This is a genomic window from Blautia sp. 1033sp1_1033st1_G9_1033SCRN_220408, from assembly GCF_040929965.1.
Lineage (GTDB): Bacteria > Bacillota > Clostridia > Lachnospirales > Lachnospiraceae > Blautia_A > Blautia_A ammoniilytica.
In genome coordinates this window covers 173,015-230,685 of record NZ_JBFKZO010000001.1, presented here as the reverse complement: position 1 = coordinate 230,685, position 57,671 = coordinate 173,015, and the positions used below count along the sequence as shown (strand labels likewise).

At 43.4% G+C, this 57,671-nt stretch carries 45 protein-coding genes and 2 riboswitches (2 of these 47 running past the window's edge); of the genes, 5 read left to right on the top strand and 40 right to left on the bottom strand.

What is annotated here, in order from left to right; all coding sequences use genetic code 11:
• Positions 1-1,325, bottom strand: partial view of a sugar ABC transporter ATP-binding protein gene (locus AB5916_RS01065; protein ID WP_158420147.1) — the 5' portion only. 202 nt of this gene lie to the left of the window's left edge; only the first 1,325 of its 1,527 coding nucleotides appear in the window; its start codon is at positions 1,323-1,325; its stop codon lies beyond the left edge, outside the window.
• A 244-nt stretch (positions 1,326-1,569) separates the two neighbouring features.
• Between AB5916_RS01065 and AB5916_RS01060 the strand changes: the two genes are divergently transcribed.
• Together AB5916_RS01060 and AB5916_RS01055 are read left to right on the top strand one after the other, a co-directional pair.
• A complete protein-coding gene (locus AB5916_RS01060; protein WP_158420145.1) occupies positions 1,570-2,628 on the top strand; it encodes a DUF6786 family protein in 1,059 nt (352 codons plus the stop codon).
• Between the two features lie 78 nt (positions 2,629-2,706).
• Positions 2,707-4,563, top strand: a complete 1,857-nt coding sequence (locus AB5916_RS01055; RefSeq protein WP_368188919.1) for a PQQ-binding-like beta-propeller repeat protein — start codon at positions 2,707-2,709, stop codon at positions 4,561-4,563.
• 106 nt (positions 4,564-4,669) lie between these two features.
• Here AB5916_RS01055 and AB5916_RS01050 read toward each other — a convergent pair whose 3' ends face one another.
• From AB5916_RS01050 to AB5916_RS00915, 28 genes are all read right to left on the bottom strand, one after another.
• Complete coding sequence (locus AB5916_RS01050) at positions 4,670-5,581, bottom strand: cation diffusion facilitator family transporter (RefSeq protein WP_158420143.1); 912 nt, start codon at positions 5,579-5,581, stop codon at positions 4,670-4,672.
• A gap of 118 nt (positions 5,582-5,699) precedes the next feature.
• Positions 5,700-5,797, bottom strand: a riboswitch (NiCo riboswitch).
• Between the two features lie 109 nt (positions 5,798-5,906).
• Positions 5,907-7,313: an MATE family efflux transporter gene (locus AB5916_RS01045; RefSeq protein ID WP_244092986.1), complete on the bottom strand. Its 1,407-nt coding sequence runs from the start codon at positions 7,311-7,313 to the stop codon at positions 5,907-5,909.
• A gap of 163 nt (positions 7,314-7,476) precedes the next feature.
• Complete coding sequence (locus tag AB5916_RS01040; protein ID WP_368188918.1) at positions 7,477-9,168, bottom strand: sugar ABC transporter substrate-binding protein; 1,692 nt, start codon at positions 9,166-9,168, stop codon at positions 7,477-7,479.
• Positions 9,158-10,831 carry a histidine kinase gene (locus AB5916_RS01035; protein WP_244092990.1) on the bottom strand — a complete coding sequence of 558 codons (1,674 nt, stop codon included), beginning with the start codon at positions 10,829-10,831 and terminating at the stop codon, positions 9,158-9,160. Before AB5916_RS01035 ends, AB5916_RS01040 begins: the two co-directional genes overlap by 11 nt.
• Before the next feature lie 4 nt (positions 10,832-10,835).
• Entirely contained in the window at positions 10,836-12,386 is a 1,551-nt protein-coding gene (locus AB5916_RS01030) for a response regulator (RefSeq protein WP_173728195.1), read from the bottom strand.
• A gap of 206 nt (positions 12,387-12,592) precedes the next feature.
• Complete coding sequence (locus AB5916_RS01025) at positions 12,593-13,453, bottom strand: carbohydrate ABC transporter permease (protein ID WP_368188917.1); 861 nt, start codon at positions 13,451-13,453, stop codon at positions 12,593-12,595.
• A complete protein-coding gene (locus AB5916_RS01020) occupies positions 13,453-14,307 on the bottom strand; it encodes a carbohydrate ABC transporter permease (protein ID WP_368188916.1) in 855 nt (284 codons plus the stop codon). Before AB5916_RS01020 ends, AB5916_RS01025 begins: the two co-directional genes overlap by 1 nt.
• Before the next feature lie 175 nt (positions 14,308-14,482).
• Positions 14,483-15,757, bottom strand: a complete 1,275-nt coding sequence (locus AB5916_RS01015; protein WP_294530639.1) for an ABC transporter substrate-binding protein — start codon at positions 15,755-15,757, stop codon at positions 14,483-14,485.
• A gap of 245 nt (positions 15,758-16,002) precedes the next feature.
• Positions 16,003-17,211, bottom strand: coding sequence for an enhanced intracellular survival protein Eis (locus tag AB5916_RS01010; RefSeq protein ID WP_173728191.1), 1,209 nt, complete (start codon positions 17,209-17,211; stop codon positions 16,003-16,005).
• Between the two features lie 77 nt (positions 17,212-17,288).
• On the bottom strand, positions 17,289-18,152 hold the full coding sequence (fba, locus tag AB5916_RS01005) for a class II fructose-1,6-bisphosphate aldolase (protein WP_158420132.1): 864 nt from the start codon (positions 18,150-18,152) through the stop codon (positions 17,289-17,291).
• Between the two features lie 129 nt (positions 18,153-18,281).
• Complete coding sequence (locus AB5916_RS01000; protein WP_368188915.1) at positions 18,282-20,408, bottom strand: glycoside hydrolase family 13 protein; 2,127 nt, start codon at positions 20,406-20,408, stop codon at positions 18,282-18,284.
• 238 nt (positions 20,409-20,646) lie between these two features.
• Positions 20,647-22,503, bottom strand: a complete 1,857-nt coding sequence (gene ftsH, locus AB5916_RS00995; RefSeq protein WP_158420128.1) for an ATP-dependent zinc metalloprotease FtsH — start codon at positions 22,501-22,503, stop codon at positions 20,647-20,649.
• 33 nt (positions 22,504-22,536) lie between these two features.
• A complete protein-coding gene (gene hpt, locus AB5916_RS00990) occupies positions 22,537-23,064 on the bottom strand; it encodes a hypoxanthine phosphoribosyltransferase (protein ID WP_173728185.1) in 528 nt (175 codons plus the stop codon).
• The gene (tilS, locus tag AB5916_RS00985) at positions 23,057-24,472 is read right to left on the bottom strand and encodes a tRNA lysidine(34) synthetase TilS (RefSeq protein WP_368188914.1); all 1,416 of its coding nucleotides are present in this window, start codon (positions 24,470-24,472) and stop codon (positions 23,057-23,059) included. The genes hpt and tilS overlap by 8 nt, the downstream gene beginning before the upstream one ends.
• 3 nt (positions 24,473-24,475) lie before the next feature.
• Entirely contained in the window at positions 24,476-25,969 is a 1,494-nt protein-coding gene (locus AB5916_RS00980; protein ID WP_158420122.1) for a SpoIIE family protein phosphatase, read from the bottom strand.
• Positions 25,970-26,214: 245 nt separating this feature from the next.
• The gene (locus AB5916_RS00975; RefSeq protein WP_244092985.1) at positions 26,215-26,529 is read right to left on the bottom strand and encodes a septum formation initiator family protein; all 315 of its coding nucleotides are present in this window, start codon (positions 26,527-26,529) and stop codon (positions 26,215-26,217) included.
• Positions 26,483-26,995: a spore cortex biosynthesis protein YabQ gene (gene yabQ / locus AB5916_RS00970; protein ID WP_368188913.1), complete on the bottom strand. Its 513-nt coding sequence runs from the start codon at positions 26,993-26,995 to the stop codon at positions 26,483-26,485. The genes AB5916_RS00975 and yabQ overlap by 47 nt, the downstream gene beginning before the upstream one ends.
• A 3-nt stretch (positions 26,996-26,998) precedes the next feature.
• Positions 26,999-27,280, bottom strand: coding sequence for a sporulation protein YabP (gene yabP / locus AB5916_RS00965; RefSeq protein ID WP_368188912.1), 282 nt, complete (start codon positions 27,278-27,280; stop codon positions 26,999-27,001).
• Positions 27,281-27,379: 99 nt separating this feature from the next.
• Positions 27,380-27,619 carry an RNA-binding S4 domain-containing protein gene (locus tag AB5916_RS00960; protein WP_158420118.1) on the bottom strand — a complete coding sequence of 80 codons (240 nt, stop codon included), beginning with the start codon at positions 27,617-27,619 and terminating at the stop codon, positions 27,380-27,382.
• Positions 27,620-27,624: 5 nt separating this feature from the next.
• Complete coding sequence (locus tag AB5916_RS00955; RefSeq protein WP_158420116.1) at positions 27,625-27,900, bottom strand: HU family DNA-binding protein; 276 nt, start codon at positions 27,898-27,900, stop codon at positions 27,625-27,627.
• 138 nt (positions 27,901-28,038) lie between these two features.
• Positions 28,039-29,007: a hypothetical protein gene (locus tag AB5916_RS00950; protein ID WP_368188911.1), complete on the bottom strand. Its 969-nt coding sequence runs from the start codon at positions 29,005-29,007 to the stop codon at positions 28,039-28,041.
• 89 nt (positions 29,008-29,096) lie between these two features.
• Positions 29,097-30,443 (bottom strand): CCA tRNA nucleotidyltransferase, encoded by a 1,347-nt coding sequence (locus AB5916_RS00945; protein WP_368189022.1) that lies wholly within the window; start codon positions 30,441-30,443, stop codon positions 29,097-29,099.
• An 86-nt stretch (positions 30,444-30,529) separates the two neighbouring features.
• A complete protein-coding gene (gene thiD / locus AB5916_RS00940; RefSeq protein ID WP_173728176.1) occupies positions 30,530-31,309 on the bottom strand; it encodes a bifunctional hydroxymethylpyrimidine kinase/phosphomethylpyrimidine kinase in 780 nt (259 codons plus the stop codon).
• The gene (locus AB5916_RS00935) at positions 31,306-31,926 is read right to left on the bottom strand and encodes an HAD family hydrolase (protein WP_368188910.1); all 621 of its coding nucleotides are present in this window, start codon (positions 31,924-31,926) and stop codon (positions 31,306-31,308) included. The genes thiD and AB5916_RS00935 overlap by 4 nt, the downstream gene beginning before the upstream one ends.
• Positions 31,927-31,946: 20 nt before the next feature.
• Complete coding sequence (thiE, locus tag AB5916_RS00930; RefSeq protein ID WP_158420110.1) at positions 31,947-32,588, bottom strand: thiamine phosphate synthase; 642 nt, start codon at positions 32,586-32,588, stop codon at positions 31,947-31,949.
• 25 nt (positions 32,589-32,613) lie between these two features.
• Positions 32,614-33,165, bottom strand: coding sequence for a DUF4430 domain-containing protein (locus AB5916_RS00925; RefSeq protein ID WP_368188909.1), 552 nt, complete (start codon positions 33,163-33,165; stop codon positions 32,614-32,616).
• Between the two features lie 231 nt (positions 33,166-33,396).
• Positions 33,397-34,836: a proline--tRNA ligase gene (gene proS / locus AB5916_RS00920; protein WP_158420106.1), complete on the bottom strand. Its 1,440-nt coding sequence runs from the start codon at positions 34,834-34,836 to the stop codon at positions 33,397-33,399.
• Positions 34,837-35,290: 454 nt separating this feature from the next.
• Positions 35,291-40,462, bottom strand: coding sequence for an Ig-like domain-containing protein (locus tag AB5916_RS00915; RefSeq protein WP_368188908.1), 5,172 nt, complete (start codon positions 40,460-40,462; stop codon positions 35,291-35,293).
• Between the two features lie 83 nt (positions 40,463-40,545).
• Positions 40,546-40,679, bottom strand: a riboswitch (adenosylcobalamin (AdoCbl) riboswitch).
• Positions 40,680-40,860: 181 nt separating this feature from the next.
• Here AB5916_RS00915 and AB5916_RS00910 point away from each other — a divergent pair.
• Positions 40,861-41,628 (top strand): hypothetical protein, encoded by a 768-nt coding sequence (locus AB5916_RS00910; protein WP_368188907.1) that lies wholly within the window; start codon positions 40,861-40,863, stop codon positions 41,626-41,628.
• A gap of 42 nt (positions 41,629-41,670) precedes the next feature.
• Here the strand turns inward: AB5916_RS00910 and AB5916_RS00905 are convergent, their stop codons facing one another.
• The 9 genes from AB5916_RS00905 to AB5916_RS00865 form a co-directional block, all read right to left on the bottom strand.
• Positions 41,671-44,244: a PEP/pyruvate-binding domain-containing protein gene (locus AB5916_RS00905; RefSeq protein WP_368188906.1), complete on the bottom strand. Its 2,574-nt coding sequence runs from the start codon at positions 44,242-44,244 to the stop codon at positions 41,671-41,673.
• Between the two features lie 138 nt (positions 44,245-44,382).
• Entirely contained in the window at positions 44,383-44,868 is a 486-nt protein-coding gene (locus AB5916_RS00900; protein WP_368188905.1) for a GNAT family N-acetyltransferase, read from the bottom strand.
• A 185-nt stretch (positions 44,869-45,053) separates the two neighbouring features.
• A complete protein-coding gene (locus tag AB5916_RS00895) occupies positions 45,054-45,800 on the bottom strand; it encodes a YoaP domain-containing protein (RefSeq protein WP_173729115.1) in 747 nt (248 codons plus the stop codon).
• 565 nt (positions 45,801-46,365) lie between these two features.
• Complete coding sequence (locus AB5916_RS00890; protein ID WP_244093060.1) at positions 46,366-46,860, bottom strand: dCMP deaminase family protein; 495 nt, start codon at positions 46,858-46,860, stop codon at positions 46,366-46,368.
• A 55-nt stretch (positions 46,861-46,915) separates the two neighbouring features.
• The gene (locus tag AB5916_RS00885; protein ID WP_158420098.1) at positions 46,916-47,965 is read right to left on the bottom strand and encodes an L-threonylcarbamoyladenylate synthase; all 1,050 of its coding nucleotides are present in this window, start codon (positions 47,963-47,965) and stop codon (positions 46,916-46,918) included.
• Positions 47,966-47,997: 32 nt separating this feature from the next.
• Positions 47,998-50,295 carry a DUF2298 domain-containing protein gene (locus AB5916_RS00880; protein ID WP_368188904.1) on the bottom strand — a complete coding sequence of 766 codons (2,298 nt, stop codon included), beginning with the start codon at positions 50,293-50,295 and terminating at the stop codon, positions 47,998-48,000.
• Positions 50,292-52,304 (bottom strand): hypothetical protein, encoded by a 2,013-nt coding sequence (locus tag AB5916_RS00875; RefSeq protein WP_368188903.1) that lies wholly within the window; start codon positions 52,302-52,304, stop codon positions 50,292-50,294. Before AB5916_RS00875 ends, AB5916_RS00880 begins: the two co-directional genes overlap by 4 nt.
• A gap of 36 nt (positions 52,305-52,340) precedes the next feature.
• Positions 52,341-53,075 carry an N-acetylmuramoyl-L-alanine amidase gene (locus AB5916_RS00870; protein ID WP_368188902.1) on the bottom strand — a complete coding sequence of 245 codons (735 nt, stop codon included), beginning with the start codon at positions 53,073-53,075 and terminating at the stop codon, positions 52,341-52,343.
• Between the two features lie 82 nt (positions 53,076-53,157).
• Positions 53,158-54,816: a glycosyl hydrolase family 18 protein gene (locus tag AB5916_RS00865; protein WP_158420095.1), complete on the bottom strand. Its 1,659-nt coding sequence runs from the start codon at positions 54,814-54,816 to the stop codon at positions 53,158-53,160.
• A 970-nt stretch (positions 54,817-55,786) separates the two neighbouring features.
• On the opposite strand from AB5916_RS00865, the gene AB5916_RS00860 reads away from it, so the two are divergent.
• Positions 55,787-56,530 carry an adaptor protein MecA gene (locus AB5916_RS00860; RefSeq protein ID WP_158420094.1) on the top strand — a complete coding sequence of 248 codons (744 nt, stop codon included), beginning with the start codon at positions 55,787-55,789 and terminating at the stop codon, positions 56,528-56,530.
• A 149-nt stretch (positions 56,531-56,679) separates the two neighbouring features.
• Here the strand turns inward: AB5916_RS00860 and AB5916_RS00855 are convergent, their stop codons facing one another.
• Positions 56,680-56,880, bottom strand: a complete 201-nt coding sequence (locus tag AB5916_RS00855; RefSeq protein WP_158420093.1) for a DUF1858 domain-containing protein — start codon at positions 56,878-56,880, stop codon at positions 56,680-56,682.
• A 241-nt stretch (positions 56,881-57,121) separates the two neighbouring features.
• On the opposite strand from AB5916_RS00855, the gene AB5916_RS00850 reads away from it, so the two are divergent.
• Positions 57,122-57,292: a DUF362 domain-containing protein gene (locus AB5916_RS00850; protein WP_158420092.1), complete on the top strand. Its 171-nt coding sequence runs from the start codon at positions 57,122-57,124 to the stop codon at positions 57,290-57,292.
• Between the two features lie 78 nt (positions 57,293-57,370).
• Here the strand turns inward: AB5916_RS00850 and AB5916_RS00845 are convergent, their stop codons facing one another.
• Positions 57,371-57,671, bottom strand: partial view of a MerR family transcriptional regulator gene (locus AB5916_RS00845; RefSeq protein WP_330603157.1) — the 3' portion only. It continues 254 nt past the right edge of the window; only the last 301 of its 555 coding nucleotides appear in the window; its start codon lies off the right edge, out of view — the gene reads right to left on this strand; it ends in the stop codon at positions 57,371-57,373.

Here is a 57,671-nt window from a genome sequence, read left to right as displayed (position 1 = left end):
CCTACGTCAATCCCTCTTGTAGGTTCGTCCAGGATCAGTACATCTGGCTCAGTCATCAGCGCCTTTGCAAGGATTACTTTCTGTTGGTTTCCACCTGACAGATTTCTCACAAGTTGAAAAATGGATGGGGTTTTTACCCTAGTTCTCTGCCTAAAATCTTCAGCAGCTTCTTTCTCTGTTTTTTTCAATACAGTAAAGCACCTGGATATTTTTTTCAGGGAAGACAATGTCATATTTGTCCGTACATCCAAAAGCATCACAAGGCCGTCTCTTTTCCTGTCTTCTGTCATATAATAAAGCCCTGAATGAATTGCCTGCTTGATGGAGCCTTTCGGCACTTTCCGGTTCTTTACACAGACCTGGCCTTCCTGATATGGATAACAGCCGTATATGGTCTTTGCAAGCTCCGTCCGGCCTGCTCCTACCAGCCCTACGATCCCTACGATTTCCCCGGCATGTACAGAAAGAGAAATGTTATGCACATATTCGTTGGAAATCCGCTCCACCTTCAGAACTTCTTCCCCCTTTTGTACTTCCACATGTGGAAACTGTTCATCCAGCTTTCTTCCTACCATCATACTTACCAGTGACTCATTGGTGATCTCACTTACCGACTTCTCCCCAATAAATTCCCCATCCCTCATCACTGTTACCATGTCACAAATCTGGAAGATTTCTTTCAGACGGTGGCTAATATAAATAATAGCCTTGCCTCTTTTCTTCAGATCCTCAAGTACCCGGAATAAACTATCCACTTCTTCATCTGGAAGCACATCTGTAGGTTCGTCCATAACAATCACTTGTGCATCATATAAAAGCACTTTTGCGATTTCAACCATCTGTTGCTGGGCAATGGACAATGTTTCAATTCTTTTTTCCGGATTCAAATCCATATTCAATATACGAAGCAGTTCCCGGCTTTTCTGTATCATGTATTTTTTATCTGCAATTCCCAGGCCTTTAGTCTTTTCGCTTCCCATAAAAATATTTTCATAAATAGTCATCTTAGGAATCAAGGTAAGTTCCTGATGGATAATTGCGATTCCATCATTCATGGCCTGTCTGGTATTCTGGTATTCCACCTGTTTTCCTTTGTAGACAATGGTTCCGCTATCCCTTTTATAAACGCCTGTCAAAACCTTCATCAATGTACTTTTACCGGCTCCATTTTCACCCAGCAAAGCCATAATCTGACCTTTCCGTACATTCAATGAAGCATTATGAAGTGCTATAACCCCTGGAAACCTTTTTTCAATTCCCTGCATTTTCAAAATAGGTTCATCCACATTACTTCCTCCATTATTTTTCGTTTTTGCTTGCCTCATTTCTTGAGTCTGATTATATATTGGTTTTTCCAATGTGTCAACATACTTTTCCAATATTTTTGCATAAAATTGCATCTTTTTATTTGTTAATATCGGAGAATTATATTGTTTTTTGCATTTTTATTTGCATTTTCCAATTTTTTATATATAATTCAATATATAGATTGGTTTTTCCAATTATATTAATTATAATAAACAATAGTATCTACAGCTTATGCCAGTTATAGAGAGGTGAAAGATTACAATGAGTGAAATCGAAATCAAACAACTGAAAAATTTTTTGAAGAAAAGTGGTAAAACATTTCGTGAATTTTCCCTGGATTCCAGACACAAAATGCTGATCCAAGAGGATGGCTGTCGCATCTTTGGTCCATATATTTCGGATTCTTCAGTTCCTCTTACATGGATCAACAGCAAATATCCTAAAAGTCCTTCTTTTGATGACTTTTTCAATGCAGGAAACTGGGATATGGGCGGTGACAGAATCTGGATTGCCCCGGAATTTCCTTTTTTCACCAAATCCAGGGAACACTTTAAGGAATCTTATACTGTACAACCCGGTATTGACCCTGCAGACTATCATATTTCCAGTGAGGCACCAGGGCTGATAGAACTTAGTTCTCTGCTCCAGGCAGATTTATATGAATCCAGTTGGAAACATAAGCGTTTTCATATCCGCCGCCAGATCCGTCCGCTCTCAAATCCTCTTTCGGCATCCTGCGTTTTTTCCGATCTGGTCACAAAGGTTTCCTATTGTGGTTTTCAGGAGCATATCTATCTGGAAGATTTTACACCAGACGCTCCCATGCCTCTGGAAATCTGGAATCTTTTCCAGGTACGTCCAGGCGGAACCTTTCTTATCCCTTATCGCGGAAAAACTCTGGACTATGTGGACTACTATGCCCCTTCTTCAGGAAATGTACTGTCCTTTGAAAATGGGCTTGCCAAAGTAAAGGTTCATTCCCATGAAGAACATAAAATAGGCTTTAAGGCTTATCAGACTCATGGAAGGGTGGGATATCTGTTAAAGCTTTCCGAAAATCAATGGACACTGCTGATACGAAACTATTACAACAATCCTTCTGATCCGTATATCAAGGAGCCTTCTGATACCCCCGGACAAACCGGCTGTTCTCTTTTTATCTATATGAACGATACCAGAGACGATGGTTTCGCAGAACTTGAAACAACCAGCACTACTTTCGGATACCCAGACAGCGGTAACGGATATATGGATCTGGATTTCTGGTTTTTCACCGGGACTTCAGAAAATATACAGCAGATTATTGACCTGCTACTTTAACCAGTTCTTGCCCTTCCTTTTTCCTGATGGTATAATGTATTTTATCAGGTTATTTATAGGGAAAAGGAAAAATATAAAATGAAAACACAAAAAAAAGCCTCTCCAGGCAACGGTAAAAACAGCAAGGCTAAAAACCAAAGAAAACAATCCGGGCATTCGGGCAGATTTGCAAAATCCCTGCTGCTTACGGAAGGTCTTCTGATAGTTCTGGCAGTTATGGTTTTAATGGGCATTCGGCTTTGGCAGAAAAGTAATCCTGCTTCTGCAGCTTCCGCTGTGCTTAAGGATAAGCCAGATGGTCTGAACCTTGTTCATGCATCGGATCCCTCAGCCAGATCTGCAAAAGCTGCTCAGAAAAATAGCAAGGACAGCTCTGGGGATACTCCCAAAGGGCTGCAGCCGGAAGCTTTTGCTCCCCACTGCACTGAGTCTACCGCACCCTCCAATTACATACAGACTACAGAGATCAATATTGATGGGACTACACTGACCGATCCGTTAAGCTATAAACCGGACCAGGAGATTTCTTTTGGAAAAGGCAGCGAATATACAGATGTAGATGGCATTGTTACCTTCCGGGGCAATAATTTCCGTGATAACCCTGTTTATGGAACTGCTGATATGAAGAAGAATAAGCTTACCAGCCTTTGGTCTTCCAAAACCAGTTCCATTACTTATAATGGTGCCACCTGGTCCGGCAGCGGCTGGACCGGACAGCCGTTAATGATGAAATGGCCTAAGAAAGTGAAAAAGGCCATGAATATGTATGACTGGGCAAAAGAAAAGGATGATCTTGTGGAAGTCATCTATGCCTGCATGGATGGGTATGTATATTTCCTGGATCTTGAAACCGGAGAAGCGACCCGTGACACACTGAATCTTGGTTTCACATTTAAAGGTTCCGGCGCACTTGATCCCAGAGGATATCCGATTCTGTATGTTGGCGCCGGTTATGACAGCAATCAGGGTACAGCCCGCGTCTTTGTAGTAAACCTTCTTGATTGTTCCGTAATGTACACCTTCGGGAACAATGATCCATTTTCCCTGCGGGGAGCCTTAAGCTATTTTGACTCTTCTCCACTTGTAGATGCAGTCACGGATACACTGATCTATCCTGGCGAAAATGGGATTCTTTATCTGATCCGTCTGAACACACAATACGACCAGGAAGCCGGTACTCTGTCCATCAATCCGGATCATATAGTAAAATGGCATTATTATGGGAACCGTACCAGCGTTGCGTCCTACTGGCTTGGCATGGAAGACAGTGCCGCTGTATATGGCGGATATCTTTTTGTCACAGACAATGGGGGCAATCTGATGTGTCTGAATCTGAATACGCTTCAGCTTGTCTGGGCTCAGGATACGTTGGATGACTCCAACTCCACTCCTGTGTTGTCCATAGAAGATGACCATTTGTACCTTTATGTAAGCACTTCTTTCCGTTTAGGCTGGAGAAGCAGCAGCTCTGCTGAAGTACCGATCTGGAAGATTGATGCCCAGAACGGCCGTATCATATGGAAAACTTCCTATGAGTGTTACTCTGATGACGGTGTATCCGGTGGTGTACAGTCAACCATTGCTTTAGGAAAAAAGAAGCTGTCTGACTATATTTATGTAACCGTAGCCAAAACCGGTGCTCAGTATGATGGTGTACTGGCTTGTCTTGATAAAAAGACCGGTGAAGTCAAGTGGGAACATAAAGCATATTATGCCTGGTCTTCTCCTGTATGTGTATACAATTCTGATGGTTCCGGTAAGGTGCTTTATTGCAGTTGTGGTGGAAAGGCTTATCTTCTGGATGGAAATTCCGGAAAGCTTCTGGATGAGAATGAAATTTCCAGTGGAGCGATCGAAGCATCACCAGCTATATACAATGATTATATGGTTGTGGGAACCCGAGACTGCAGGATCTGCGGCCTGAAATTAGAATAAAATCAGAATAAGAGAATGAAATGAAATAACCATTGAACAAAGTGTAGTTAAACTGAACATTATCAGTTCTGCAGCTTTTTCAATGGTTATTTTGGTTATTTGTTATTTATTTACCTGTATATGGGTTTACGTGTACCATACAGTGTTTTACATCCTGGAAGGTATTCTCGATCATGTGATGTACTCTTTCTGCAATGGCATGGGCATCATTCAGGCTCTGCTGCCCATCTGCAGAGATCTCCAGATCCACATATATTTTGGATCCAAAGAGCCTGGTCTGAAGAACATCTACCCCCTTTACCCCTGGTACTTCCAGAACAGCCTGACGCATCTTGTCTTCTGTTTCCTCATCACAGGAATGATCTACCATCCTGTCTATGGCATCCTTAAAAATATCAATTGCTGCTTTCAAAATGAAAATACAGATCACCACGCTGGCGATAGGATCCATAATAGGACAGCCAAGCCTTGCGCCTAAAATACCAACAAAAGATCCAACAGAGGACAGGGCATCGGAACGATGATGCCATGCATCAGCCATCAGTGCACCGGAACTTATCTTTTTCGCCGCTGCTCTGGTATACCAAAACATCCACTCCTTCGTCACTATGGAAACAACTGCAGCTATCAGGGCAAGAAGTCCCGGCTCCATTATCTTCTGCCCTTTGGAGCCAGCAAGAATGCTCTTTATCCCACTCATGCCGATCCCCACACCTGTGGCAAAAAGCAGTCCTGCCAGAATAATCGCAGACACACATTCCAGCCTTTCATGGCCGTACTGATGCTCTGCATCTGACTTCTTGCCGGAAAGCTTCACTCCAATGATCACCACGATCGTACTGATCACATCAGATGCAGAATGTACTGCATCTGAAAGCATAGCTCCTGAATGAGCCAGAATACCTGCAAGAAGTTTAAACAAGGATAAAACCAGGTTCACTGTAATACTTACTCCGGAAACTCTCATAGCAATCTTCTGTTGAGTTTGGCTTCCATTTTCTTTGTTTTCCTGTTCCATAATAAGACCTCCTAAGCAATACAAAATGGTCTCTCGTTATGGCACATACATTAAACCACGCAGCGCATCCACAGATCTGTCATTCCTTTTAAAATAAAAAACACACCTGCGGAACATACACTGTCCCACAGATGTGCAATAAGTCTCACATCCGCTGCCGCTTTATGCAGCCCGGCCCCATGCCAGAATCGGCATCGCCTGCTCAGTTTGTACTGTTGATCTCGCATTCTGTTTCTCAATAAGAATGTAATGCAGTGCAAAGAGATTTAAATAATATTACATCAAGCATATTCTTCTGTCAAGAAAAAAAATTCAAGAATGCCTGTTATGAAACAATATTCTGCAGCCAGACTCCTTTTTTCACAAGTGCATATCCTACTACGCACTTCAGCAGATCTGCTGTCTGCACTGCTGCAAAAATCCCGATGATGGGCAGCTGGGTATACCGGCTGAGCACATAAGCGATAGGAACGCTGATGCACCATACGAATACACTATCAAAAAAGAAAGTGATGATGGTCTTGCCACCGGAACGCAACGTAAAATAGGCTGCATGCAAAAAGGCGTTGGCTGGCATAAATACAGCCATTACCATAATAAACTGTACAGCCAGTCCCCTTGCTTCCTGATTTGTATTATAAAGCCTTGGAAAAAATGGTGCCAGCACCAACATTAAAAGGGCAACCCCAGTACAGCAGAATACTGAAAAAGCGATCATCTTGTTGTCTGTATCCCTGGCTTTTTTCATATCCCCGGCTCCCAGAAGCTGTCCTACTACAATGGCAACTGAATCTCCCAGAGCAATAAATACAATGTTAAATACATTATTTATGGTATTGGAGATATTCTGCGCAGCCACCACATTCAATCCTCGCAAAGAATAACATTGCGCCAGCATAGCCATTGCACCGGCCCACAAGGTTTCATTCAGAAGAAGCGGTGTTCCCTTGACCAGGATCTTCTTAGTAAGAACAGCAGGCACCTTCAGTGTACTGTACAGACCTTTTGCAAAAGGTGCTCTCTCTTGATGTGTATGGGTCCATCCGATCACAATGGCAACCTCCACATATCTGGAAAGTACGGTAGCAATGGCTGCTCCCTCTACTCCCAGTTTTGGGAAGAAAAATTTACCATAGATCAGAAAATAATTAAATACAAGATTTACAACGACTGCAGTTACACCGGCTTTCATAGGCAGCACTGTCTCACCACATTCACGAAGGGTACTGGAATATATCTGTACCATCATAAAAGCAGGAAGTCCGAACAGCATGATTCTAAGATAATCAAGGCCATATCCCTTGGTTGCTGCCAGCGCCTGGGCTGTCCCCTCTCCATTCAGGTACATACCGATCAGAGAACTGCCGCAGGTGATAAAAAGGCAAAATGTAATCACAGTCAATCCAATTGCCAGCCACAGCTTATACCGGAATGTCTGCCGTACACCCTCATGGTCTTTCTGTCCAAAATACTGAGCCGTAAATATACCGGCCCCGGAAACACCGCCAAAAATGCACAAATTATAAACAAAGAGCAGCTGATTCACAATCGCTGCCCCTGACATCGGCTCCGTCCCTACCCGGCCGATCATAATATTATCCAGCATACTCACAAAATTCGTGATCCCATTCTGGATCATAATAGGCACCGCTACAGCCAAAACCATTTTATAAAAGGCTTTATCACCGATAAACTTCTGTCGAAAGCTCATCCTCATCCTGGTTCCTTCCATTTTATTTCCTCCTTGCACATAGTATCTGCTATACTACATGATACCAGTAACAATTGCAAGCATTTTCGCACATAAATAAAAAGATACAGTAAAATAATCATTAGCAAATCTATCATAATTTGCCAAATATTATTTTACTGTACCCAAATTGATCCAGCACCGATTATTTGTTGTTTTGCTGCTGGATTTTCCGGGACAATTCCCGTCCTCCCTGCTCCAGCCACTCTTCCACAAAGGTTTCAAAATAATCCATAGGCTTATTCCCCATAACCATCTGGATAAAGGCATTTTTTTCCAGATTCTGCAGGATCTGGGGTGCTTCTCCATCTGACTCTGCAAGATACTGGATCGTAGGCGGCTCATATCCATGATCTACCAAAAGGCCGATAGCTGAGATCCTGGATTTGTATGCAGCCCAGTCCTCTGCATTTACTGCTTCCCCTTTCATGTAGTTGGTAAGATAATTAGTACATGCCGTGTAATAAGACTCCTCCAGTGCGGAAAGCTTGTCCTCTGAGATCTCACGATTCATCGCTTTACGGATATCCTTAGTAGCCATATAAGTGGCATCATAATAATCCACATTGATCACAAGAGGCCTTGCGGTAGGATCTACATTCAATGCAAAATATCCATTCACTTCATCTGCATCATCTGCATCATATCTGCTATAATCAAACAGTACGCTGACGATCTTCATAACGATCTCCGGATGCTCATATCCTTTTCTGACCACCACATACTTATTGTCACTGAAAGAATTATAAAAATCTGTTCCATAATCCTTATCCCGCTGCACCAGATAATATGGTTCCCAGTCAGAATCCGGATTGTTCATCACTTCATCCATTAAGGGATTATTAGGAGTCCACCACAATCCAAAGAAAGCGCCGCATTTTCCTTCTAATACCAGATCCCTCAGATTATTCTGCTCTCTTAATGCAAAATTCTTATCAATGATTCCTCTTTCATACAGATCATGAATATAGGCAATGGCTTTCTTGGTGGATGCAGTAAGAGATCCATATACAATCTCCCCATCACTACAAATCTGCCACTTTCTGGGATGGGCTCCAAACAAATCAAAAATAGGATCTATGGAATAATTGGCACTGGTGGAGCCTACAAGAGCATTGTCACAGATCAGACCAATAGGCTCTTCCCCTTCGTCCGTTCCCATCCTGTTCTTTACAAAAGCTTCAATAATATCAAATGCATCATCCAGATTTTCAGGCTCCTCAAGCCCTAGCTGATTGATCCAGTCTCTTCTGAGCCACAAGAAGCAAGGGCCATGATCGATCACAGTTTCAGGCAATGCCATCAGCTTTCCGTCATAAGTACCGGATGCAAGAAGTGCCGGACCATAACTGTCATACATTTCCTTGATTCTGTCGGAGGCACAGGACTCGTATACTTTGGAAAGATCTTCGATCATATCATTTTCTACCAGAAGATTCAGTGTTTCCCGATCATTTACTACCATGATATCCGGAATATTACGATCCTGGACCAGTACATTGATTCCTTCATTGTACCGATCCTCTCTCTCCATGTATACATTCTCGTTCTGAATGTTCAACATTTTTTTCAGATACCTGGTATATTCATTGTCCTCATAAGTATCCCCTGAAGGCAGATTGGAATTACTGGCACCGTTCATCTGAGCCAGCGTATACGTAACCAGTTCCGGATACTTCCCATAAGATGTAGTTGCAGCTTTTTTCCATTCTTCTTCTGTGTCTGCCGCCGACTTTTTGGGCTCTTCTTTAACTTCAGGACTGCCGGTACAGCCTGAAAATGCCAAAACTGCACACGAAGCAACAATGGCAGCACAGATTTTCTTACTAATTCTCACTTTGTAAAACTCCCTTCGGAATCCGCATTTCCACCCGGGTTCCTTCGCCTTTCTTACTATAAATACGGATCTTATGATCCTCTCCATACAAGAGACAGATACGGTCATTTACATTTTTCAAACCATATCCTACAGCCTGATATGTAACCAGGGTCTCCGCTTCTGCCTGATCCATACCTGCTCCATTATCTTCTACCATCAGAAGAACATCATTTCCATCCTGTACAAAGGAAAGCTTCAGGATCTTTTCCCCTTCTTCCTTTACATCTAGACCATGCTCCAGTGCATTCTCTACTACAGGCTGAAGCAGCAGCTTGGGAACGATCTCCCCCTTTACATCAGGATCGATCTTCCATTCTATTTTAAAATCATTGTCGTGCATAACCAGCTGAATTTCCAGATATGCTTCAATATTCTGGATACAGCTTTCAACTGTAACCATATCTTTGCCTTTGCTAAGAGCGGTACGATAAAAGGTGGACAAAGCCAGTGTTACCCTGCTGATCTCAGTCTGGTCACTGCGGATCGCCATCCAGTTGATAATAGAAAGGGAATTATACAGGAAGTGAGGATTGATCTGTGCAGTAAGTGCTTTCAGCTCAAACTCCTTCAAAGCGATCTTACTTTCATAAACCTCCTTAAACAGTCGGTTGATCTCATCCATCATGCTCTGGAAGCCTCGGATCAACAGTCCTACTTCGTCTTCAGAGTCGCTGTATACTGTAACCTCACGCACCCCCTGGCTTACCTGGTTCATATTCTCTGTAAGTTCTTCGATCTTCCGGGTAAAGAGCCTTGAAAAAGAAAGTCCCAGTGCCAGGATCAATCCTGCACAGATACAGATCAGCGGAATCTCACTGATCAGGATCTGAGATACAGTACTGTCTATCACGGACTGCGGCTTGTACAAGAAAAAATGCCAGCCGCTTTCCTCACTAAGGCTGTTTACAGAAGCATATTTCTTGTCAAGGGCAGCAACAATCTGAGCACTGTTCTTTGCTTTCTCCAGAATTTCATCCTCAAAATTCTCTTTTCGATAAATAATATTTCCATCACTGTCCAGAATCATGCCGCCGCATTTCTCATTAATGATATTTTCAAAGGGTTGAAACAACTTATCATAATCCAAGGTCACACAAAGCACTGCTTCTACGTTCGCTCCACGGCAGATCTTACGCACAGCTGCGATTTGAGACAGTGAGCGTTCTACCAGCCACTGGATCTTCATATCATCTGAAAGCCTGTCGTTCCACCACTCCTTATCAATCTGTGCCAGAGGCACCAAGGTGTACTCATGGCGCACCTTAATACTCTCCGCAAATAACTGGATCTGAAGAATGGCATCATGATAAGACTTTGGAACTGAAAGAAGCGGATCAGCGATCTCTGTATATTTCTGGTATGCAATATAATTATCAATATCCTTTTCATTGATGATCTCTTCAATATCCGGTGAGTAGGTCAGGTAATTCAGAAGACTGGAGTATACTTCGATCTGGCTGTCAATCCCCTCCCGGGTCTGCTCCAGCATAGAATTCATATCCTCCACTGCATTTCTCCGGCTCATACTGCTGATCCGTATATGACTGTACCATGCCAGGATCACCATAGGAACCAGACTGGCTACTACCAGAAGGATCGTCAGCTTATGACGATATTTCATATTTTTAAATTTTCTTATCAACCCTGTCTGAAATCTCTTCATCCTCTCCGGTTCCTTTCCTGTAAGATTCCGGACTGCTTCCATAATATTCACGGAAGCTTCTGCAAAAATAAGATACATTGGTAAATCCGGTTTTTTCACTGACCTGTGCCACCTTCATGTTGGTGGTACACAAAAGCTCCTTTGCCTTTTCCATTCGCACCACACGGATATACCGATTCAGATTCATACCTGTTTCTTTTTTGAAAATAAAGCTAAGATATCCAGAGGAAAGATATACTTTCTCAGCCAATGTTTCCAGACTAAGATCCTCTGCATAATGCTGATGGATATAATTCTTAACAGCACCAACCTCATCTCTGGAGCCTTCCATGGAATTTTTCAGAAATTTCTCATATTCCTGAATATTCTCCTTGGTGATCTTAAGGATCTGTCCTATATTATTGCATCGGTACAGGCGGTCCACCTCCTGTTCCAGCCGTCTTTCTTCGGAAAACTGATTCTCCTGAAACAGTTCCTGGATCACATTGGAAAACACAAACTTCACATACATGGCTGAAAATTGAGTATTTTTCTGGTATTTCTCAGTAAGGCATCCAAAATGCCTCCATAAGGCCTCAATATCTTTACGACTGACATCTTCTGAGATTTTCTGCATCAGCTGAGAATCCTGGCGTTGTGCATTGCACATTTTCTCTTCATCTTCGTCAAAAGTAAAAATATGAACATCCGGATGATAGAACTTCTCTTCCATTAGCTGTTCCAGCTGTTCCAATACTTCTGGAAGTTTTCGACAGCCATCAAACTTACGGCTCACTGCCAGATGGAAATGAAGAGAGGTTCTTTGCTTTAAAATCTGATAAATCTGCTCCGCAACCAGGCGGTACTCACAATATTTGTCTCTGAACAAAAACAATGACTGCCTGGCATTCAGATTCAGATAAAAGTACTTTCTTCCTACCTCATTTTGCAATCCTTCTGCTGCAAAATCATCTGCAGTGTCAAAATAATCCTGATCCGTTTCCGCAAGAATCCCGCAATGCCACTGCTCCCAATTATTCAGATCTATAATTTCTCCTGCTTGCTCCAGAACCTCTGCCTTTCCGGAATACAGATAGCTTAGAAGAAAATACTGCTGAAGATAATTCTTTTCTTTTTGCTTCTGTGCATTCTGCTGATGCCTGTGAACTATCTTCTCCTGGGCTTTGGCAAGCACCTGGTGAAACCTTTCCGGATCCACAGGCTTTAGTACATAATCCAGCACTCCATATTGGATGGCTTCCTGTGCAAAAGAAAAATCACTGTATCCGCTGAAGATCACGATCTGAAGATCACTATATTCCTCTCTTGCCTTACGGCTTAACTCCAGACCATCCATATGAGGCATACGGATATCTGTCATCAAAAGATCCACCTTCTTGCTGTGCAGCACATCCAATGCCTGCTTCCCATTGGACGCCTCGCAGATTTCATAGTCTCCCTTTTCTCTCCCGATCAGGTATTTGATACCTTCTCGCTCAATCCTTTCATCATCTACAATTAAAATCCTGTACATTCAAGCACCCCGTCTATGATCATAAAATCCTGTAACTGTTCAGTATCTTTACAGTTACAAAAACTTTCGGTTAGTCAAATAAAGATAGTTCCCCGCATAAATGCATGGAACTATCTCTATTTTATCATTCAATGAACATCTTGAAAAGATTAAATTTGATTGAATAATACCAGTTTTATAATTCTATAGAACGGGCTGCTAATAAATCAGCCTTTTACTGCTCCTGCAACTACACCTTCAATGATATATTTCTGGCAAACCAGATACATTACAATGATAGGAATAATGTCGATCATAATACTTGCCATCATCGGTCCCATCTGTACATGTCCGTAGCTTCCACGGAAATACTGGATTGCCATAGGGATGGTACGGTACTTCTTAATATCCAGCACCAGTGTAGGCAGAAGATAATCATTCCATACCCACATCATTTCCAGGATTGCAGTGGAAATAATGGTCGGTTTCAGGATCGGAACCAGGATCTTGAAGAAAACCTGCAGTGGGCTGCAGCCGTCAATCATAGCTGCTTCCTCAATCTCCAGAGGACTTCCTTTTACGAAACCGGTAAACATAAATACTGCCAAACCAGCACCAAATCCAAGGTAGATGATGCAGATGAAATACGGATTATTCAGACGAAGTGTATCTGCTGTCTTTGCCAGGGTGAACATAACCATCTGGAAAGGTACAACCATACTGAATACACAAAGGTAATACAAAATCTTAGAAAGTGCACCGTTTACACGGACAATGTACCATGCACACATGGAGCAGCACAGCAGGATCAGTGCTACAGACATCACTGAGATTACAAGGCTGTACCAGAAAGATGCAAGGAAATCCATCTGTGTAACACTGGCAACAAAGTTCTTAATGCCATTCCAGGTCTCTTCTGTAGGGAACTTAAATACCCCGGATGTAGTGATTGCTGATTCAATCTTCAGAGAATTGAGCAGGATCATTACGATCGGATAGATCCAGGCCACAGAGATAATGGAAAGGATAATCGTAGGCACAATACTTTTTTTCTTTGGTTTATCTGCAATAACTTTATTCTCTGCCATTATGCCTGCACCTCCTTAGATGATGTTGCGCGAAGCTGTACCAAAGCAATAACAATTACAAGTACAAAGAATACAACTGCTTTGGCCTGGCCGATGCCTTTCCACTGTGGGCCGCTTCGCCCATAGAATGTATCGTAAATGTTCAATGCCAGCAACTGGGACTGCTTGCCCGGATCACCACCTGTCAGGGACAAGTTCTGGTCGAACATCTTGAATCCATTAGTAAGGGTAAGGAATGTACAAATAGTTATAGACGGCATGATCATCGGGATCTTGATCTTAAACAGGATCTGTCTGGAAGTAGCTCCATCAATCTTGGCTGCTTCGATAAGATCCGGAGATACGTTGTTAAGACCAGCAACATAAATGATCATCATATATCCGATCTGCTGCCATAAAAGCAGTATGATCATTCCAATAAATCCGTTTCTGGCAGATAACTTCAGCAGCGGCTGTCCCCACATGGACAGAAGACCATTGATCAAAGTCTGCCAAATATAACCAAGCACAATACCACCAATCAGGTTCGGCATAAAGAATACTGTACGGAACACATTAGTTCCTTTGTAACCTTTTGTCAGTGCAAGTGCAACGGAAAAAGCAAGTACATTAATAAGAATACTTGAAACAAATGCAAAAACAACCGTCAGCCAGAATGCATGACTGAAGTCTCCGCCGATTAAAATCTTCTGATAGTTGGCAAGGCCAACGAAAGTCACATCTTTAACTGTAGTAAATTTACAAAATGAAAGATAAATACCCCAGATGAAAGGCCATAAAAAACCAATGATAAACGCTGCAAGTGTTGGTAACACAAAGACAGGCCACCACTTTTTAAGAGATTTTCCTACCATCTCTGCTCCTCCTACTTCATTTAATTCCTGTGTGCCTGCAGTTTCTGCACTCCAGGCCCTCTTTTCGTAAGACTACGTCTTTCATGTGGAAAGGGGAGGCCATACTTACTGCCTCCCCCTTCTCTTTACACCAACATCCAAATCCTTGAAAGGTTTTGGATATACTTTACACAAATTACTCAGTCAGAGCTTTCTCTGTTGCCCATCCGTCAACGAATGCAGATACAACATCATCCCAGGAACCACCAGCTGCATAAGAAGTAAGAGCTGTACCAACACCGTTCTTCCACTCTTCAGAAGGCATTGTTGTAAAGTTCCATGATACAGGTGTCAGACCAGCTTCTGTGTATTCCTGATCCTGTTTAACAAATACGTTTGTAGATTCCTCAGCTGTTTTGAAAGGAATTGTGAAGCCCATATCCTCATTCATAGCCTTTGTACCTGTCTCAGAAGTTACACACCAGTTCATGAAATCCAGTGTTGCCTGAATATCTTCTTCAGATGCTTCTTTGTTTACACACCAGTAGTTCTCTGTACCTGTTGCAAGTCCTTCGTTCTCATCATCTACACCAAAGTAGATCGGGATCATAGCCAGCTCGTCATCGCTGAATGTTTTAGACAGCTCTGCATACTCCCATGTACCATTCTGATAGAATACTGCTTCGCTATTGATGAACTCATTACGGGAATCATCAGCTGTCTTAGCGGAAAGATCAGCACCGTCACATGTAGAATCTGTGATGTACAGATCAAATACATTCTTGTAGTTGTCAAGATATGTACCTTCGATTGTGTCTGCATCATCTACGCCTTTATCTTTGTACTCATAGTAGAGTGGAAGGTTTGCAAGATGTGTCTTGAATCTCCAGTCGGAGGATCCGTCCATACCTGCACATGTGAATGCACCTTTGATACCAAGCTCATCTTTTCTTGCCTGGATATCATCAGCAACTTTCTTCAGATCATCAAAACTCTTGATGTCGTCCAGTGTGTATCCAGCTTTCTCAAGAAGAGTTTTGTTTACGATCAGGCCATAAGTCTCGATAACATATGCAATACCATCAACAGCGTCACCGTCTTTAACAGTGTAAGTATCGGAAGTAAGCTGTGAATAGATATCGGAATCTTTCAGATCATAGCAGTAATCTTTCCAACTTTTCAGTCCAACCGGTCCGTTTACCTGGAACAGAGTAGGAGCATCGCTCTTAGCCATCTCAGACTGAAGAGTTGTCTCATACTGTCCGGAAGCTGCTGTAACAACCTGTACATCTACACCAGTCTCCTCTGTGTAAGCTTTTGCAAGGTTCTGCCAAGCTTCATCAGCTTCTGGTTTAAAGTTCAGATAATATACCTTTCCTGTAGCATCGTCTGCCATTGCCGGTACAGCCGGAATCATGGATGCTGCCATAACTGCTGCAAGTCCCATTGCCATTGATTTTCTCATCTTCATTTTTTGTCTCTCCTTTTCATGAGAATCATTTTTGGTCGGATCCTTAACAGATCCGCTGCGTCTTATACGCTGAATCCGGGATGTTCAACCACCCCCGTTCACGTTGATTATATTTTATAGCTTTCAACCAAAATGCACTATATTAAAATTTCAAGAAATATGTTCTTTTTTCATTTTTTATAAACAACGTATGTTTTTTTTTACATGTTTATGTAATTTTTGTCAAATACATACAGGAAAATATATCAAAAATAATCGGATATATAAGGAGTCTGCTGTTCAATGGCATCTTCCAGCATGTCAATAATATGCTCACCAGCCTTTAGCCGCCCAATCCTGGCCAGATAATCCGGGCGCTTATATCCCATCAGCATGGTGGTCATTGTCTGGATACTGATCTGATCCTGGCAGGGCTGACTGATCCGCTCTGCCCATCCTTTACCTTCTCTGGAGATTTTTAGCAGGAAAGCCCCCTGATTACACTCCATTACAGGATCCGTCAAAGTAAAGCGCCATTCTCTTTCAGTAATGTCCGGTTTAAAAGGATATTCTGCCACAAAAGCTGCAAAATCCACGATTCTTCCCATATAATATGGGGAAATCACTTCTTTGATCTCCGCATCCTCCAGAAGAAACGCCAACGGTTCATCTGTGTAGGTATCTCCTTCTACCTGATTGATCATAGAAAAATGAGCCGATACAAAATTCCATAGGCCGGTTCTGGCTTCTTCATTGTTAAAAATCATATCTTTGATATGAAAAACCTCATTCTCAATCCAATAGATCACATAACCATCCGGCTCATCCTGTGCATTGTAATAGATAGCTGCCATAATATCATCCCGATCCCACAGCCAGTATTCATTCCAGGCAAGGGAATCACGGATAATAGCTCCATGGGTATGAGCTGCATATCGGTCATATGTATCCTTCAGTTCTTTGCTGTCAGTGTCAACTCTGCGTACATCACCTGATACCCATTTCTTCTTAGGCAGCTGGTAATCCTTAATCTCATAAGAAATCTTGTCTGAGATCAGCTCCCAGCCTTTTCGTCTGTAATAGGGAATGGAATAAGGATAAAGATAGCAGATATACTGTTTCTTTTTCCGCATATTTTCCAGAGCCTGCTCCAGAAGCCTGTGCATCAGCCCCATATTTGTGTATTCCGGATAAGTGCCCACTCCTGTCAGTCCGCCCATGGAATAGGTCTTTCCAAAAATCTGAACCTTCATCGGGTAAACGGCCACCTGAGAAACCAATGTGCCATCATCAAACCAGCCAATCACATCAGCTCGTTTCATGGTAGGGAATTTTGCCCTGATGATCTCCTTTTCTTTCCATCCTACAGAATTCAGTTCCTGGTCTGTAACCTGAAATACATAGCGAAGCAGTGCATTGTACTGTTCCATGTATTCAGGTCCTACTGGTCCCATTTTCAGATTTTTCTTATTCATAATAATTTTCTCTCCTCGTATTGCAATATAGAAGGGGACACTGCATTGCAGCATCCCCTTGTATATTACATGGATTCTCAGGCTTTTCCAACGGAACCGAAGATTTCCATTTTTTCTTTAACTGTTGCTTTAATTGCTTCATATCCAGGAGCAAGAAGCTTTCTTGGGTCAAATCCTTTACCCTGCAGATCTTTGCCTTCCTCAATATACTTACGTGTAGCTGCTGCAAATGAAAGCTGACACTCTGTATTTACATTGATCTTAGAAACACCAAGATCGATAGCTTTCTTGATCATATCTGTAGGAATACCTGTACCACCATGAAGTACTAACGGCATGTCGCCTGTAAGCTTCTGGATAGCATCCAGAGTCTCAAAGCTTAAGCCCTTCCAGTTTGCAGGATATTTACCATGGATGTTACCGATACCTGCAGCCAGGAAATCAATGCCAAGATCTGCAACCATCTTGCACTCGTTAGGATCTGCACACTCACCCATACCAATAACGCCGTCTTCCTCGCCACCGATAGAGCCAACCTCTGCCTCAAGGGACATGCCATGCTCTCTTGTAATCTTAACAAGCTCTTTTGTCTTTTCTACGTTCTCCTCGATTGGATAATGAGATCCGTCGAACATAATGGATGAAAATCCTGCCTCTACACATTTCAAGCATCCGTCATAAGTACCATGGTCAAGATGAAGGGCAACCGGAACTGTGATATTAAGTTCCTCCATCATACCGTTCACCATTCCCACAACGGTCTTAAATCCTGTCATATATTTACCAGCACCCTCGGAAACTCCCAGGATAACCGGGGAATTCAGCTCCTGCGCGGTAAGAAGAATGGCCTTTGTCCACTCAAGATTGTTGATATTGAACTGTCCGACTGCATAATGGCCGGCCTTTGCTTTCTGAAGCATCTCTGTAGCACTTACTAACATGATAAATTCCTCCTATCTTTCTGGGTACAGTCTTTGCACCCGTCTAAGATGTATTTTAGCAGATTTTACAGCTTTCGTCTATATTTTTACAAAAAATATTATAATTGCACTGTATCGCTGTCTCGCCGTTTATTTCTCTGACACAGTATCATCACATTTATGATACAGGATCATCGCTCCAAAAGCCGGCATTGGCACATGTATCACACCTGCATTGGCAATATAGCTGTATTCCTCTGTTGTAAACCCATCCCTGTAGGTCAGAAGGATTCTTTTAAGGGTTGCTTCCTCCAGACGGCTGATACCTGTCTGCCATACCTCGATCTCCACATCCCGGTCATAATCCCGGTTATTCAGAATCACGATCATCTGTTCATCATTGGAGAAACGGCCATAGCACAAGCCTTGATAATCATTCCAGAGGAACTTCAGGGAGCCTTCCCGAAGGAATCCGTATTCTTTATGGATCCGGATCATCACCTTGTGGAAATCAATCAAGCTTTGATCTTCCCTTCCCCATGGATAAGTACGACGGTTATCCGGATCTGTAAAGCCACAGACTCCTGCCTCATCGCCATAATATACGGTAGGCGCTCCAGGCCATGTCATCTGAACGGCCACTGCTTCTCTCATAATTGCAGGATTGATCCCTGAAGATGCAGCTTCTGCTCCTGCATATGAGATCCTGCCCACTCTGTGGTTGGTCCTTGTAAGGAACCTGGAATGATCATGATTGGAAAGCTCATTCATAGCAGTGTAAAAAGCAGACATATGAAGGGAACGCATATGATTCTTCATTGCACCAATAAATGCATCACTGTTGCCATACAGATCCTGCCTGTACTCATCACTGTGCTTTTCCATACCTGTCAGGAACCAGGTTAAAGGCTCCATAAATGCGTCATAATTCATAACTGTATCCCACTCGTCACCCATAAGCCAGCTTTCAGGATTGCCATAATGCTCTGCCAGGATGATTGCTTCAGGATTAGCTTCTTTTACTGCCTTGCGAAAATCCTTCCAGAACTGATGGTTAAACTCATTGCTGTGTCCCAGGTCGGCAGCCACATCCAGACGCCAGCCATCTACATTGTAAGGAGGTGAAACCCATTTTTTGCCGATCTCAAGTACATAATCGTATAATTCCCTGGAGCCTTCATAATTCAGCTTGGGAAGTGTATCATGTGCCCACCATCCATCATAAGAAGGATTGTAAGGCCAGCGGTTCTGATCATAAAAACTGAAGAAATTGCGGTAAGGACTGTCAGCCGAAATATAAGCTCCCATAGGATAGCCTTCCTGATTCTCATAGATCCGCTCTCTGTCCATCCATTTATTAAAGGAACCGCAGTGATTAAATACTCCGTCCAGGATGATCTTCATGCCACGCTTATGAATCTCCTCTGTTAGCTGTGCAAACAATTGGTTGCTGGCTTCCAGATTTCTTTTGTCTGTTACACGGCGGATATATTTCCACGCATGTGAATTGTCCCTATCCCCGTTCTGTAGGATTCCCTCGTCTGTGTCCTCTACAATCTTTCCATAATGAGGATCAATATAATCATAATCCTGAATATCATACTTATGGTTGCTTGGGGAAACAAATACAGGATTCAGATACAGAACTTCCACCCCAAGATCCTGAAGATAATCCAGCTTATCCAAGATACCTTGAAGATCACCACCATAAAATTCCCGGACGCCCATTACTGCCGGAACCTTTCCCCAGTCATCTACGTGCACGCTTACATCCCCAATATAAGAGTATTCTCCGGTTGCCACGTCATTGGATGGATCCCCATTATAAAACCGATCAACAAAGATCTGATACATCACTGCACCTTTGGCCCATGCAGGCGTATGATAACCTGGGTATATTTCAAACTCTGTCCGTTCTTCCGAGTTGACCGATACTCCTTGATAGGTGTAATAACATGTAACCCATCCATATACAACTTCAAAATGATATCTGAATATATCTTCTCCCATCTTGATCTGTGTTTCATAATAATCAAAGCCATTGAAGGAAGACCATATCTCCATCTCCTGCCTCACATCACCATAAACCAGATACACTGCATCCACATTATTTCTCTGGGTACGAAACCGTATCTTTACAATGTCACCCGGCATTGGTTCTGACGGACATCTGTAATACTCAGACCCATCGCTGAACAGCGCATCCTTATTCAAGACAGGCCGCATATTTAATACATATTGCATATTTTTCATTACATCCGCTTTTTCCCTTTTCATTACTCAACCTCTTTTCCGTTGTAGTTACCGGGTCAAGTGTCTGCTCTTTGCAGTTTTCCAAGATGTCCGGTACAAAGTAAAAAAGACAGCGGGATAAGCTGTCTTTTTTGGAGAAGGTATTTCTTCTTATGGGGTGTAGCAAAAACTATATAATGTATTGGGGGGTTTTTACGGTTATTATAGTACCACGGTTCCCCAGAAAAGTCTGCACAAACTTCACAAAAATGGAGTTTGTTTTTTATGCATTCTGTATATTAGTTTTTTTATCCCCGTTTTTTTCCATTGTAAAAAGTGACTCAAATTCATCTCTGTGGACTTTTTCCTTCTGAAGAAGCAGTTCTGCACAGCTGTGAAGCACCTGGATATGCTGGGAAATAATCTCCCTTGCCTGGTCATGGCACTGACGGATGATCCTCTGAATCTCCTCATCGATCTCTTTTGCCTTTTCTTCACTGTATCCTCTTGTATGTGCAAGATCCCTTCCAATGAAGACTTCGTCCTCATCATCCCCATAGGCTATCAGCCCCAGCTTCTCTGACATGCCATATTTGGTCACCATTGCTCTTGCTTCACTGGTAGCTCTCTTAATATCATTGGAAGCGCCAGTAGTAATATCTCCAAAGATGATCTCCTCAGCCACACGCCCTCCCAACAGGGTGGTGATATCCTGAAGCATCTTTCCTCTGGTATTAAACATCTCATCATTCTCCGGCAAAGGCATGGTATAACCGGCAGCCCCCATACCGGTAGGTATGATGGATATGGTGTAAACCGGCTCCATATCTGGAAGTACGTGAAACAGGATCGCATGACCTGCTTCGTGATAAGCTGTGATCTTTTTCTCTTTGTCAGAAATCACCTTGCTTCTCTTTTCTGCGCCAATGCCTACTTTAATAAAGGAATCCTTAATATCCTGTTGACGGATAAATACTCTGCCTGCCTTGGCAGCTGCAATGGCAGCCTCATTCAGAAGATTCTCCAGATCTGCCCCTGTAAAACCTGCAGTAGTCTGTGCGATCTGCTTCAGATTTACGTCTTCTCCAAGAGGCTTCTCCTTTGCATGCACCAGGAGAATCTCTTCCCTGCCTTTCACATCCGGCCTGCCTACAGCCACTTTACGGTCAAAACGGCCAGGACGCAAGATAGCGGGATCCAGAATATCTACCCGGTTGGTAGCTGCCATCACAATGATGCCTTCATTCACACCAAAGCCGTCCATTTCCACAAGAAGCTGGTTCAGAGTCTGCTCACGCTCATCGTGGCCGCCACCCATACCAGTGCCTCTCTGCCTTGCCACAGCATCGATCTCATCAATAAAGATAATACATGGTGCATGACGCTTGCCCTCTGCAAAAAGATCTCTTACACGGGAAGCACCTACACCTACAAACATCTCCACAAAATCAGAGCCTGAAATAGAGAAGAAGGGTACTCCTGCCTCTCCTGCCACTGCTTTTGCCAAAAGGGTCTTACCTGTACCTGGAGGTCCTACAAGAAGAACACCTTTAGGGATCCTGGCTCCTACTTTTGTATACTTCTGAGGTGCTTTCAGGAAATCCACCACTTCCACCAGATCTTCTTTTTCTTCCTGAAGACCTGCCACATTGGAAAAGGTGATCTTCCTGTCATCCGGTGTCATCATCCTGGCACGGCTTTTGCCGAAATCCATCATCCTGGCATTGCCTCCGCCTCCGCCGGACACCTGCCGGTTCATCATCACCATAAAAAGGAGCACTATCCCGCATGTCAGAAAAACAGGAAGTATACTGGATAAGAAAACACTGGTCCTTTGTACATCCTCCATCACAGGATCCAGTCCATATCCTCTCAAAAGCGTATCCGCCTCATTTACGTCTGTCACATATACCCGCTTCTGTCCCACATCTGTAATATCTGCTGTGATATAGCCTGTGGGAACCTCGCTGTTCTGGTGAATCTTTGCATCTGCAACCTCACCGTTCTTCAATGCTTTTTCCAGCTGGCCCATCGTATAATTGCTCTGGGTTGCCACCTGATTGTTCAGATAGAAATACCCGGCAATCAATGCGACAATCAATACCAGATACAGGCCGATTCTGCTTGATTGCTTGTTCACTTAACTAGTTCTCCTTTCATGGTCACTTCTGTCTTATTCAAATTCTACCACTCCGATATACGGAAGGTTTCTGTATCTCTGGGCATAATCCAGTCCATAACCCACTACAAATTCATCGGGAATCTCAAAGCAGCAATGGTCAACCTGAACATCCTGTACCACCCTCCTGTCCGGCTTGTCCAGAAGTGTACATAAATGGATACTGTTAGGCTTTCTTGCCTTTAACACCTTCATCAAATAGCTTAAAGTCCTGCCTGAATCGATAATATCCTCTACAACCAGTACGTCCTTGCCTTCCAGGGGCTGATCCAGATCCTTGACGATCTTTACCACACCACTGGATTTGGTGTCATCCCCATAGCTGGATACAGACATAAAATCAAGAGTTACAGGCACAGTGATCCGCTTTGCCAGCTCACACATAAAGAATACTCCGCCTTTCAGCACGCAGATCATATGGATCTCCCTGCCTTCATACTCCTTGCTGATCTTGGCTGCAATCTCACGGATACGTGCATCAACCTTTTCTTCATTAATTAATACTCTGATCTTCTCACTCATGGATGGTTCCTCCTTGGTATTGTAATTCTATTACCCTGACAGTAGTCTGGGTAATCTTATGTTTTTCACTGATCCTTCCGCCTATGATCCACAGGATTTCCTCACCGGCTGCGATCAGGGGAAGCTGTTCCCGTTTCTCCCTAGGTATCTTATCGTCAATAAAACAGCGGTTCAGTTTTTTCCTGTTTCCTTTCTGATCGATCACCAGGTAATCCCCCGGACTCCTGGTGCGCACAGACAGACTACTATATATTGTATCATAATCCAGCCATTTCGTATACTTATTTTCTTCAATCTTCTGACCTTCATAAGAAAAAACTCTGGCAGAAACCACTCCCAGCGGACACTTTACACTGCCGGGTATGGGGATACCCCAACCCTTCCTATATTCTTCCAGCTGTTCTTCCGTCTGTTTCCCATCCTCATGCTGTGAGCCAGGTAAAAGAGAAATCCCTTGATAAGTACGTACTGCCCGCATGCCATAGGGAAGCTGTACCTGACGGCCTACCTGTCTGCTGACCAGCTTCTGTATATCCTTCACATGTAAAGATGTAAAATCCTGTTGTCTGCCGCTCACCTGGTAAAAAGCAGTTAAAAGCCCATAGGGAACCAATGCACTTTCCTGTCGAAAAAAGTCTTCCTGCAGATAATATGCCCCTTCTTTGAAGCTGGCATACTGTTTCAGCAAACATTCTCCCTGTGCAAACAGATAATCTCCTGCTGCAGCCAGAATCTGTGCTGTTTCTGCCATATGGGCAGAAGCCTTCGGATTGATCTGCTCCTGTAAAAGAGGAAGGATCCTGTGACGGATCCGGTTCCTTGTATATTCTTCAGACAAGTTGGTACTGTCCTGCCCATAAAGAATCCCAGCCCCCTTAAGATATTCCAGAATCTGCTGCTTCTTAAGACACAGTACAGGTCGGATAATCGGATCCGATACCGGACGCATAGCCGATAGTCCCCTGATTCCTGTACCTCTGCACAGATTGTGAACAACAGTCTCTGCAAGATCGTCCTGATTGTGCGCCAGTGCGATCCTGACTCTGGCGGTACATCCCTTTGAAGCCAGTGTAAAAGCCTCCTGCCGCACCCTTCGTCCGGCCTCTTCCGTACCCACTTTCCATCCTTTCGCAAGATCCGGTACATCATAGCGGAGGATCTGGCAGGGAATCTGCCAGTCACTGCACACCTGCTTTACAAGAGCAGCATCCCTGTCTGCCTCCTCTCCCCGGATCCCGTGATGCACATGTACCACTTTCAGGGAAAAGTCCATCTCTTCCCGGTACTGCCTCAAACAGGACAACATAGCCATGGAATCCCCTCCTCCGGAAACTCCTGCGATCACCTGATCCCCTTCACGGATCATCTCAAATTCTTCTATGTAAGCCTTTACTTTTCTGTAGTACATAATTTATTTTCTCCACATTCCTGCTACCAGGACTGTCATATCATCTTTTGCACAATAATCACTGTATCCCAACACACGCTCTAGGATTCCTCTGCTGATATCCTTAGGTGCCTCCTCATGCACATCCATGATAATCTCCTTCATAGTCTCCTCTTCCCGCTCCACAGGAAGCGCATCCAGAACCCCGTCTGTCATCATGATCACATAATCCCCATGATATAGCTTTCGTGAAGATGTTTCAAAATCCGGCTGCTGCATCAGACCTGCTGCCAGACTCTCAGAAGAAATAGCCTCTACCCAGTGATCCCGTTTGATAAAGGTAGCTGCTGCTCCTGCTTTCAGGAAATCACAGATCCCTGTATAAAGATCCACCGCACAAATATCCACTGTAGAAAACATACCTTCCTGCCCCTTCAGAACAAGAGCTGTATTCACCATCCTAGCTGCTGTCTCCTGGGAAAAGCCGGATTCCAGGAACTGTTCCAATAGTTCCACTACGATCTCGCTTTCCCTGCAGGCCTCTGCCCCGGAGCCCATGCCATCAGAAAGACACATCACAAATCTGCCCTCTTCCTCCTGCCGGCATGCATAATTATCCCCGGAAACCTTTTCCTGTTCTTTGGTCAGCCGTGCCACCCCATAAAGCATCTGATAGCTTACATCCTCCGTAAAGCGGACTGTATGAAATTCTCCGTTCAACACCCGCCTTCCATCACCTGCTGCTGTCATAGGCGTGCCATACTCTCCGGAGAGGATCTGGGAAACCTCTGATACGGAGATGCATTGTCCGCTCCTTGCACGCATAGTGAGAAAGATTTGCCTTCTGCCTTCTGCTTTGTCCATTACCCAGGCTGTTTTCAGAACAATGTGTCTTTTCTTAAGGCTGCGTGTCAGACTCTCAAGAAAATCAGGATCCGGCTGGCTGATATCATATAAATCTCTGGCTACCATCTCCATAAGCCTTGAAATCTCAGCAAGCTGCTGTGCAACTGCCAGCCGCCCTTCGATCATCTGGTTGTCCCAGATCAAGCGCTGCTTCTCTCGCTGAAAATTCTCCAAAAGCCGGTCATAATACTGGGTAAAACGTCCGCACACACTCATCCACTGAGTCTTTGCAGACTGAAGCTTCTGAGGATCTCCTTCTTCCACAGCACGGATCAGTTCCCCGGCCCAGGTACACATCTGCTGCTGGTTCTCCCTCCAGCAAAGCTCCTGCTGATAACATCTGGTACACACATTCTCTCCTGTGTCCTTCAGAATCTGCTCTACCTGCCCAGAGCTTAAATAATCCTTCCTGTATGGCATCCCGTAAAAGGTGTCTGCCAGCTTCTGAAAGGATTCTGCATATTTCTCTACTTTTTCTTTCTGAGGATGGCTTTCGTACAGGGGAAATGCTTCCTCCATACGCCTCCCTTTCCCTGACAAGATAGTTTTTGCCATGTCCCGGACAATCAGCATAATGCTGAGTGCGAGCATGGCAATCATCCATTCCTGCATATTCTCCCCTCCCCTTACAACAACGCTCCTGCCTGTGCGGGTCATCCGCACTGTTCACAGTCTGATATTATAAGGGATGAACAGGGAAATATCTGTCAAACACAGGCATATGCCTGTAAAAAGTTTTCGTCAGGATTTCCTCTTTTGCGATCTTTTTTGCGATCTTTCATAACTATTATGTAACTTCACAGTTATGGTCTCTCTTTAAAATGTTCCCGATAAAATACTGTTATCTTGCTGAAATACTATTTTTCTTCTTCAAAAATGATCTCATTGTCCTTTACCAGACCAAGCCGCTCTCTGGCAACCTGCTCGGCATACTCATCAGTCTTCATATATGCCTTGTACTTATCGATCTCCTCAGTACGGCTCTTCTGCTCTTCCAGATCCTGCTCAAGTGCTGCAGCCCTTGCATCATAGACAGCAATCTTATCGCTGATATCCCGGCTCTGCATCATGAGAATCCCCAAAAGCATCAGAACAGTCACTGCAATGGTCAGCATTCCGAGACGGTTATATCCTGTTTTCTTTTTTCGTTTCTTTTTGCCTGACCCTGCCAAACTGCCAACTCCTTTTTGCGTTCTTATTCGCATGGGTGTGAAAGTTCTTCCGAAAGGGGCACTTTCCCCACCTGCTTGCAAACTCGCATACTGAAATTTTACATCTTTCAGCCCAAAATAGCAACCTCTTTATCAGGATTTTTACAATTTTCAACGGATATTCCAAAATCTTTACAGTAAGGCTTATAAAAACAGGTTCTATCAGCTTTTTTGCAGCAAAAGCCCCCAAAAGAAGCCCTGCAGCCAGAAAAAGCCTAAGTATTCCCTGGTTTTTATCATACAGTCTGACAGACAGGAAGCATCCTGCAAAAAGCCAGTAGATCAGGTCTTCTGCCATTACCCCCAGCCTGGAATGAGGAAGCAGTCTGCGAAGGATCAATAGACAGCTGTAGCACAAAAGAAGGGCAGCCCCGGTATACACTGACTGGATCAGAAGGAGGAATTCATAATGGATATAGCTTTCCACAGATCAGCGAAACATCCTTTTTAATAACGGTTCTTCTTTTTTCAGACTGTTTCCTGACTGGTATACCACTTCCTCCAGCTTTCCTTCCACTTCCACTTCTCCCTGTTTCAGATCCAGCCTTTTCACATGCATCTGTTCCCCTTTTAATTTCAGCTTTCCCTGGGTTGTAAGAAGAATGATCTCCTTTTCGTCAAAAGACGTCACATCCCTGACTCCTGTTATAGTTCCGGAGGTTCTGTTTTCAAAGGTCAGTTTGTGAGGCATGTTTTCGTTTTTTCCTTCCAAAAATGCCCTCCTGAAAGTATCCTTTATGTCAGTGTATGCTTTTTCAGAAAAAAATAGACCCGGCCGGTTCTTCCCGGTCGGGTGCGATATAAATGTCTGTTAAAGATATCTGTACAGATTCTCCACATCTTCTTTTTTAACGGTTTCTTTTACGTCCAGCACTTCTACCTTCACATTACGACTGCCGAACTGGATCTCTATAATATCTCCCGCTTTCACCTGTGCGGATGCTTTGGCAGGCTTGTCATTCACCATTACACGCCCTGCATCACAGGCTTCATTAGCCACAGTGCGACGCTTGATCAGACGGGAAACCTTCAAAAATTTATCAAGACGCATATTCTTTACTCGTTGATCATATCCTTCAGGGCTTTTCCAGCTTTAAACTTAGGAGCCTTGGAGGCCTCAATCTTCATTGTCTCACCAGTCTGAGGATTTCTTCCCTCTCTAGCAGCTCTCTCGCTTACTTCAAAAGTACCAAAGCCCACTAACTGAACTTTCTCTCCTTTTTTCAGCTCGCCAGACACAACGTCAACAAAAGATTTCAGAACAGCCTCAACGTCTTTCTTTGATAAATTTGTCTCTTTCGCCATAGCTGCTACTAATTCTGTTTTATTCATGGTGTTTCCTCCTCTAAATGATCTCTTTCTAGTTCGTGGCAACTGCCGATGGCGACAGCGCTCTATCCTCTATATATATACCTTTTACTGGGCATTGTCAAGAATTTTCGCCTTTTAGCGGGCTGTTTTTAATGCTTCCTAAAAAGCCTTTTTGGTGAAGTCTGCCCAAATCTCTTTCTGCTCAATGATCTTCCGTTGTTTTTCCACATTTTTCTCCGAAATCCATGCTTTATTGTGGGAGAAATAGTAATTTGCCAGCTTCCAGTACTTCTCCGGATAAAGAAAACGGATCTTCAGATTCTCCCTTTCTGCAGGCGAAATCCGCCGTACAGCATCGTATTCTTTCAGCATGTCCTTGCCAAGCTGTGGATCCCAGTTATATTTTTCCAATATTTTCCTCATAAAACGGTACAAATCTGCCACCTGGACATCAAACCTGAAATGACCAAAATTGGTCACTGCTGTTCCCTTTTTCAGTATTAACACATTATGCTGATTATATTCCCCATGACAGATCCAGCCTGCTTCCTTTGTCTGCTGCCGGAGTGTTTCGTAATCGGAGTCCTGCAGCTTTCCAAGCGCTACCTCTGCTCTTTCCAGAAACCACTGGACATTAGCCAGATATTCCTTTTCAAAAGCACTGCCTGCCCCATTCTTCCGAATAAACTTCCGGATTTTACGCAGCTCCTGGTTATGACGTAAATACTCATCCTTAAGAGATTTTTCCTGATAAATCCCCTCTGCCGGAAGACACATATGAGTATGTAATACTGCCAGGATACGTACACTCTCCAAAATATCTGCTTTGGACTTTGTATCACATTCTCTGCCCTCATACCAGTATTGTAAGGTAAATGGAATGTCGTCTTTATTCTTTGTTATCAGCTGCCCTTCCTGGTTTTCCAGGTAAAGATCCACACTGTATCCTGCCTCTGACAGCTTTTTTAAAAGCCGTTGCTGCATGGCCAGTTTTTTTTCCGATCCCCAGTATTCCCTTAGAAGAAATAGCCCCTTCTGTGTTCTGCAAAGAACAGCTCCACGGGTCCTGCTGGTTCCTTCAGCTGTAAGACCATACTTTTCCAAAGTGCCGATTCCATAATCATACAATCTGTTATCCCCCTCATCATACTTGCTTTCCCACGATACTTTCTATACTTATGAGGGGAATATATTATTTATGTCCTTTGTAATTCCTATTAAGCTTCACTGTTCTGAACAGCCAACTGTTCTGCCTGGGCAAGAAGATACTCCCTGTTATTTTTCCCGGGATCTTCCAGCACCTGGTCTAAAAGACTCTCCAGGATCCTTCCTATAGATGGTCCTGCTTTTAATCCTGCCTGGATCAGATCCCTGCCGCTGATGTCCAGACCCTTCAGGGAAACGCAGTCACCCCGTTCACAGATCCTGTGATAGATCTGCTCCACAGCATCCAGTCTTTCTTCCTTCTGCTCTCGCCTGTACAGACTTTGTGCCAGCATATCCGCTCGCTGCACCTCCAGATATAAAGGAAACAAATCCTCACCAATACTGTTCACTGCACGTCGCACCTGAGTTTCTTCAGCCTTCGGCCGCAGATCATGCCACCGGATCAGACGGCATACCTTCCGGATGGTATCATTGTCAAATTTCAGCCTCCGCAAGATCTCACCAGCCAGCTTCTCACCCACAGGACCGTGTCCCTTAAAATGATCTCTGCCATTCTCATCGGTTGTCCGACATACAGGCTTTCCAATATCATGAAGCAACATAGTGAGCCGCAGCACACGGTCAGGCCGGATATTTACCAAGCTGTGCAGGATGTGCTCCCCAACGGAATACATATGATAAGGCGTATTCTGCTGAGTTTCCATACATGTATCAAATTCAGGAAGAAATATCTTTGTAACCCCTGCCCGCCAGGCTGTACGAAGATAGTCCGGATGATCAGATATCAGCAGCTTTACAAGTTCCACCTGGATCCGCTCTGCACTTACCTTTTCCAGATTAGGGGCAAGCAAAGAAAGGGCATTTTCCGTTGCAGGGTCAATGGAAAATCCCAGTTTTGCAGAAAAACGCACTGCCCGCAGAATCCTGAGAGCATCCTCTATAAAGCGCTCCTTAGGATCTCCTACACACCGGATCACCTTTTTTTCCAAATCACCAAGACCTCCAAAAGGATCCACCAGCCCTTGCTTCGGATTGTATGCCATTGCATTAATCGTAAAATCTCTTCGCTTCAGATCTTCTTCCAGGCTTGCCGTAAAGGTTACATCCTTAGGGTGCCTGCCGTCCTCGTATACTCCGTCTACACGATAAGTGGTCACTTCAAACCCTTCTTTGTCAAGAAGTACCGTAACTGTACCATGCTGCAGGCCTGTATCTATGGTTCTGTGAAAAAGGCTTTTTACCTGCTCCGGCTTGGCAGAAGTGGTAATGTCCCAGTCATCCGGGGTGTCCGAAAGAACCCGATCCCTGACACAGCCACCTACTGCATATGCCTCAAACCCTGCCTTTTCCAACGTTTTTAATATTCTGTCAACTTTTGGAGGAATCTCTATAAACATATGTTTCTCCATTTTTCTTTCCAGTCCTCCTTCATGTTATGATGCCAGAGGCTAAGATCTCTTTTACCCATGGTATCACTTTATATTTACAGGGCATATACATGGTTTAAAGGTCCGCTGCCTGCTCCCAGATCCAGCATAGCCTCTAACGCACCTGTAAGATAGGCTTTCGCATTTGCCACACTGTCTTCCACTGAAAACCCAAGAGCCAGATTGCAGGCAATAGCTGAAGAAAGGGTACAGCCTGTGCCATGAGTATTAGGATTTGCCACTCTCTTTCCACGGAACCATTGAAGCTTTCCATCCTGGTACAACAGATCTGTAGCATCGTTTACCAGATGACCTCCTTTAATCAGGATAGCGCCTTTATATTTTTCTGCCAGTTTTCCGGCAGCTTTGATCATATCTTCTTCTGTATGTATCTCAAATCCGTAGAGCACCTGGGTCTCAGGAATATTGGGTGTGATCACATCTCCCATAGGAAGAAGTATATCCGTCACCGCATCCATGGCTTCCTCACACATCAGACGGTGTCCGCTGGTGGAAACCATCACCGGATCCACTACAATATTCTTTGCACCATATTTCAAAAGCTTGTCAGCGATCACACGGATGATCCGGCTGCTTAATACCATACCGATCTTCACGCTATCTGGATAAATATCTGTAAAAACTGCATCCAGCTGATCTGCCACAAACTCTGGCTCTGCCTCCATAATGCTTTTTACTCCGGTTGTATTCTGGGCTGTCAGTGCTGTGATCACACTCATCCCATATAATTTATGGGCAGTAATGGTTTTCAGGTCAGCCTGGATCCCTGCCCCGCCGCTGCAGTCAGAGCCTGCAATGGTCAGTACTTTTTTCATTGTATTAATGCCTCCATTTCAGAAAAATCCTTTGTATATCGGTAAACCATTGCCTGAAGCTTAACTGTTTCCGGCTCCCAGGCATCATACACTCCCACTACCTTAAAGCCTGCATCCCTGGCTGTCCTGGCTGCATGAATGGCATCTTCAAACACCAGTACCTCTTCCTTAGCAAGGTCAAGATATGTAAGTGCAGCTTCATAAATATGAGGTGTAGATTTATCATAACCTACACCGGCACAGGTATAGATCCCTTTAAAATATTTCCAGATCCCGGTTCGCTTCAAGGCTTCTTTTGCAAGATACTCATCTGTAGCCGTCGCCACACACATCTGTATATGATTGTGATGCAGCATTTTCAAAAACGGAACCACTCCTTTTTTCGGCTGAACCCGTAAACTGTAATTCTCAGACATCAGCTTTCCTATCCCCTCCATGATCGCCTCCGGGCTCTCCTGGATCTGATAGGTTTCTTTTATGTAAATGGCTCCCTGGCGCACAGTCATGCGAAGAAGGGTATCATCCAGCCCCTCTTCGGCCTGGATACCCTTTTCTGCAAGATATTGTTCTGCAAGGTGCCTCCAGTACCCCATAGAATCCAGCAAGGTACCGTCCATATCAAAAATCGCTCCCCGGATCATCCTTCTACCATCTCACTGGAAAGCCTGTGCAGTTCCCTGCATTCCTTTCTGATATCTTCGGCAGCAAATACGGCAGACACCAGCGCCACTCCGCATACACCGCTTCCCTTTAGCTGCAGAAGATTCTCTTTGCTGATTCCACCGATCGCTACCACCGGAATGGAAACAGACTGACAGATCTGCTTCAGGGTTTGAAAGTCCACTGCATGGGCATCCTTCTTGGTAGAAGTATGAAATACAGCTCCAACCCCCAGGTAATCCGCTCCATCTGCCTGTGCTTTCTGAGCCTGTTCTACAGTCCGGGCCGAGATTCCAAGGATCTTGTCCGGTCCAAGAAGTGCTCTGGCCTTTGCTCCATCCATATCGGACTGGCCGATATGAACTCCGTCTGCACCTGTTTTTACAGCCACCTCCACATCATCATTCACAATAAAAGGAATCTGCTTCTCCTTACATAATGCACCAATCTCTTTTGCTTCCTGAAGGAACTTATCCTCAGACATATTCTTCTCTCTTAACTGAAGACAGGTGATGCCCCCTTCAATGGCCTGCTGCACCTGTTCATACAAAGACAGCTTCCCTGTCCAGGTCTGATCTGTCACCGCATATAATAATAAGTCCTTTTTTCCTATAGTCATGTCTTTATCTCCTGATCATCTATAATTATTCCTGATAACTGTTGCCTACATCTGAGCCCAGATCGCAGGTATATTTCCACTCGATCTTATCTCCATCCTCCACTGTATACTCGGAGCATCCGTAATTAGGAAACCATCCGTTCACACTGAACATCCATCCTGAATTGGCACCGCAGTCAAATTCATAAAGCTGGTTGATCCCTTCAATATAATAGCTTCCGTACAATGGGGTATATCTGGAAGACATCTGGATCCCGGCCTGATTACATGCATTTTTCAGCACATCAAAAGCTGTATCACCAGGTGTAAATGAAACTTCCGAAGGATAAAGGATCCATCCGTCAGAAGGCACAAATTCCGCCTTTGTAGACTTTAGATCATCCCATTTATTAAGAATAGAAGAACACTCTATGGAAATGGTACAGGTATGGTTTTCCTTGACCTGGTCGCTGCCGCCACAGCCTGCTGTCAGCAAACAGCACAGAAGCAGGCCAAATAACAGCCTGCCTGTCTGAATTCCCCTTTCAATTCCAATTTCAATTCCTGTTTCCTTGCTTTTCTGACTTAAATTACACATAATGCTTATATCCTCACATTCTCCGGCTGCCTATTATTATACTCGAAGTCCGCATTTGTAACAACATTCAATTTGATTTCTGTCCAATTTGATTTCCCAGTTTCAATTTTTCGGACAGGTTATCGCTCCATATACCGCCCTTCTTGAATACGCAAAAAGGGTTGATCAGGATAATCCTGACAACCCTTTCTCTGTAACAAGCATGCCTGATAATGTGCCCTGAAGCACGGATTAATAAGCTCTGCCCCAATATACCATTTTCTTCGCCGGTTTACCGCAGCATACACAGGTATCGGAAAGATGCTCCTGCTCAAATGGGATGCATCTTGAAGTTGCCTGAACATCTTCTTTAATCTTATCCTCACATTCACGGCAGCCACACCACATAGCTTTTACAAAGCCTGGTTTATTCACGATGGTATCTTTGAACTCATCATAAGTGGTTGCTGTATATGTGTGTGCATCTCTGTGTGCTCTAGCACGCTCCAGCATATCCTTCTGCATAGTTTCAAGGATCTCATTAACTTTCTGTGTAAGCTCCTCAAATCTAACTGTGTATTTCTCTCTTGTATCTCTGCGGCAGACTACAGCCTGTCCGTTTTCAATATCCTTTGGTCCACATTCAATACGTACCGGGATTCCTCTCATTTCCTGCTCTGCAAATTTGAATCCAGGACTCTTATCTGTCACATCTGCTTTTGCACGGATGCCGGCAGCCTTTAATGCAGCCAGAAGCTCATCTGCTTTTTCAAGGACTCCTTCTTTTCTCTGCTGGATCGGGATGATCACAGCCTGAACCGGTGCGATCCTTGGGGGAAGTACAAGTCCGCTGTTATCTCCGTGAACCATGATAAGTGCACCGATCATACGTGTTGTCATTCCCCAGGATGTCTGATGTACATACTGAAGCTGATTGTTTTTATCTGTATACTGAATGCCGAATGCCCGTGCAAAGCCATCACCAAAGTTATGGCTTGTACCGGACTGAAGGGCTTTTCCATCATGCATCAGTGACTCAATGGTATAAGTAGCTTCAGCTCCTGCAAATTTCTCTTTATCTGTTTTGCGACCTTTGATAACCGGAATAGCCAGAACCTCTTCGCAAAAGTCTGCATACAGGTTCAGCATCTGGATGGTTCTTGCTTCTGCTTCTTCTGCGGTAGCGTGTGCTGTATGGCCTTCCTGCCATAAAAACTCACGGGAACGGAGGAAAGGACGGGTTGTCTTTTCCCAGCGCACTACAGAACACCACTGGTTATATACCTTTGGCAGATCTCTGTGGGACTGGATCTCTTTCTGGTAGAAATCACAGAACAGGGTCTCAGAAGTAGGGCGCACGCAAAGACGTTCCTGCAGCGGATCCAGACCACCGTGTGTTACCCAGGCAACCTCAGGTGCAAAACCTTCTACATGGTCTTTTTCTTTGTCAAGAAGAGACTCCGGGATAAACATTGGCATGTATACATTCTCCACACCTGTCTCTTTGAATCTGCGGTCAAGCTCCTTCTGGATATTCTCCCAGATTGCATATCCTGCCGGTTTGATGGCCATGCAGCCTTTTACACTTGTATAGCCGCAAAGCTCTGCTTTTTTCACCACATCTGTATACCACTGGGCAAAATCTTCCTCCATAGATGTGATGGCTTCTACTAATTTCTTTTCTTTTGCCATTTTGCATTCTCCTTTTTAAATAAAAAAAAACCTTCCAATCCCATATCATAGGGACCGAAAAGCTCGGCGGTACCACCCTGATTAGCATCTCACTTATAAAGATGCTCTCTCATCTTCCCTTTATCGCTGGAAATGCGCTGTGCTTCAGTTGCACAGTGACTCCAAGGCCGGTTCCATGACTTGTGCACAGGCTCCTCACACCTTTGCAGAAACTGTATCCTTCTCTGCTCAAAAGCCCTCTCTGGGATTACTCCTCATGTACTATTCTCTTCATCGTCATATTGCATATATAGGCGCTGTATCTATATCAGCACCTGTTTCTTGTTTATTTTATGCAAAATACCGCCATCTGTCAAGACCGATGATAGGATTATTCCTAATGTATAACAATACGCTGCGTTTGCATGGATAGAACCATACAGAACGCAGCGCTTTTTCTGTAAAAAGTATTATTTTATTTTGTAACTGTAATCTTTACTTTTTTAAAAAGCCCATTGGATGTGTAGCAGTAAATAGTACAATTACCTTTCTTTTTAGCCCTGACGACACCGGCTTTGGAAACCGTTGCAACAGAAGGGTTTGATGAGAGATAACGAACAGTTGCAACATGTTTCTGTACGTAAGTACTTGAATTGGTTACAGATGCTTTAATCCGTTTTGTTTTTCCAGTTCGGAGTTTCAGTGCTGTTTTATTGACAGTGATCTTTTGTGCATAGCCATAACGGCTGCCTTTGGTCACTGTATGTGTACGTGGAGAAGTTGCCAGTTTTTGCCCATTGGAAATGGCAACAATATAATATTTATAGTGAGTTCCTTTCTTTAGTTTACGATTCGTCCAGGTGAGGTTTTTGGATGAAACCGTTTTTAACAGTTTGTAGCTGTTTCCACATTTTGCACCGTAAATTTTATAAGTGTCAGCCCCTTTTATTTTGTTCCATTTCAAAACCATAGAATTTTTCTGGCTTTTTAACTGAAGCATTAGAATCTGTTTGCTGACAGGTTTTGGCGCTGTCGTTGGAACTGGAGTAACGGTCGGAGCCGGAGTGGCGGTTGGAACCGGAGTGGCGGTCGGAACCGGAGTGGCGGTCGGAGCCGGAGTGGCGGTTGGAACCGGAATTTTGGTTGGTTCTGGAGTATTTACGGTAATCTCTGCGTATGGAGCAGCAACTGCTGTTATACCATCTTTAGAGACAGCTTCTACTTTGTAAATACCGGTAACGGAAGGTATAAAAGTAAGAATACCGTTCTTATCAGATGTAGCAGTGAGTGTATCATTGGTTTGCGCATTTCTTAAGGTTACAGTATATCCTTCTTCTGCATAGGCTTCTTCATTTTTTGCTGCTTCCTTATTTAAACCCATAAGTGTAAGTGTAAACGGAGTATTTACTACAGTGGTAAGGGCCGTCTGAGTAAAATAAAGATATTCTTCTGTTTTGGATGTTGTGCTGCCGGCGCTGGGGTAAATAGAAAAAATATCGTTATTTGATAAAAGTGTAGTACCCGCATACATAAAATCTACATTTTTATGATTAATACGGTAGGTATAATGGCTTCCGGTATTTTGAAATACCTTGGTGATAAGTCCTTCCATGCCATACATAGTATCGAGATAATCATAAGGTCTGGAAGCAAATTCAGTGCCATAAAGATCCTGATGTAAAGCAGCCAGAGCATCTGTTACATTTACTTTTGCATAGTTGTCAAGGTTTCCTTTCGTATACCCTGCTTTTAAGGCTTGATTTCCGCTTACATTTAAAGTTTTCTGGAAAGTTGGCCCATCACGGTCAATCTGATATCGGATGATTATAGTCTCCTGTGCAGGATTTTGAGATTTTTTTATTTCACGTATCGTTTTTTCAAGAGATGTTCTTGTATTACTATAATCTGAATCGGCAGAAGCATCATTGTTTAGGACTGCATTTGCTTCTGCGATAGCAGATTGAAGTTTGTCTTTTGTTCCAGTTGGCCAGTCAAGCGGATCAGAACTTTCTGTAATTGTTGAAAGAAAATCATTGGCAGATGCAATCGTAGTTTCCAGCTGATGCTTCTGACTGGGGCTAAGGGCTAGTCGAAGTGTAAAGTTCTGTTTTTCATTTTCCGTAAATGCGCCCATAGAATATTCCCGATCGGAATAGTTGTCACAGGAAAGATACACTGTATACATAGTTTCCCAGTCAAGTGTGTAGGTCCCATCTGAATTTGCGTCTATTTGTGTTTTAATCCCATTCTTTTCTCCAATGACTTTTTGGGTTGCATCCGAAAGATCTTTTCCTGTATCATAACCAAAAGCTATTAAAGTCATTGTATAGGTTTTAATGCGCTCTTTTAAAGAAACAGTAATAATCTGATCCATAGATACAGTTAATTCCTGATAGGTTATCTTGTAATATCCATAGGCATTGATGGAATAGTGGTAAGTGCGGTCTTTCCAGATTAAATAACTGCCGTCAGGCTCTGGATCTACTGTTTTGGTATGATCGTCTGCATCATATACAGTGACAGACACATTTGTCAAATCCAGTGAATTATTGTTTTCATCAACGTAAGCAAATTTGATAAGACATCTCCCGTCTTCAGCTCTGGTAAGAGGGAGAGAAACAGTTTCCTCTTTGGAAGGTACAAAAACCAGGTAGGCCTCTTCCTTGCCTCCGGCGCCTACATAGCCATTCTGAGATGCTGTTACGGTGTATGAAGTAGCGTCATTTAAAGTATAAGTACCATTTGCGCCAGGGGTTAACGTATTACCGTTCTGATCCACTACTGTAATCCGAGCATCTGGAAGAATATCTTGTGTAAAGCTATTTACAGCCTGAAACTTTATCTGATATGCAGTTGCTTTTGGTGCAATAACAAAAGTAACTTCCGTTGATGCAAGAACCACAGCAGTTCCGGCATCAATTGCGGCATCTGTTTCTGTTGGGGAATAGAAGGAAAGCGTCGCATTTATTGTAGCTGCAGATGTGGGTCTTTGCTCCTTCAGAGTATAATTCTGACCGACAGAAGGTGTTGAAAAGCCTTGCTGGGTTTTATCAGTGAAACAGTTTGCAGCTTCAGTTGTTTCAAATTTCCAACTGCTCTTGAAGCGTGCAGTATCCGGGCGTTTTAATGTAAATTCTGTAAGAGGGGTACTTCCATCTGCCTCATAATAGGGAATTTGATAAGTTTGTTTGGACTTCTGGCAGACTTCTTTATTTTTTACAATTACATTACCGTCAATATAATACTGTCGCATCAGCTTCTGAGCTTCCATTTTTTCGGAAGGAACCAGATTATCATCACTGATTTTCTTGAGAGTATTCTGATTGAAAGTAATTGTGTGATGATACCAGGTATCCTTTTTTGCTGAATGTCCAGAAATACTCAGTGGATCATTCAGGGAAACAATTGGAACCGGCCAGAAAGTGTAATGCTCAGAGCTATCAAATTGTTCAGGGGCATAGCAAATCGTATCTTCTTCTGCTGGCTTTACAGAAGACTCTGAACAGTCACCCATGTAAAGTCTGTCAAATCCGGTTCCTTTGAGGGTAACTACCAGGTAAGCTTTTTTGTCTTTTACGATGATTTTTGTATTATAAAAAGCGAACATTGTGCTGTCAGAAATGGTATCTATGGTGTAGGTACCATCTTCCAGAGCAACAGATTTATTCTTTAAAGTAAAAGTTATACAATCATCCTGGGATGGGGTAAAATCTTTTATTACAGCCTGCTCAGAGCCATCTTCAGCCGTATAGTTTTCAGCAGAAGCAGTAATGGTGTAGGTACGGTCCGCATACAGCTGGTAAACAGCGGCATCAGATGAAGTAATAACATTGCCGTAGTTATCTGTTACCGTGTAGACTGGATCCGTTACCAGATTTCCATCCGCATCCTTTGCTTCGAGAGTTACAGAATAAGGCTCAATTTTAGGCTGAACGATCCAGGTATAGGTGTAAGAAGCGAGAGCCGTGGCGGTATTGTTCTTGATCACCGAGTTTGTGGTAGCAGGATCGTAGAGTTTTAAGGTTGCAGTCATTTTTGTGTCTGTCTGACTGATGAAACGGACATTACTGAAAGAATAAGTGGCGGATGTGGAATATGTTTTAGAAGGTCTGGAAAAGCATTCCGTTGTACTGAAAAACCAACCACTCTGATACAGACTTTTGTCCGGTCTTAATAATTTTATGCTAGATGCAATAATGGTATTGTCAGAAGCCCGGTAGGGGATGGTGTAGGTATCGCCATCTTTGGTGATGACTGCTTTGTAGGCATCGGAACAGCCTGCAAAGATATTATCGCAGTTGTCTTTGATCCACTTTTGGGCTTTTGCTTCCGGGCTTTGGGTCAGAGTAAAGGTTTTGGTTTCATCTTGAGATGGGATAAAATCTTTTATTACGGCCTGCTCAGAGCCATCTTCAGCCGTATAGTCTTCAGCAGAAGCAGTAATGGTATAGGTGCGGTCCGCATACAGCTGATAAACAGAAGCGTCAGCTGAAGTAATAACATTGCCGTAGTTGTCTGTTACTGTATAGACAGGATCCGTTATCGGATTTCCATCCGCATCCTTTGCCTCGAGAGTTACAGAATAAGGCTCGATTTTAGGCTGAACGATCCAGGTATAGGTGTAAGAAGCGAGAGCCGTGGCGGTATTGTTCTTGATCGCCGAGTTTGTGGTAGCAGGATCGTAGAGTTTTAAGGTTGCAGTCATTTCTGTGTCTGTCTGACTGATGAAACGGACATTACTGAAAGAATAAGTGGCGGATGTGGGGTATGTTTTAGAAGGTCTGGAAAAGCACTCCGTTGTATTGAAAAACCAGCCACTCTGATACAGACTTTTGTCCGGTCTTAATAATTTGATACCAGATGCAATAATGGTATTGTCAGAAGCCCGGTAAGGAATGGTGTAGGTATCGCCATCTTTGGTGATGACTGCTTTGTAGGCATCGGAACAGTCTGCAAAGATGTTATCGCAGTTGTCTTTAATCCACTTTGCGGCTGTATCTTCCGGGGAAAATTTTTGCAATTTGGCAGTATCAAGAGAAATATGAATGGAATAAGTGATGGTATGTGGTGCTCCCATTGCTATGGTAGTTCCGGCAATTTCCATATCTTCATTTAAAACTACAGGAATCTGGAACAGGGATCCATTTTCAGTAGAAACCGGAGAATAGGTGACTCCATTAGATTCCAGCTGGGTATAAGAACTGCTGGAAAATCGAATGTTTCCATAAATAACGCCATTTTTGATCTCTATAGAGGGACAGGTGATTGTGATATGCCCGGCTCCACCGCTGAAAGTGAAATTATCCGTATCGTAAGAGGCATCTGTATATTCGGTCTTTTCACCGATAGAGCTGTTTGTATCAGTTATGGTTGTAAAAAAATCTGATGTATCTGCAAAATCTGAAGAAACATCCTCTGTAAGGAATTCTTCAGAAGCAGATTCTTCAGACGGGGAGCAGGTATTTTCCTTATCACTAAAAGTAATAGTTTCCGATTCTTCGTTTTCATCTGGTGTACTTGTAAAATTCTCAAGTCCATCAGAGAACCAAGTATCGTCTGTAGTACCGGCAAAAGCAGCAGCAGGAGAACTTAATGTCATAGCTGCAGTAAGAAGCAGTGCCAGAAAACGGGATTGACGGTGTTTCATGTTATTATTCCTCCTTCGTATAAAAAATACCCTCTGAAAAGAGGGCATAAATATAAAGAATAGCGTTAAAAGCTATTCTTGGTTATGCATTTCATATCGCCCCTGAGATAAAAAATGCACGATGAGACACATATAAAAAGACCCGACTTTACGGTGGCAAGGACGCCGCTGCGGATATGAACCGCATTCCATTTAAATATGTCTGTTTGTTAATTGGATGATACTACAGAAAAAAAAGATATGCAATCGTTTTTTAGATTTGCGTATACCGTACCTAATCGATATACTCTATTGACTGAACCGATTAGGTACGGTACAATAAAAACATATTTTAAAATCCATAAGAGAGGAGAAAAAAGATTCACCATCATTAACACGCAAAAAAGGAGGAAAATGAAATGAAGAAAATGAAAAAGACACTTTGCGGCTTTCTTGTATGTCTGTTATTAGTCGCTGCCACCCCATTACTGGCAAATGCAGCTGCCAAAGCACCTGTTTGCCCTAAGACTCAGGCCCTTTATTTTGAGAGATCAGCTCCGTTCAAGGGTGTCGATGACACATCTGTATTCGATTTTATTTACATCAAGAACCTTTCATCTACAGCGACCATTACCAACATAAAATCATCCAACACATACTACACAGCTTACAAACGTCAGGGATTAAATGCGATCCAGATTGGCACAAGCACGAAGTTTCACATGAAAGGCCACAAGGTTAAAGTCGGAGAAAAATCCACCTTCAGCTTTGTAGTTAATCAAAATGGGAAAAGCTATAAGCTGTCCTGTAAAGTAACCTTCAAACAGCACCCTGCAGTTTTTAAATCCTTTAAAGTTGGCTCAAAAGATTACGCTTCTGAAATTAACGGTTACTGGCAATATGGTGCCAAGATTTCCCGTTCCGGAAAAACACAGATAAAGGTTGCTGCTGCTAAAAATTATAAAATAGATTTTATTGAAATTGCCTATAGAAAGGGCAACAAGGCGTTCACTAAAAAGATCAAAAACGGACAGAAGGCTTCTCTGAAAAACGCCGTTTCAATCGACGTTACCTACCATACAACGAAGAAGCCAAAATATTACAAAGCACCAGGTTCTGACTACCGCTACTATTATTTCGGCCAGCCAACTCCCCTCTATTCCGATTTCTCGTTCAATTTATGGTAGTATAGGCTCTAGGGACTGTCGTTTGACAGCCCCTTTTTTATTTTACTGCTGATAAAGTACCAGTCTTTCGTTCTGCAGATCATTACACAGTTCGCATGATACTTTGCTCATATCATACACATGAACAACCTGCTTCAACTCAGGATCCTCCGTAAACAGGCTTACAATATCAGGATATTCTGCCAGTTTTTCCGGTGCAAACCGTAACGTTTTTTCATTGGCAAATACTGCGGTGTACAATATCTCTGCTTCTACCAGATCCTGAAAAATATGGCTTCCATACGAAAGTTCCGGATTATATCCCGCCTTTTTCTCTTCTATCTCACAAATTGCTTCAAATTCACTGATATCTGCAAATGTTGTCGGAACACCAAGTTCCGGAGAAGATGTACCTATACGCCCCGGAACCATAAGAAGCATATGCTTATTTTTTTCTTTGTATTTCCAGTTTATTGTTCCGATCAGTTTCGCCACGTTTGGCTTTCTGACATACGGCATATTATAGTACGCAATCGGATCAACCAGAACAATGTGATCGATTTTCACATTTCTGGACAGTCCCATCGAAGAATGCACATTCTCCAGAATTATTTTTTCTTCTGCAATATCCTCCGGAATCTGTGCTTTTCCGATATCCTTAAACACCTTCAGTGGCCGGCACTGCAACAGGTTTATGGAATATTCTCCTGTTTCTGAAAGGTTCACCGTAAATTCGATATCAACCGGATATTCATATTCTTTCTGGAGCAGCTGCATAATATCCTGTATCTGCTTCATCAGAATCTGATTCTTTACTATACCACTGCACGCAATAAAACGAACGGATCTGTTTATTCCCCTCTCCCTGAATGATCTTTCTGCGTCAAAATCATGATCCAGAAGAATATTAGCAAGGTATTCCGGAAGGAATCCTTCGATCTGATCCAGATACATTTGTCTCACGCAGTGTCCAGAGGTATCCACTGCTTCTACTTTTCGCTGCGAAAACTGATGTTTCTCTGCAATGGTTGTACAGCTTGTTGCCTGTGGCATATCCAGACTGACAAGCCGGGGATAAGAACCCTCCGTGCGATCCACTGCTGCTGTTCCAAGACCCATAACCAGCCTCAGCATTCCTGCTTTTGGATCGATCTGCTCTAAAAACTTATAAGGGCTGTAAGAGTACCCAACTCCCGCTGCACATGGCATATAATAAGATCCATAGTAAGAGCCAGAAACGCGCTGTACAAGAAGTGCCATCTGTTCATCCCGTTTGTCAAGTCCTCTCCGCTTTCTGTAATCCAGTGCCGACAGACTCATGGAACTGGCATATACAGTCCTTATTGCGTTTTCAAACTCCAGAAGGCGCTCTTCCAGAGTTCCTCTGTTGGCGCAGAAAACTGACTCATATTTTCCTGCAAATGCATTGCCGAAACCATCTTCGAGAATACTGCTGGAGCGTACTATAAAAGGATCCTGTCCATAGTATTCCAAAATATGCAGAAACTGATTTTGCATTTCTTCCGAAAAGACACCATTTTTCAGTTTCTGTGCAAATTCTTCTGCCAGCGAAAAGTATTCCTCTTCCTCTCTCTGACGAACACGGATATCCCAGAATCCATTATCTACAATGTAAGTATAATAAACATCAGATCCGATAAAAAAGGAATCATGAGGTTCAAGCACCTCATCAATGTCCGGTGCCAGATTTCGGACAATTGCTCTGGAAAGCAGCATTCCACATGCTTTTCCACCAATCATACCTGTTCCAATCATATGATTTCGAACATTAAAATAATCCTGTGGCGTAAAGTGCTTTTTCACCATAAAACGCATCTTTTCATCTCTGGTCATCATAATATTACACATGGTATTACAGGCATCATCTGTATTCATATGATTGTCATATAACATTTTTGCTGTGTTGAAAAACCGATTCCAGGAATCTGTAAACTGCTCTTCACCTGTTCTCTGAAATTTGTCAAGAACCTGATAAAAACGGCTGGACTGTACTCCATCCAGGATCGGACGGAATTCACCTGTTTCTCTGTTATAAATATGTGGTCGAAACATGGTTTCCGAATCTCTGTTCCACACTTTTGCAGGACGGACGTATGTGTTTCTCCTGTCAGAATAGACATCCAGAAGCAACTGTGTAGTATTTAATATTTTCTTTACTGCATGAAAAGAATGTTTTCCCCTGATAATCGGGAAAAATGCAACTGTATCCAGTGTAAAAAGGAACGGACACGTAACACGAAAGAAGTTTCCCATCATAAGGTCTGTTGCCCAGGCTGTCTGAAGTTCTGAAAGACAGTCAAATACATAAAATACATCAAAACCTTCTTTTTCAATTATTTTATGTATTTTCACAGTAAAATCCTCAAACCTGTGTGATAAGGGAATTTCTATACGTTCTACCTGTGGACATTCTTTTACCAGCGACTCATGACTGGCAAATCGAAAATATACAATTCTTCTATTATCCTTGATTGCCTGCTCTATATAAGGTTCGCAGAAATACCTGAATTCCTGGAGATTTGAAACTCTCCAGACCACATTATCCCCCAGCCGGATATTATCCAGTGCCTGATCCATATCCGGAATTCCCGAACAGATTCTCTCAAAAGCTGCCATATTTTCCCTCCATAACCCAAGAATAAAGTAAAAAAAGCACACAGACATTCCTGTCTATGTGCCACGCTGCACCCTTTTTATGAAATAATTATAAAAAGAATATATTATAAAGTCAACCATCTTTATTGGTGTTACCTATCAAAAAGCCAGCCGCATCTGATGCCATACGACATTTCCGTGCGTGGATTTATCTGATACACCTTCATCAGAAAAACCAAATTTTGCGTAATACGGAACGAGTTTTTCCTTACACGTCAGTACAAGTCCCTTACGTCCCTGCTGCCTTGCTTCGTCAATAGCACGACATATCAATTTTCCGGCATATCCATGTTTACGATAATCGGGCAAAGTATTTACACCGAAAATCATCTGCCACGCACCATTTTCGTCATGCATAGCTGCATTCTTATACATTTCATCTGTTAAATCCGATTCATCTGTTACAAATCCATCCACAAATGCAATCAGCTTTCCAGCTTCATACATTAGCCAAAAGTGATTTCCATAGTACTTAACTCTTTCAACAAATTCCTTTTCTGTTGCTGCTTCCGCAGGCGGAAAGCATTCTGCCTCAACTGCTGCAATTTCCGCAATATCTTCATTCGTTGCATATTTTATATTCATAATAAAGTTCCTCTTCTAAAAAAACTGCCAACACATTATAGTACAAGTATGCCTTAATTCTTCCTGGCCGCAAGACAGTAATTGAAATGTTCGAAGACTTTCATATCTGCTCCTGCTTTATCGATAATATCTCTTTGAATATCATCTGGTGTCATCAACTCGTAAATAAGGAAATATACAGCCGCTCAGTCCCGAACTCCTGCAAGCGCCAGAAATTTTTTGTCTGACTGAATACCCTGGGTCAGAAACCGACCGTCCCGGAACAAAGCATACGTGGTAACCGGTGCAGGTACGTTCTGTGCGGATTCTTTGTCGGTGATGTGGATTGCTTTGAACGGAATGCCATGTTCCTTTGCCACTTCCTGCACCTTTGGTACCCAATAATAGGTGTACGGACACTGATCGGTATAATAAAGAACAAATCCTTCTTCGGCCACTTTTGGATACCTGGCACATTCCCTGAATTTCGGCAGTTCCGCTTCCGGCACAAGCGGCAAATACACCAGGCTGATCCCGCAATCGGATATATCTGCAGTCTTGAAACCCTTATAATTCAAAAACTTCGGATCAGCAAGAAATTCACGTTTCCGACCCTCAGCGCACAGAATACAAACGCCATTTTTTCTCTGTGCCCTGGCATCCCGAATGCACTCACTTAAAAGTTCGTTCGAATATCCGTGCCCTTTCATAACACCGGATACCCACAGACAGTTGATGTAAATCCAGCCATTCGCCTCAATGGGAATCCATGCGTTTTCGGCCGGTATATATTCGATAAAGCATTTGCCACGCTCTTCACTACGGTAGAAAACAAGACCTTCCTCAAAGCGCTGCTTCATCCATTCTTTCTTGGCAATGCTCTGCTTACCTGACATGGCACAGCAAATATGCTCTTTGTCAATATTTTCTTTCGTGATCCGCATATAATTCATATTTTATTCCTCCTGTGATTTATGAATCGTCCTTATTTCGTAACTGTTCAATACCTTCACAGTTACAAGTCAACATGCATTTAAAATCACCTTCGGTGATGGCATTTTAGCTTGTATGTCTGCTGAATAGTTACCTTATTTCATAAATGACTATCTTACAGTTTATTTCATAATAGAAAAAGTACAATATCTTTTTTCAAGATTTGTATCAAATTATTCAGAACAACAAACAAATTTCCCATAAGAACCAAGCGGACGAGTCCTCTTCAGACTGTAAACAGACTTGGTGTTGGGACGAGTATACGAAAAAAGTGGTTGAATTCCATCTTCCCACAGCTGATGGGCGATTGCCGGAGTTTTATATCCTGCATCTGCACATCCACTTTCCAGATCGCTGATGCTGCATTTTTGTAATTACATAAAAAACTCCCTTTCAGAACGGCAGGATCACAGTTGTAATGCCTGCTGTCCCCAAAGGGAGTCATATTATCTATCCTATTGTATTGTAAAAACAGTAGCCTTTATAGTCGCACACTGTATCATGTCCAATCTGTGAAAGGCGTCCTTACACATCCAGTTCAATCTTCCTGCCTGTGCGGCTGTACTGATAATAACGCACACCAGCTGCATCCATCATCCGTTTGGATGCGATCACCGCCGGAGTATCTGCATACTTGTCACTGTCATAGACTACAGTTTTGATGCCTGCCTGGATAATAGCTTTCGCACATTCATTGCACGGGAAAAGAGAAACGTATAATTTGGCTCCCTCCAGGCTTCCCCCACGGTAATTCAGGATTGCATTTAACTCGCTGTGGGTCACATACAAGTATTTGGTATTTAAGGGCACTCCTTCCCTGGCCCAGGGAAATTCATCATCTGAGCAACCCTTTGGGAATCCATTATATCCCATGGAAAGGATCTTATTATCCTCGCTGACGATACATGATCCTACCTGGGAGTTGGGATCCTTGGAACGCATGCCTGACAGTATGGCCACTCCCATAAAATATTCATCCCAGGAAAGATAATCTTCTTTTTTCATATTTTTGTTTCCCATGTAAAACCCTCCTGTATGCTATTTTTCAAAAAAATACGCACTGTTTTTTATATAGCTATACGCTTATTACTTTATGGCCTGCAGCCTTTAAAAGCCGGTTCATGATAGCCTGCCCCATCTGAGGAGTGTAAAATGCCTCTGAATAAATCTGATCTACCTGGCACTGGTCAAACTCCCTGAGGATCTCATAAAGATTATGAGCAATGGTTTCTTCTTTTTCACGGCTACCAATGCACTTTACCGTTCCCTTTGGATACAAGGAACAGGATTCCTGTGCAGCAATGATTCCTACCCTTTTTCCATTTGCAAGATCTGCTTCTGTCATTTCGTTGATCCTGGCTACCACTTTCTCAGCCTGTCCTTCTACTACTGCCAGATCCGCTTTTGGCGCGTAGTGACGGTACTTCATTCCAGGTGCTTTCGGACGCACTGAACTATCTGACCGTATCAGCCCCTGATCCATCCGTACATCCCCCAGCGTGTCCTGAAGCATTTCCAGGGAAATATATCCCGGGCGCAGCACCACAGGAATCTCTTCTGTAAAATCCACAATCGTTGACTCAAGACCGATTCCTACAGCCCCGCCGTCAATGATCATATCAATGGCATCTCCCAGATCTTCTTCCACATGCTGTGCAGTAGTCGGACTTGGTCTTCCTGATGTATTGGCGCTTGGTGCAGCCACATACCCACCGGCAGCACGGATCAGCGCTGCTGCTACCGGATCGCTGGGAAAACGCACAGCAACACTATCCAGTCCTCCTGTAGTCTCCATCGGCACAATATCAGATTTCTGAAAAATCATAGTCAAAGGTCCTGGCCAATATTTCCCAGCCAGTATCCTGGCCTTTTCCGGTACTGTCTTTACGATCCGGTATAGGCTGTCCATATCTGCAATATGAACGATCAGGGGATTGTCCGAAGGACGCCCCTTTGCTGCATAGATCTTTTTGGAAGCCTGGGGATTCAATGCATCACCTCCAAGCCCGTAAACTGTTTCTGTAGGAAATGCCACCAAACCACCGTTTTTCAGGATCTCTCCTGCTCTTTTCAAAGCCTCATGATTCAGACACTCCCCTGTCATTGCTACTACTTCTGCTCTCATATATTCTCAGCCTTCTTTATCTCACTTTCTTTTTAATTAACCCCATCCACCTTAATGATATATGTGTCATAGGTCTCATCCTGGAAAACCACAGTTCCAAGACTTTGAAGCAAAGCTTCATTTAAACTGTCACCATACTTTTCCCGTTCCGTGGAACCAACGAAAATATAGGAAACATCATAATTGGTCAAAAGACGCTTAACCTGGTCTTCGTCTGTAGACGTATAGATCCGCCTTACGTCCTCTGTTTTAAAGTCCACATCAGCTACATTGCTTCTCCACAGCCATTCATGGACTCTCCAGCCGATCACCGTGGGAAGACCTGTAGCTGCAGACACACGTTCATACTTGGTGTAGCTGTCTCCTGGTGCTTCCAGCACAACCGGCGAACCTGTAATATTTGCCCTAAGCCACCGGATGGCTGCCGCATCCTCAGGAACCTGCTGTTCCAAAAATGTGGTGGCATCCAGCCCCTGATAATCGCTGACCTTCCACACATCCCCAAACCAGGCCTTTACACTGTTCCCCAGATATCCAAAGGTCCACACAAGGAAGAACAGCACAATACCTGCCAATACTTTGGATAGCTTGTTCCTGGTAACTATAAGCAATCGGTAGATCCCGTATCCCATAGTCAGGGCAAACAGGATATACGCCTGATACGTAAGCTTAAACATGGTATTGGCTCTTGCATTGCCGTTTTCATAAATATCCCTTACATATACCAATTCCGGGATCAGGATCAATCCAACGGCACATAATCCGGTGATCAGGGCAAACAGATCCGGTACATCTGTGGCAGCCATCAGACTATACAGGCTTTTATGCTCCACCTGCTTCAGCTTTTCTCTTAAAAGCGAGATCACAAATACAAGAACAAGTAATACAGGAATCCCCCACAAAACAAGGAGCTGATAAAAATAGCTGTGATATTTGGATATTCCTACACCATCTACCATACTGTCAAACTGAATGGTAAAGGGAAGGATCACCAGATAGGAAACTGCCAAAAGCTCAAAAGCCTGTACAATGGTAACAGCAAGAATCTTACGGATCCTGCCTCCCAGCCGTACAATATTTCCAAACAACATTACACCGCCGGTAACAACAAAATAAATAACAAAATCCCAGAAATTTGTCCACTGATACATTCCAAGAAGCAGGCCGGCAAGCAGCAGATAGGGAGATAACATTTCTCTTTTCCAGAAAGCAGATGCATGAAGATCTACCTGATCCAGCCTTTGGGCTTTCATTTTCTTCATCCATGCATACAGGATACCGATCAGCAAAAGTACAAACAGGATATTTACCACATGGGCATGAAGATCCCCAAGTACAAAGGAATAGCTTGGGAACTCATGGATTGTCCGATCCTCTTCCCTGTAAGGATTATATCCGATGTAGCGGGTAGCATCCGGGAACCAGTAACCGGAATCGCTTTCCCCTCCCTGTAGCTTTTGGATCCAGGGAAGTGCCCACCGGTATACGATATAGTGTCCATTTCCTGCCAAAGACAGGGAAATTCCTGCAGTCAGTCCGGCCATTGGCGGTACACACCGCTTCTTCCCTGTAAGCTGTCCGTACATCCGGTCTCTTACCATCTGATAAACCAGCGAAAAAGGCATTGCAAATGCAAAAGCTGCTACAAAAGTGCGCATCAGGTTATAGGTCTTTGCCACCTTGGTAACAGACAGCTTTGTAAGAAAGACTGCAAAATACTGGCCGCCATAATAATAATTGATCTTCCCCTGGGAATACCACAGATCGGTAGCCGGCAGCGTAGTGCTTCGCATCATAGCTTCCATGAAGCCATAATCCATAAACTTTTCTGTTCCATATGCCTGTGGATGAAAACCCGCAAAATAAGTCCACATAAGAAATGCTGCAAAAAAGATCACTTCTTCCCAAAAAATCAGATCTCCATGGCCTTCCGGCATACACCAGATCCCCTGTCTGCTCTGATGCAGGAAAAGCAGGATACAGCACACAACAAAAATCAATACTACTGCCACACAGGTAAGTGTGGTAAATGCTGCAAGCTTAATAGACACCAGAAACCAGGTAAAAAATCCGGTAACCGCAATTGCAAGGGCTTTGGAAAAAATCCAGCCTTTATCCGCAAATCCCTGAAAAAGCCTCCCTGTCAATGGCATGGCACAAAGTCCCAGCACACCGGCAAGAAGCCACCAGGTCCAGAACGTCCACACATCTCCTTTCAAAAGATATGCGGAGCCTCCGATCAGGGCAATTGCCAGCAGAAGCTGCAAGATTCTTTTCTTTCCCACTGTTTTTCCTTTTTTTGTTGCATTTGTGATTTCTGCTTCCATCATACTGCCCCTTTTTCTTTATATTCCTCTGTTGTCTGATAGATCCTGATCCGTCCGTCATCTGAAGTATAAACCAGAGGATACGTCATTTCAATAAGATCTTCCCTACATGCCTGCTGCTCAAATTCCATCCCTTCTTCATACAGGATATATGTAATCTTCTCTTCGGCCACGGTTTTCTCTAAAATCTCCTGATCCTGAGCAGTATAGATCTGCACAGCCTGCGATGCCCTGTAATTGGTATCATATCCTGCTGACCAGGCATAATAAGGCCATCCCAGATACATCATCACACCGGACATAGTCACCTCATTCATACTATACTCTGGTGTAAGGATCAGATCCTGATCTGTCAGATTCTCACTTAGCCATTTTGTCAGTGTGCTGTTCATATTCACAGATACCCGGTGCATGGAATCATTATCCTTCAGGATCACCACAAAATCATAAATCCCAGTAAGAGTAAGACTGACTGTCAAAAGAATGGCACATATTTTCCCCGGAATTTTCTTTTTCCAAAGGCCGCATACAACCCATCCCCAGAAAATAGTCATAAATGCATACGCGATCATCACATACTTATGGTTTACGTTAATGTCCGGAGTAAGTGATATGGTAAAAGTAAACAAAACCGGCATGAGAAAAGCCACTGCTGCTGCCCTCTGCCTTCTTTTCATAAACACCAGCAGCAAAATAACTCCCAGAAATACAGGGCCTGTGATCTTAAACAGATATACCAGGCTTCCCCACAGGGTTTTATCATCTGCCAGAAATCCAAAATAGAAGGATGGCGAAACCACAGATCCGGTTACAAAAATCTTTGACTGGATCATTGTAAAAAGAACCGTCACTCCTGCAGTTAATGCATAATCAAGCTTTCCGTCAGAAAACAGGGCAAAGCCACACAATATCAGCAGACCGCCGATCACTGCTGCCCCATTCCAGAAAGAAGCCAGACCAAGCACAAGGCCCATTAAAAGTGCCCGCTCCGGATCTTTGGGAAGCCATGCTTCCCTGGTCGTAAACCTGCATTTCAGCCATTTCCAGCCTTTCTCCTGATGATCTGCCCCTACCTCCAGCCAGTCCAGAAATACCCACAAAGCCAAAGCCACCAGAAGCAAGCCAAAACCTAAATGTCTCTGATTCAGATATACGTTAAAATTCCATAATCCCCAGTTCTCATTAGTGGTATAACCAATAAAAGAGGTATTTGCTTTAAAAATCTCCCATAGATCTCCTGCCTGGATATGTTCCCATGCAAATACAAAAAATGCAGTTCCACTCCGGAATATCATAAACACTACTGACAATATCCCTGCTCCCATACCCCCTGCAATCCGAAATGCAAGACTGTAAAGAATCATAAAAAAGCCAAGAAGGGAAAGAATACTGACGCTATTGTATGCAATATCTATAGGAAGACCAAGATATTCCAGATTTCCTGACAAAAACTGAAACATAAAATGGTATTTTACGTCTGCTCCTCCAAAGTGAGGATACTGGGTAGGAAAATTATTCTCCAGTGAAAAGGAACGCATCATAGCCGTATGGGGTGCATAATCCCCATAAACTGTATATCCGGAATACAGATACCCTCCACTCAAATGGAAGGTATAAAACATGATCCAGGTGAGGAACAAAAAGCAGATCCCGAAAAAAACAGCCTCTCTGATCAGGCGTTGGCTGTCAGCTGTCTCTTTCTTTAATGCCCATAAAGACTGATGGCTGCGGAACCTTACGGCATACAGCCACACAAGAAAAAGCAGTGCAGCTGCCATCACCACAAGATTTCCCAGAAAAAGAGGATGCTCCATCCCGCCTTTCACACTTGCAAACCAGGAAATAATGTAAACAGCCCAGGTAAGGAACAGTGTGCCAATCCCAAAGGAAGCAGGTGCTGTGATCCAGATCCTGTTAAACCCTGTGCCATCTGCTTTGCCATCTGACAGCAGCACAGATGTGATCTCTTTTCCTATCAATATACATAAAACAAGATATATAATTCCCAGCATATTTTACTCCATTCTTTCGTCCATTTACGGCTCATATTATATCTTATTTTGTTCAGTTTGTACACCCCCGGCAGGGCTCTCTTCCAGGTACCGGATGATCCCGTCAGCAATAGCTTCTGCCAGCTTTTCCTGATATTCTTCCTGTACAAGAAGTGTGGCCTCCTCCGGATTTGTAAGAAATCCACACTCTATGATCGTAAGGATCCCTTCGCTTCGCTTTAAAAGATAATAGGTCTTATTCCCCTTTGCTTCCCTTGGTCTGTCTACAGTCAGCTGCTGATTCAGTTCTGTCTGCAGGATCTGTGCCAGCCGCTGTCCTTCCGTTGAGTCCTGATAGTAAAAAACCTGAGGGCCTTTCACCTCCGGATCCTGATAACTGTTCTGATGGATACTTACCGTCAATAAGGGGGTTGTTTCCTTAATGATCCGAATTCTTTTCTGCATATCCTGGGCTTTCCGGTTGTTTCTGCTTTCTCCATACAGCCCCTGATCCTTTTCTCTGGTCATCACCACGGTATATCCCTCTTTTTCCAGATGGGCGCACAGCTTCTTTGCTATCTGCAGGTTGATTCCTTTTTCTTCCAGATTCTTGATGCCGATCATCCCCGGATCCTCTCCTCCATGTCCTGCATCGATTACAATAACACCTTTCTCCTGTCCTTTTGGCACTTTCTTGCTGCTTACAGATACAACAGCGGCCTGTCTTGACAGCAGGTAAAAGCTTACCAGCATCAGACAGGCCATGATCAGTTCCATTCTGTATTTTTTCATGAACGCACCCCTTTGGCATATTCCTGTTATTTATATGCCTAAAAGAATGCATTTATTATCGTCCTGTTAAAATCCTGCTTTCTTACTGAGCAGCTGCCAGATTATCAGAAATCACCTGCCAGATCCCGCTGTTCTCAAAGCCCAGCTTCCAGGCAGAAACACCTGCCAGATTGTACTTCACAGCAAGCTGTACCTTAGCAGCAATAGAATCTGCATTCTCTACCCAGATCTTATAGGAGCAGTTGTCCTTCTCATATTCTCCATACTGCTGGCTGGTGGTATTATCCCAATATGTCTCTGCATTGTTGGTGGTAAGCACCTCTGCTGCCGCATCCATGCCAATTGCCTCACTGGACAATGTACCCGCCTCGGTCTTCCACAATCTTGTGTAGAACGGCATAGCATTGATCACACGCTCTGCCGGAACCTCTGCCAGTGTATCCTGGATCCCCTGCTCAACCCAGGGAAGGGATGCAACAGAACCGGCTTCTTCAGAGCCTACATAGTGCTCGTCATATCCCATGATCACTACATAATCCACAACTCTGCCCTGCTCTGCTCTGTCATAATGGCTGGTATACTCTGCTGGCGGTGGATTATCCACAGAAAGCACCAGATTGTTCTTATGGCACTCAATAGAAAGCTCTCTTAAAAACTCAAGGAAATGAACCCCTACATCTTCCTTCAGGTATTCAAAATCCACATTGATCCCATCGATCCCAGCGCCTACAGCAGCATTTACCAGCTGGGATATCAGATTCTGCCTTGCACTTGTCTTGGCCAGAAGCTCTGAAGTATTCACATTTTCACTGAAATTATCAACCAGTCCCCAGATCTTCAGTCCTTTCTCATGAGCCTGTGCAACATAATCTGCAGTAGCTATATTGGAAATATTCCCTGCATTATCCTGCACTGCAAACCAGGTAGGCGAGATCACATTGACACCTGTCATATTCTGGGTAGCCTCTGCAAATGTACTGTTAGCCTCCTGGCTCATCACCTGATGCCATACCATATTTACCTTCTGATCCATGGTAATGTAATTATACTGCTCTGCCTGGAAATCTCTCTCCAGTGTAGTATCCTCTGGCACACTGATCCGGCTCTTCTCTATATATCCGATATAACCGTCCCAGGTAGCAACCTGTGTCCAGTTCTCCAGTTCCTGCATAAAAATCAGAGAATCCCCTTTACTTACCTTTGTAAGAACCGGTGACTTGATCCCACCCTGATACCTTACATATGTATCCTTCTGTACCTGTACAGTCTGGATCCCTGAAAACTGTTTCTGAATAGTGATCCTGGCAGGATCTGTATATACGTATGCGTCAATATCTGTATACTGCTTGATATAGTCAACGCTTAAATAAACAACGCCATCTTTAAGCCATACCTCACTGCCCGAATCAACCTGTGCCGGCTGGCTGGTCAGCTGGGTGGGAGTAGCATACAGTACCTGCTGTCCCTCAGAATCCCAGTAGTATCGCTGATTAATATATGAATCCACAACATCTATAGGAATATATGTCTTATTATCAGAAACAAGGCCTCTTGACTCCAGACGCTCTGTACCCACAATAATGGCACACTGCCCGTCAGCTACTTGTCCGTAATATTCATTCAGATCCATTCTCTGTCTGGTAGGAACATACTTCATGATCACGTGAACAGCCACTCCTACAAGGGCCACCACCAAAATCAGTACACATACCAGTATTACTGGTTTTTTCTTTCTATCCATACTTTTATCCTTTCAGTAAAACCTTTCTCCAAATTCGAGTTTGCTACCGCCCATTATATCATATCCATTATAAATTGCATTAAGAAATTTGTTTTTTAATAGCATTTAACAGTAAGTTCATTTTTACAGCTTTTTATTTCACAGATTACTATATTTTACGTATTGTTTTATTTTACGTATTGTTTTATTCCACATATTATTATATTTCACAGATCGTTTCATTTCGGCAGGAAATCCCTTCGGACCACGGCTTTGAGTAGGGGGAGCCTGCTGCCAAAGGGATTACCCTGCATTCTATTTACTTTTGTTAGTCAGGATCATCCAGTACAAAGTCAAAGTCCACTCTGGCGATCCGTCCCCGCTCATCTTCTGTATAATCCCGCATATAACCTCCGCCTTCTGCAATCTGACAGGCTTTTGCAATGGATTTCGGCGTACTTGGTTCTCCTTCCAGATACAGGTAGATCCCCTGATTCTGGTATTCCAGAAGTTCATTTTCCAGACTTTTACGGGCTTTTTTCTTTCTTTTACGTGATATATCCTTCTCCGTGCCTTAACCTCCTTTCCTGATTATTTCAGAAAACACCAACTGGTTCTGAAAAGACACTTCCGGCAGATCATTTCATCTTATGGGGAAATATGTACCCTGCCACAGCAAGAACGCTGCATGACAAAATCGGCAAAGTCCACAGTAGTGAAATAATGTTAATACTTTAAGCTGATACCTTGTTTCATAGTAACTGAACCTGTATGGATCGTCCGGCCGTCTTTCCTGAGTTCTATTATACAGTTTCCATTTACATATGCAAGTCTTTTTTGCCAGTTAGTAATTTTTTTTCATTTTGTTTCTAAATATTTTATAAACAAAGAAATAGAAGCAGCTTCCCTCTTGCACTTTTATGCTATATAATATAAAATATAATGAACTTTAGGCAGGAATCATTCCCACTTAAGAATAGGATGTGATGATATGAAGATAGAAAAGATTAATGACAATCAGATTCGCTGCACCCTGACAAAAGAAGATCTGGAGACACACCATATCCAGATCAGCGAACTGGCCTATGGTACAGACAAAGCCAAGCAGCTGTTTCGTGATATGATGCAGCAGGCCCAGATGCAGTTTGGATTTGAAGCTGATAATATTCCACTGATGATCGAGGCTATTCCGGTAAGTACAGAGAGCATTGTCCTGATCATTACCAAAGTAGAGGATCCGGAGGAGTTAGATACACGTTTTTCCAAGTTCTCTCCTTACAAAGGCAGCGACCGTAAGGATACCATTCAGTTGGATGGTGCAGACAATATTATCGATCTGATCCAGAAGCTGTGTGAAGCTAAGGTTCAGTCCCAGACCAAGCCATCAGAGAAGAAGGAAGCACCCACACAAGAAAAGGCACCACAGGAGAATGAAGCCGATATTGACCTTATCCGTCTTTTCTCTTTCCGCACCCTGGATGAAGTGATTCAAGCAGCCCACGGACTGGGAGGCTATTTCACAGGAGAGAATACATTATACAAAGATGCAGCACAGGGATTTTACCGTCTGGTGATCCACCAGTCTGACTGCACTCCTGAGGAATTCAATAAGGTGTGCAACATTCTTTCCGAATACGGGCAGGGCCAGGCATTCACCATGTCAGGAGAAGCACACCTGAAAGAGCATGGGGAACTGATCACCCTTCATGCGGTCCAGAGTCTGGAACAGCTTTAAAGTACAAACATTAATATAATGCATTAAAAATGCCGTATAAGCTGCAGTTCTAAAAGACTGTAACTGATACGGCATTCTCTTTACCTGTTCGCTCTGTCTACAAAGACTCCTCTATAAACAGATGCACATTCGTCTATATAGTGTGCAAATTACTGAGCAAGAAAATCGTTGATCTGCTCTACCAGGACATCTACGTCCATCCCGTGCACCATAGCAGCCTCTTCAAGAGACTCCATCTGGGAAGACGGGCAGCCGATGCAGTGCATACCGGCTCTCATAAGAACCCCTGCAATGTTAGGATCTAACTGAAGCAGTTCGCCGATGAGCATCTGCTTTGTCACCTGTGCCATGATCTGTTTCCTCCTTTATTCGCAAATCTGGAGAGAATCATTATCTGTAAAAGAACCACATCTGCAGTCCTTATAAAGAGTCTCCACCCTTGCCTATTATAATACGATTTTTTACAGGAATCAACATTTACAGTTCTAAAATTTTGTTTATAATTTTATACTTGTAATCCAACGATAGATATATTAGAATAGATTCAGAACCCGGTTAAGGGTACAAAAGAGATTAAAGGAGGATATAACTATGGCATATGTAATTTCTGATGAATGTGTAAGCTGTGGAACATGCGAAAGCGAATGCCCTAACGAGGCTATTTCTCAGGGTGATGATCATTACGTGATCGATGCAGATGCATGTGTTGAGTGTGGAACTTGCGCTGATGTCTGTCCTACAGGCGCTATCAGCCAGGAATAATTTCCTAAGAACGATCAAATGGCTGTCGCTATATGCGGCAGCCATTTTTCATTTATGATCTGAGACAAGTCTCACTGATCACATATGTATTTTATGTTTCTTTTTATTCTTCTTTTCTATTGCTACGGCAGCTTCCTTCCTTGCAAGCTGCTGTCTGCGGATAGCTGCATCAATAGAGCGGCATCTTGCCTCTCCGTCATTCTGAGTGTGAAGTTCCTGTTGGATCAGTCTTTCCAGGATTTGTTGGAACTCCAGGATCTTCCCTGAATCCTCGCTGGCTGGCGGCAGTTCTTTACATCTCTGTCTTTCCTCCTGATCTGTATCCTGATCTTTTTCCTGATCAGTATACACCTGAACAGAAGTATCTTCCAGAAGCCTG

Excerpts from the sequence above, each read along its gene's own strand:
- AB5916_RS01060 (WP_158420145.1), top strand. The coding sequence starts at position 1,570 with ATGAGTGAAATCGAAATCAAACAACTGAAAAATTTTTTGAAGAAAAGT.
- AB5916_RS01055 (WP_368188919.1), top strand. The coding sequence starts at position 2,707 with ATGAAAACACAAAAAAAAGCCTCTCCAGGCAACGGTAAAAACAGCAAG.
- AB5916_RS01050 (WP_158420143.1), bottom strand. The coding sequence starts at position 5,581 with ATGGAACAGGAAAACAAAGAAAATGGAAGCCAAACTCAACAGAAGATT.
- AB5916_RS01045 (WP_244092986.1), bottom strand. The coding sequence starts at position 7,313 with ATGGAAGGAACCAGGATGAGGATGAGCTTTCGACAGAAGTTTATCGGT.
- AB5916_RS01035 (WP_244092990.1), bottom strand. The coding sequence starts at position 10,831 with ATGAAATATCGTCATAAGCTGACGATCCTTCTGGTAGTAGCCAGTCTG.
- AB5916_RS01030 (WP_173728195.1), bottom strand. The coding sequence starts at position 12,386 with ATGTACAGGATTTTAATTGTAGATGATGAAAGGATTGAGCGAGAAGGT.
- AB5916_RS01025 (WP_368188917.1), bottom strand. The coding sequence starts at position 13,453 with ATGGCAGAGAATAAAGTTATTGCAGATAAACCAAAGAAAAAAAGTATT.
- AB5916_RS01020 (WP_368188916.1), bottom strand. The coding sequence starts at position 14,307 with ATGGTAGGAAAATCTCTTAAAAAGTGGTGGCCTGTCTTTGTGTTACCA.
- AB5916_RS01015 (WP_294530639.1), bottom strand. The coding sequence starts at position 15,757 with ATGAAGATGAGAAAATCAATGGCAATGGGACTTGCAGCAGTTATGGCA.
- AB5916_RS01010 (WP_173728191.1), bottom strand. The coding sequence starts at position 17,211 with ATGAATAAGAAAAATCTGAAAATGGGACCAGTAGGACCTGAATACATG.
- fba (WP_158420132.1), bottom strand. The coding sequence starts at position 18,152 with ATGTTAGTAAGTGCTACAGAGATGCTTCAGAAAGCAAAGGCCGGCCAT.
- AB5916_RS01000 (WP_368188915.1), bottom strand. The coding sequence starts at position 20,408 with ATGAAAAGGGAAAAAGCGGATGTAATGAAAAATATGCAATATGTATTA.
- hpt (WP_173728185.1), bottom strand. The coding sequence starts at position 23,064 with ATGAGTGAGAAGATCAGAGTATTAATTAATGAAGAAAAGGTTGATGCA.
- tilS (WP_368188914.1), bottom strand. The coding sequence starts at position 24,472 with ATGTACTACAGAAAAGTAAAGGCTTACATAGAAGAATTTGAGATGATC.
- AB5916_RS00980 (WP_158420122.1), bottom strand. The coding sequence starts at position 25,969 with ATGCAGGAATGGATGATTGCCATGCTCGCACTCAGCATTATGCTGATT.
- AB5916_RS00960 (WP_158420118.1), bottom strand. The coding sequence starts at position 27,619 with ATGCGTCTTGATAAATTTTTGAAGGTTTCCCGTCTGATCAAGCGTCGC.
- AB5916_RS00955 (WP_158420116.1), bottom strand. The coding sequence starts at position 27,900 with ATGAATAAAACAGAATTAGTAGCAGCTATGGCGAAAGAGACAAATTTA.
- AB5916_RS00945 (WP_368189022.1), bottom strand. The coding sequence starts at position 30,443 with ATGTTTATAGAGATTCCTCCAAAAGTTGACAGAATATTAAAAACGTTG.
- thiD (WP_173728176.1), bottom strand. The coding sequence starts at position 31,309 with ATGAAAAAAGTACTGACCATTGCAGGCTCTGACTGCAGCGGCGGGGCA.
- AB5916_RS00935 (WP_368188910.1), bottom strand. The coding sequence starts at position 31,926 with ATGGACGGTACCTTGCTGGATTCTATGGGGTACTGGAGGCACCTTGCA.
- thiE (WP_158420110.1), bottom strand. The coding sequence starts at position 32,588 with ATGACTATAGGAAAAAAGGACTTATTATTATATGCGGTGACAGATCAG.
- AB5916_RS00925 (WP_368188909.1), bottom strand. The coding sequence starts at position 33,165 with ATGTGTAATTTAAGTCAGAAAAGCAAGGAAACAGGAATTGAAATTGGA.
- proS (WP_158420106.1), bottom strand. The coding sequence starts at position 34,836 with ATGGCAAAAGAAAAGAAATTAGTAGAAGCCATCACATCTATGGAGGAA.
- AB5916_RS00915 (WP_368188908.1), bottom strand. The coding sequence starts at position 40,462 with ATGAAACACCGTCAATCCCGTTTTCTGGCACTGCTTCTTACTGCAGCT.
- AB5916_RS00910 (WP_368188907.1), top strand. The coding sequence starts at position 40,861 with ATGAAGAAAATGAAAAAGACACTTTGCGGCTTTCTTGTATGTCTGTTA.
- AB5916_RS00905 (WP_368188906.1), bottom strand. The coding sequence starts at position 44,244 with ATGGCAGCTTTTGAGAGAATCTGTTCGGGAATTCCGGATATGGATCAG.
- AB5916_RS00900 (WP_368188905.1), bottom strand. The coding sequence starts at position 44,868 with ATGAATATAAAATATGCAACGAATGAAGATATTGCGGAAATTGCAGCA.
- AB5916_RS00895 (WP_173729115.1), bottom strand. The coding sequence starts at position 45,800 with ATGAATTATATGCGGATCACGAAAGAAAATATTGACAAAGAGCATATT.
- AB5916_RS00890 (WP_244093060.1), bottom strand. The coding sequence starts at position 46,860 with ATGGGAAACAAAAATATGAAAAAAGAAGATTATCTTTCCTGGGATGAA.
- AB5916_RS00885 (WP_158420098.1), bottom strand. The coding sequence starts at position 47,965 with ATGAGAGCAGAAGTAGTAGCAATGACAGGGGAGTGTCTGAATCATGAG.
- AB5916_RS00880 (WP_368188904.1), bottom strand. The coding sequence starts at position 50,295 with ATGATGGAAGCAGAAATCACAAATGCAACAAAAAAAGGAAAAACAGTG.
- AB5916_RS00875 (WP_368188903.1), bottom strand. The coding sequence starts at position 52,304 with ATGCTGGGAATTATATATCTTGTTTTATGTATATTGATAGGAAAAGAG.
- AB5916_RS00870 (WP_368188902.1), bottom strand. The coding sequence starts at position 53,075 with ATGAAAAAATACAGAATGGAACTGATCATGGCCTGTCTGATGCTGGTA.
- AB5916_RS00865 (WP_158420095.1), bottom strand. The coding sequence starts at position 54,816 with ATGGATAGAAAGAAAAAACCAGTAATACTGGTATGTGTACTGATTTTG.
- AB5916_RS00860 (WP_158420094.1), top strand. The coding sequence starts at position 55,787 with ATGAAGATAGAAAAGATTAATGACAATCAGATTCGCTGCACCCTGACA.
- AB5916_RS00855 (WP_158420093.1), bottom strand. The coding sequence starts at position 56,880 with ATGGCACAGGTGACAAAGCAGATGCTCATCGGCGAACTGCTTCAGTTA.
- AB5916_RS00850 (WP_158420092.1), top strand. The coding sequence starts at position 57,122 with ATGGCATATGTAATTTCTGATGAATGTGTAAGCTGTGGAACATGCGAA.